Origin of the sequence: Pseudomonas laurylsulfatiphila, assembly GCF_002934665.1 — a bacterium.
GTDB classification, from domain to species: domain Bacteria; phylum Pseudomonadota; class Gammaproteobacteria; order Pseudomonadales; family Pseudomonadaceae; genus Aquipseudomonas; species Aquipseudomonas laurylsulfatiphila.
Genome location: NZ_NIRS01000003.1, coordinates 574051 through 631721, shown reverse-complemented (window position 1 = coordinate 631721; position 57671 = coordinate 574051). Strand labels below are relative to the sequence as shown.

At 61.2% G+C, this 57671-nt stretch carries 35 protein-coding genes (1 of these 35 running past the window's edge); 14 read left to right on the top strand and 21 right to left on the bottom strand.

The features are described from left to right. Positions 1-145: 145 nt before the first annotated feature. From CD175_RS13290 to CD175_RS13265, 6 genes are all read right to left on the bottom strand, one after another. The gene (locus CD175_RS13290; protein WP_104449250.1) at positions 146-379 is read right to left on the bottom strand and encodes a hypothetical protein; all 234 of its coding nucleotides are present in this window, start codon (positions 377-379) and stop codon (positions 146-148) included. Positions 380-602: 223 nt separating this feature from the next. Continuing rightward, positions 603-1922, bottom strand: coding sequence for an MFS transporter (locus tag CD175_RS13285; RefSeq protein ID WP_007978480.1), 1320 nt, complete (start codon positions 1920-1922; stop codon positions 603-605). A gap of 299 nt (positions 1923-2221) precedes the next feature. Continuing rightward, positions 2222-3556 (bottom strand): sigma-54-dependent transcriptional regulator, encoded by a 1335-nt coding sequence (locus tag CD175_RS13280; RefSeq protein ID WP_104449249.1) that lies wholly within the window; start codon positions 3554-3556, stop codon positions 2222-2224. Then, positions 3550-5316 carry a sensor histidine kinase gene (locus tag CD175_RS13275; protein WP_104449248.1) on the bottom strand — a complete coding sequence of 589 codons (1767 nt, stop codon included), beginning with the start codon at positions 5314-5316 and terminating at the stop codon, positions 3550-3552. Before CD175_RS13275 ends, CD175_RS13280 begins: the two co-directional genes overlap by 7 nt. Before the next feature lie 251 nt (positions 5317-5567). Continuing rightward, positions 5568-10205 carry a SpvB/TcaC N-terminal domain-containing protein gene (locus tag CD175_RS13270; RefSeq protein WP_104449247.1) on the bottom strand — a complete coding sequence of 1546 codons (4638 nt, stop codon included), beginning with the start codon at positions 10203-10205 and terminating at the stop codon, positions 5568-5570. 208 nt (positions 10206-10413) lie between these two features. Then, positions 10414-11937, bottom strand: a complete 1524-nt coding sequence (locus tag CD175_RS13265) for a fumarate hydratase (protein WP_104449246.1) — start codon at positions 11935-11937, stop codon at positions 10414-10416. Positions 11938-12346: 409 nt separating this feature from the next. On the opposite strand from CD175_RS13265, the gene CD175_RS13260 reads away from it, so the two are divergent. From CD175_RS13260 to CD175_RS13250, 3 genes are read left to right on the top strand one after another with little or no spacing between them, the layout of a single operon-like run. Then, complete coding sequence (locus CD175_RS13260) at positions 12347-13453, top strand: GGDEF domain-containing protein (RefSeq protein ID WP_104449245.1); 1107 nt, start codon at positions 12347-12349, stop codon at positions 13451-13453. Further along, positions 13446-14381, top strand: coding sequence for an iron-sulfur-binding ferredoxin reductase (locus tag CD175_RS13255; RefSeq protein ID WP_104449244.1), 936 nt, complete (start codon positions 13446-13448; stop codon positions 14379-14381). The genes CD175_RS13260 and CD175_RS13255 overlap by 8 nt, the downstream gene beginning before the upstream one ends. Positions 14382-14410: 29 nt before the next feature. After that, the gene (locus CD175_RS13250) at positions 14411-15160 is read left to right on the top strand and encodes an enoyl-CoA hydratase-related protein (protein WP_104449243.1); all 750 of its coding nucleotides are present in this window, start codon (positions 14411-14413) and stop codon (positions 15158-15160) included. A 207-nt stretch (positions 15161-15367) separates the two neighbouring features. Here CD175_RS13250 and pyk read toward each other — a convergent pair whose 3' ends face one another. Next, on the bottom strand, positions 15368-16819 hold the full coding sequence (gene pyk / locus CD175_RS13245; RefSeq protein WP_007978464.1) for a pyruvate kinase: 1452 nt from the start codon (positions 16817-16819) through the stop codon (positions 15368-15370). A 168-nt stretch (positions 16820-16987) separates the two neighbouring features. Between pyk and CD175_RS13240 the strand changes: the two genes are divergently transcribed. From CD175_RS13240 to CD175_RS13215, 6 genes are all read left to right on the top strand, one after another. Next, a complete protein-coding gene (locus tag CD175_RS13240) occupies positions 16988-17371 on the top strand; it encodes a tetratricopeptide repeat protein (protein ID WP_102698401.1) in 384 nt (127 codons plus the stop codon). Between the two features lie 234 nt (positions 17372-17605). Next, positions 17606-17965, top strand: a complete 360-nt coding sequence (locus tag CD175_RS13235) for a PilZ domain-containing protein (protein ID WP_104449242.1) — start codon at positions 17606-17608, stop codon at positions 17963-17965. 232 nt (positions 17966-18197) lie between these two features. Beyond that, positions 18198-18527 carry a hypothetical protein gene (locus tag CD175_RS13230; protein WP_104449241.1) on the top strand — a complete coding sequence of 110 codons (330 nt, stop codon included), beginning with the start codon at positions 18198-18200 and terminating at the stop codon, positions 18525-18527. 146 nt (positions 18528-18673) lie between these two features. Next, positions 18674-23866, top strand: a complete 5193-nt coding sequence (locus CD175_RS13225) for a Tc toxin subunit A (protein WP_104449240.1) — start codon at positions 18674-18676, stop codon at positions 23864-23866. A gap of 93 nt (positions 23867-23959) precedes the next feature. Then, complete coding sequence (locus CD175_RS13220; protein WP_104449239.1) at positions 23960-28558, top strand: Tc toxin subunit A-related protein; 4599 nt, start codon at positions 23960-23962, stop codon at positions 28556-28558. A 77-nt stretch (positions 28559-28635) separates the two neighbouring features. Further along, a complete protein-coding gene (locus tag CD175_RS13215; RefSeq protein WP_104449441.1) occupies positions 28636-29205 on the top strand; it encodes a hypothetical protein in 570 nt (189 codons plus the stop codon). A 17-nt stretch (positions 29206-29222) separates the two neighbouring features. Here CD175_RS13215 and CD175_RS13210 read toward each other — a convergent pair whose 3' ends face one another. The 3 genes from CD175_RS13210 to CD175_RS13200 form a co-directional block, all read right to left on the bottom strand. Then, positions 29223-30554 carry a DUF58 domain-containing protein gene (locus CD175_RS13210; RefSeq protein ID WP_104449238.1) on the bottom strand — a complete coding sequence of 444 codons (1332 nt, stop codon included), beginning with the start codon at positions 30552-30554 and terminating at the stop codon, positions 29223-29225. Then, positions 30551-31552: an AAA family ATPase gene (locus CD175_RS13205; protein ID WP_104449237.1), complete on the bottom strand. Its 1002-nt coding sequence runs from the start codon at positions 31550-31552 to the stop codon at positions 30551-30553. Before CD175_RS13205 ends, CD175_RS13210 begins: the two co-directional genes overlap by 4 nt. Positions 31553-31818: 266 nt before the next feature. Further along, positions 31819-32421: a class I SAM-dependent methyltransferase gene (locus tag CD175_RS13200; RefSeq protein WP_007978448.1), complete on the bottom strand. Its 603-nt coding sequence runs from the start codon at positions 32419-32421 to the stop codon at positions 31819-31821. 398 nt (positions 32422-32819) lie between these two features. Between CD175_RS13200 and CD175_RS31465 the strand changes: the two genes are divergently transcribed. Both CD175_RS31465 and CD175_RS13190 read left to right on the top strand, forming a co-directional pair. Beyond that, positions 32820-40241 carry an SPM autocatalytic domain-containing protein gene (locus tag CD175_RS31465; protein ID WP_205886333.1) on the top strand — a complete coding sequence of 2474 codons (7422 nt, stop codon included), beginning with the start codon at positions 32820-32822 and terminating at the stop codon, positions 40239-40241. Positions 40242-40323: 82 nt separating this feature from the next. After that, positions 40324-42159 (top strand): O-linked N-acetylglucosamine transferase, SPINDLY family protein, encoded by a 1836-nt coding sequence (locus CD175_RS13190; RefSeq protein ID WP_104449439.1) that lies wholly within the window; start codon positions 40324-40326, stop codon positions 42157-42159. A 119-nt stretch (positions 42160-42278) separates the two neighbouring features. Here CD175_RS13190 and CD175_RS13185 read toward each other — a convergent pair whose 3' ends face one another. From CD175_RS13185 to CD175_RS13155, 7 genes are all read right to left on the bottom strand, one after another. Beyond that, the gene (locus tag CD175_RS13185; RefSeq protein WP_104449236.1) at positions 42279-43607 is read right to left on the bottom strand and encodes a TolC family outer membrane protein; all 1329 of its coding nucleotides are present in this window, start codon (positions 43605-43607) and stop codon (positions 42279-42281) included. After that, on the bottom strand, positions 43604-44938 hold the full coding sequence (locus tag CD175_RS13180) for an HlyD family type I secretion periplasmic adaptor subunit (protein WP_104449235.1): 1335 nt from the start codon (positions 44936-44938) through the stop codon (positions 43604-43606). The genes CD175_RS13185 and CD175_RS13180 overlap by 4 nt, the downstream gene beginning before the upstream one ends. Positions 44939-44945: 7 nt before the next feature. Beyond that, entirely contained in the window at positions 44946-46667 is a 1722-nt protein-coding gene (locus tag CD175_RS13175; RefSeq protein WP_104449234.1) for a type I secretion system permease/ATPase, read from the bottom strand. Positions 46668-46990: 323 nt separating this feature from the next. Continuing rightward, positions 46991-48154, bottom strand: coding sequence for a DUF4350 domain-containing protein (locus tag CD175_RS13170; RefSeq protein ID WP_104449233.1), 1164 nt, complete (start codon positions 48152-48154; stop codon positions 46991-46993). Further along, positions 48151-49695, bottom strand: a complete 1545-nt coding sequence (locus CD175_RS13165; protein ID WP_104449232.1) for a DUF4129 domain-containing protein — start codon at positions 49693-49695, stop codon at positions 48151-48153. The genes CD175_RS13170 and CD175_RS13165 overlap by 4 nt, the downstream gene beginning before the upstream one ends. After that, positions 49682-50659, bottom strand: a complete 978-nt coding sequence (locus CD175_RS13160; RefSeq protein ID WP_104449231.1) for a stage II sporulation protein M — start codon at positions 50657-50659, stop codon at positions 49682-49684. Before CD175_RS13160 ends, CD175_RS13165 begins: the two co-directional genes overlap by 14 nt. After that, a complete protein-coding gene (locus CD175_RS13155) occupies positions 50656-51381 on the bottom strand; it encodes an RDD family protein (RefSeq protein WP_104449230.1) in 726 nt (241 codons plus the stop codon). Before CD175_RS13155 ends, CD175_RS13160 begins: the two co-directional genes overlap by 4 nt. A gap of 199 nt (positions 51382-51580) precedes the next feature. On the opposite strand from CD175_RS13155, the gene sbcB reads away from it, so the two are divergent. Continuing rightward, positions 51581-53011: an exodeoxyribonuclease I gene (sbcB, locus tag CD175_RS13150; RefSeq protein WP_104449229.1), complete on the top strand. Its 1431-nt coding sequence runs from the start codon at positions 51581-51583 to the stop codon at positions 53009-53011. Between the two features lie 99 nt (positions 53012-53110). On the opposite strand, the gene mvaT is transcribed toward sbcB, so the two are convergent. After that, positions 53111-53488, bottom strand: a complete 378-nt coding sequence (gene mvaT / locus CD175_RS13145; protein ID WP_007933316.1) for a histone-like nucleoid-structuring protein MvaT — start codon at positions 53486-53488, stop codon at positions 53111-53113. Positions 53489-53824: 336 nt separating this feature from the next. On the opposite strand from mvaT, the gene purU reads away from it, so the two are divergent. Next, positions 53825-54673, top strand: a complete 849-nt coding sequence (gene purU / locus CD175_RS13140) for a formyltetrahydrofolate deformylase (RefSeq protein WP_007977367.1) — start codon at positions 53825-53827, stop codon at positions 54671-54673. An 86-nt stretch (positions 54674-54759) separates the two neighbouring features. Beyond that, on the top strand, positions 54760-54936 hold the full coding sequence (locus CD175_RS31330; protein ID WP_167399522.1) for a hypothetical protein: 177 nt from the start codon (positions 54760-54762) through the stop codon (positions 54934-54936). A 52-nt stretch (positions 54937-54988) separates the two neighbouring features. Here the strand turns inward: CD175_RS31330 and CD175_RS13135 are convergent, their stop codons facing one another. The 3 genes in view from CD175_RS13135 to CD175_RS13125 are tightly spaced (each overlapping or abutting the next) and all read right to left on the bottom strand, a layout consistent with a single transcriptional unit that may run on beyond the window. Further along, positions 54989-55984, bottom strand: a complete 996-nt coding sequence (locus CD175_RS13135; RefSeq protein WP_104449228.1) for a glucosaminyl phosphatidylglycerol flippase — start codon at positions 55982-55984, stop codon at positions 54989-54991. Further along, positions 55981-56757: an N-acetylglucosaminyl phosphatidylglycerol deacetylase gene (locus tag CD175_RS13130; RefSeq protein WP_104449227.1), complete on the bottom strand. Its 777-nt coding sequence runs from the start codon at positions 56755-56757 to the stop codon at positions 55981-55983. Before CD175_RS13130 ends, CD175_RS13135 begins: the two co-directional genes overlap by 4 nt. After that, positions 56750-57671: the 3' portion of an N-acetylglucosaminyl phosphatidylglycerol synthase gene (locus CD175_RS13125; RefSeq protein ID WP_104449226.1), read on the bottom strand. Its footprint extends 191 nt past the window's final position; only the last 922 of its 1113 coding nucleotides appear in the window; the start codon falls outside the window, past its right edge; its stop codon occupies positions 56750-56752. Before CD175_RS13125 ends, CD175_RS13130 begins: the two co-directional genes overlap by 8 nt.

The following is a 57671-nucleotide window of genomic DNA, read 5'->3' as shown; positions in this document are numbered from 1 at the left end:
TCCAGCCGGATGAAGATCACTGTAGGAGCGAGCCTGCTCGCGATAGCGGATTCACATTCAACCGCTGTGTGGTCTGCAAGAATGCTTTCGCGAGCAGGCTCGCTCCTACAGGTTTTGAAGCTGGCCAGTGAATTTCCCTCCACATTCAGCCGATAGCTTCTGCGCTGCCGGTTTTGTCGAAGCCGTCGGCAGCGATAGCGTCCGCGGTGCCGGTTTTATCGAAACCATCGGCGGCATAGGTGCCCGAATGGGCATGTTCGATGGCCGCGCTGGTGCCGGAGCCGTAGGAGGCCGAACCGGTCTTGTCGTAGCCGTCGGCTGCAAAGGCATTGGCAGCCAGCACGGAAAGGGTCAGGGCAAGGATCAATCGGGTTTTCATGGCAGGTACTCCAGGTACGTTCGCTATGGGTACGTTCAGGCACTCCTTCGAGGCCTGTAACGGATATACGTGCGTCCTGTCGATCTGGATGCACTCAGCTGCAGGCTGCTGCCGGTGCATTAACCGATGATTATCCTGGTGGTGGGGGAGACGAATGGTGCCCTCCGCGAACCCGTTCGCGAAGGGCCTGGCGCTCACCGTTGCAGTGAGCGCCGGTCGGTGATCAGTCGGTGACGATCCGCGAATGTTTGCGGGTGTCTTTCATGGTGATGTACACCAGCAACGACACGGCGATACACGCGGTCACGTACCAGTAGTAACCCGTCTCCATGCCGATGCTCTTGAACCACAGCGCGATGTATTCAGCGGTGCCGCCGAAGATCGAAACGGTCAGTGCGTACGGCAGGCCCACGCCCAGGGCGCGGATTTCGGTCGGGAACAGTTCGGCTTTCACCACGGCGTTGATCGAGGTGTAGCCACTGACGATGATCAGCGCCGCCATGATCAGGAAGAACGCGCCCCACCAGGTGGTGATGGTGTGCAGGGTGGTGAGGATCGGCACGGTGAACAGCGTACCCAAAATGCCGAAGGCAATCAGGATCGGCCGGCGACCGATTTTATCCGAGAGCCCGCCGACGATCGGTTGCAGGCACATGAACAGGAACAGCGTGGCGGCGGAAATGGTGGTGGAGTCGGAAATGCTCATGCCAACGGTGTTCACCAGGTATTTCTGCATGTACGTGGTGTAGGTGTAGAACGCCAGGGTGCCGCCCATGGTCAGGCCGACCACGGTCATCAGTTCCTTGGGGTGACGCATCAAGGTGCGCATCGCGCTTTCCTTGGCCTTTTCCTTCTTGGTGAAGGACTCGGTCTCTTCCATGCCGCGACGCAGGTACAACGCCACCACGGCACACAGCGCGCCGATGGCGAACGGGATGCGCCAGCCCCAGGCGTAGAGCTCTTCGGTGGTCAGCAGTTGTTGCAGCACGATCAACACCGCCAGGGCGATGAGCTGGCCGGAGATCAGGGTCACGTACTGGAAGCTGGAGTAGAAGCCGCGACGTTCCTTGGTCGCCATTTCGCTGAGGTAAGTGGCGGAGGTGCCGTATTCGCCACCCACCGACAGGCCTTGCAGCAAGCGTGCGAACACCAGCAGGATCGGCGCACCGATGCCGATGACTTCATAACTCGGGCTCAGGGCGATCAGCAGCGAGCCGAAGCACATCAGGTACACCGAGGCCATCAGGGCCTTTTTGCGCCCGACCTTGTCGGCATACAGCCCCATCAGCCAGCCACCGATCGGACGCATCAGGAAGCCGACGGCGAAGATCGCGGCGGTGTTGAGCAGTTGGGCGGTAGTGTCGCCCTTGGGGAAGAACGTCTTGGCGAAGTACAGGGAGAAGGCGGCGTAGACGTACCAGTCGTACCACTCGACCATGTTGCCGACGGAACCGCTGAAGATCGATTTGATGCGGCTGGACGTGGTTCTTTCTTTGGCCGGCACGGCAGCCGACCCAAGCGGCAGGGAGTTGGAGTTATCCATTGAAGGATCCTTCATTTAATTGTTTTTGTGGAGCGCGGTTAAACGCAGCCTGCAGGGGCTATAGCAGGAGCTGTGCCAAGGGGAAGAGGGCCGGTTTAGAGGGGGGCAGGATGTTTTGGTGAGCGGAAATCCGCTTATCTGCGGGTGGTGGTGAGCGGAAAGTTGCTCATCTGGCGGTGTGTTTGTACTGCCTTTGCCGGCCTCATCGCGAGCAAGCTCGCTCCCACAATGTTCGGCGTACACAGATCCACTGTGGGAGCGAGCTTGCTCGCGATGGGGCCAGGACAGACACTGCAAACTCAGGTCTCTTGCAGGAACATCTCCCGGCTCAACCCATGCCGCTGCATCTTTTCATTGAAGGTCCGCCGCGGCAGTTGCAGTTCTTCAAGCACCGCTTTCACATCGCCCTTGTGCCGGGTCAATGCCGCACGCAGGCATTGCGCCTCGAAAGCCTCCTGCTGCGCCGCCAGTGACTGACCGGGCTCGATCCCTGTCGGTACAGGCTCACCAAGCCCCAGTACCTGACGCTCGGCGACGTTCGCCAGTTCGCGCACATTTCCCGGCCAGTCGTGGCTCAGCAGATGACTCAACTGCGCACCGCTCAACGGTGGAAATTTACGTCCCAGCCGTTCGGCGGCGTTTTGGGCGAAGGATTCGAACAGCAACGGGATGTCTTCACGGCGTTCGCGCAAGGGCGGCAGGCGTAGTTCAGCGACGTTCAAGCGATAGGCCAGGTCTTCGCGAAAACGCCCGGCCCGCGCTTCGTCGAGCAAGTCCGGTTTGGTCGCGGCAATGATGCGCAAATCCACGCGAATGCTCTGGTTCGAGCCCAGTCGCTCAAGCTTCTGCTCTTGCAGCACCCGCAGCAATTTCACCTGCTGGGCCAGCGGCATGCTTTCGATTTCATCGAGAAACAGCGTGCCACCGTCGGCGTATTCGAGTTTGCCGATGCGCTTGCCGGACGCTCCGGTGAACGCACCGCTCTCGTGACCGAACAGTTCGGCCTCGAACAGTTGCTCGGGGATGGCCGCGCAGTTGAGTGCGACAAAGGGCTTGTCGGCTCGCGGCCCGAAGTCATGCAGGCAGCGTGCGACCAGTTCCTTGCCGCTACCGGTTTCCCCGCGAATCAGCACGTTCACCGGCAGGGCTGCCAGGTCCAGCACCTGGCGGCGCAGGGTTTGCAGGCCACGGGACACGCCGAGCAGCGTGGCATCGAGTTTGGCGCGGTTGTCCGCCTGCTCGTGCAGCGCCCGGTTTTCCAGCACCAGCCGGCGCTTGTCGAGGGCGCGGCGCAGGCTGCCGAGCAGGGTTTCCGGGCTGAAGGGTTTCTCGAGGAAATCGTAGGCGCCGTCGCGCATGGCCTCGACGGCCATCGGTACGTCGCCGTGGCCGGTCAACAGGATCACCGGCAAATCGGCATCCCGTCGTTGCACTTCGGCCAGCAGTTCCAGGCCGGTCATGCCGGGCATGCGCACATCGCTGAGAATCACCCCGGCAAAGTGCCTGGGCAATTGCGCGAGGCACTCGTCGGCGCGGCTGAACAATTGCACCTCGAAACCCGACAGGCTCAACCATTGCTCGACGGCACTGCGGATGCTGCTTTCGTCGTCGACCACCATCACTGAGTTCAGCATGGTTCATGCACCTCCAGGTCGATGGGCAAGGTCAGGGTAAAAACGGCCCCCTTGTCATGATTGCCGGCACTCAGGCGCCCGCCGGATTCGTGGACGATGGCGAACGATACGGCCAAACCGATGCCCAGGCCATCGCCCACCGGTTTGGTGGTGAAGAACGGATCGAAGACCTTGGGCAGGTTCTCTTCGGCGATCCCGCCACCGTTGTCGATCACGCTCAGGCGCCACAATTGTTCGTCGGCTTCGAGGCGGATTTCCAGGCGTTTGCAGGGTTTGTCCTGCATCGCATCGAGGGCGTTGCGCAACAGGTTGATCAGCACCTGTTCCAGGCGAATCGCATCGCCGCGCACCCAGGCCGGCCGGGTCAGGTGCAACACGGTGCTGACCTGTTCGTCGCGCAGCCGGGTGTCGAGCAGTTGCAGCGACTGGTCCACCACCGCCGCCAGGTCCAGGCGTTCGCGCAAACCGCTGGGGCTTTTGCGGGCGAAGGTTTTCAGGTGGCCGGTGAGGGCGGCCATGCGCGTGAGCATTTCATCCACCGGTTTGAGCGCCTTGTAGGCGTCGTCGACCCGGCCGTGGTCGAGCAGCAGGCGCAAGGTCGCCAGCTGCATGCGCTGGGCGGTGAGCGGCTGGTTGATCTCATGGGCCAGGGCGGCGGACATCTGCCCCAGCGCCGCGAGTTTGGCCGACTGCACCAGGCCTTCCTGGGCGGTGCGCAGGTCGCGGGTACGCTCTTCCACCAGTTGTTCGAGTTCTTCACGACTGCGCTGGCGCAGCTTGGCCAGGCGCCAGCGCTGATTGAGAAACAGCAGCAGGAACACCAGGGTCAGCCACAACCCGGCCGCAGCGAGGGCGGCATTGCGGCTGTCTTCGAAGGCCACTTGCGGGCGCCGCAGCAGATGCAAGGTCCAGCCTTCGGCACTCAGCGGCAGGGATTCCCACAGGTAATCCGCCTTGCCGTCCGGGCCATCGACCCGAGCCAGGTCACTGTTGTCGTCGAAACGCCGCAACGATTGAAACTCCAGCGACGTCAGGGGCTGCTTGTCGTATTGGCGGGTGGCCTTGAGTTCGGCGTGATCGCTGTCGCTTAGCGGCTTGAGCAGGCGATAGCGCCAGCCCGGCTGGTTGGCGATGAAGATGATCCCGCGCGCGTCGCTGACCAACAGCGTGTCGCTGCCCTGGCGCCACTCGCGTTCCAGTTCGGGAAATTCCAGTTTCACCACCATGGCGCCGAGGAACTGCCCGTCGTCATCGCTGACCGCGCTGGAGAGGAAGTAGCCGGGAATCCCGCTGGTCACGCCTACCGCGTAAAAACGCCCGGTGCCCTGGGTGCGGGTCTGGTTGAAATAGGGACGGAAACCGTAGTTGTGGCCGACATAACTGCTGGGCAAACGCCAGTTACTCGCCGCCACGGCGAGGCCGGTGCGATCGAGCAATTCCAGGGTCGAGGATTCGGCGGCGCCGTTGATCTTTTCCAGTTTGCGGTTCAACGCATCCTGCTGCCCGGGACTCACCGCCCCCTTGAGCGCCGAGCGCAACTCCGGGTCCAGCGCCAGCACGGCGGGCAGGGCGCGGTAACGTTCGATCAGGGTATGCAGCGACGTGGCATAGAGCGCCAGTTGTTGATTGGCTCGGGCGGCGTCTTCGACCATTGACTGGCGCACGGCGTGGCGCATGGCCAGGGTCGCGGCGATGGCGGCGCCGGCGATGATCAACAGGATGTACAGCGACAAACGCACGTTACGGGAAATCGGCAGCATGCTGGCACAAACAGGTAGAAAGTCGGGCGGGCACGATAGCATGGTGAACCCGCTTGAAGAGACAAGGCTGCAGAAGATCTACAGGCTTGCGTCGGCTACACACATACGGATGTTCTTTGCCTCACGTTTGTTGGGTTTGAAATGGGGCTTTCGACGGAATTGCCGTGGTGGATGTCTACATCCGGAACCGCATCTACAGCCCCGGTTGTCGATAACCGCTAACCGGGGCGTATGCCGATGAATGTGCAGGTTCAATGCAGTGTCCTGTTGACCTCTGGTATTTCCTCTACGGGTTTGGGCGGATCAAACTTATCGTTTTCATCGAAATCGATGGAGTACCAGGTGCGATAGCGCTTTTCCCGGCGCAATGGTTTGAATGCTGGTGGGGATCCTTGCTTCATTTGTTTCGCCAGCACGGTGTGGGTCGGCCGGCCGGCGGCGTCGTAGAACTGCTGGTCGTGATACCCGGCTTCACGTATCGCCTCGTCATTGATGTAGCGGTACGTGTTGGCGAAGTAAGGCCGATAGATGCGCACCGTTTCGCCCTTGTTGTTGTACTCGACCCGTTCGCTGACCCGCCAGCGACGGGCGGCCTCTGCTTCCTTGGGCCGGCCGTATTTGTCGAGTGTCAGCTTGTCATTCTCGTCCACCCACCACGCCATACCGGGTTCGACCTCTTGCTTGGTTTGCAGGGAGCGACCGAAGCCGTCCCAGCAGGCGATGGCCGCGCGGATTTGCAGCTCTAGGTCGCCGGGATAGCGGTCGGCCTGCAAGGTGACCACATGCACGGGTTCGCGATGAGCAGAATCGACGTACAGCTGGAGCCGTTGCTCGTCCGCAGTAGGGTTTTGCAAACCCTCGAGATGTACCCGAGCCCGGCTGCACAGATGACCGTCGGGCAATATGAAACCTTCGCTACGAGCCCAGGCCAGCCAGGGCGTGGGATCTATCGGGGGGATTTTGCCCATCCAGCTGAAAGGTGCGGAGAATGTGGCGGTGGCGTAATGACCGATCGCCTTGTTCTTGTCGGCTATGGCGCCTGCGGGGCTTCGGTCTTCGGGAGGCAAGTAGTTGCGCAGGGAGTGAAAACCGACCTTCTCGCCCAGTTCGGTGCCATAGAAGCTGGTCACCAGCACTTCGCCGAACGCGTTGTAGCGGGCCTCCTGGGTGTTTTGATTGGGGTCGAGAATGCCGGCTGGCAGGAACGATCGGTAGTCGACACCAAGGATGCGTGTGGTGCAGCCATCCGGCAGAGTGACGGCGGTGCTCAGGCACCAGTGCTCGTCATACTCGACTGAGGTGATGCCGTGGCTCTTGGTCTGCTGGAATTTTCCGACGTTATAGAACCCCGCCAGTTTGTGATACACAGGGAAGTTTTTACGCACTGACCACAGGTGATTTTTCGCGTCGGTCGGATCTGCGAGCTCACTGGCAGCAGGCTCCGGCAAGAACAGCTCCATGATGTGGTAACCGACTGATTCGAGTTTCTCCTTGAGGTTGAACGGCATGTTGCCCTTATCGTCCTTGAGCTTGTCGTAGGCGCTCAGGGCGGTGGCATCCAGTTCGGCGGTTTCCTGACAGCCGGGTAGGGCGCTGAAGATCAGTTTTTTCGGGTCCAGCAGTTCGCCTGTGGCCGGATCCAGATACCGCTGCAGCGACAAACCGGTCAACACCGCTTGGGCTGCCCAGGCGCCGTCCTCATCGGCCCACTCAAGGAAGTTAGAGTAGTGGATGTCGATAGGCCTGAGTTTGGCCTTATCCAGTACCAGCGCATTGCTGCGCTGACGATAAGGAATGCCCAGACGCCAGCCTTCACGTTTATCCAGGTGGCAATACTCGGCCTTGGTCTCGGTCAGATACCAGCATTGTTGCGCGTCGTCATGGGCGTCCAGCCACCACCTGTTTTCGTAGTCTTCATCGCTTTCGTCGCCAGGCACGTTGACGGCGAAGGGCGGGCTGTCCTTGTTGGTTTTGCGCCGGGCGTAGTGCACGACGAAACCGTGGGTGAGGCCGCCGAATTTGTCCCACTGCAGGTTGAGTGTGTGTTGGACCAACGGGTCGTCCGCCACCTGCGGCTCGTATTGATAAGCGATGCTTTCCAGCGCCAGTAACTGCAATACGGCATAGGGATGATGTTTGCCTTTGGGGCGCAAATGGCGAATGAGGAAGCGGTTCTCCTGCACGCTGTAGGGCACGGCCGTTTGCGGATCATCGTCGGCGGCAAAAACCTCCGCACGCAACACCGAGCCGCTGAGGGTTCGGGCCATCTCGCGGGCGAGGTCTTCATCGGGAACGATCACGCGTCCCGCCGTATCGCTGAGGTGATACTCGTGCAGTAGCGTCTCCTTCAACGGCTCTGCCTCTGCGTCACCGGCGTAGTAACCGTCGTCGCGCATGTCGATGGCGCGGCCGGTGTGAAACCAGGTTTTGCTCAGGATCGGTGCGGTGAAACCCGGGCTCGAGCGTTCAACCGCCGACGCTTCGGTATCGGTTTGCAGCAACAAGCCAAAACCGCGGAACTCACGCTCGAAACTGTCGTAGAAACCCTGGCGATAGGTGAAGCCCTGGGTCAGTCGGTTGCCGGTGATTTCATCCAGTTGGGTCTGCTGGCTGACCAGGTGCATGGCGAACGGCAGGTGCGAAACCGGGGCTTTGTCGGCGGCGATCAGCTCGGCTTTTTCGTCCAGCCATTCCTGCGCCGAACTACGGTAACTCACCCCCGTCACGGCGCCCATGTTGTTGTGACTGGCATTGACCAGATAGGGTTTGGCGCTGACGAAATCGTAGCGCCAGTGCTCGGGTTTCATGTGGGGTACGGTGAGGATCAGGCTGGAACAACCCAGTCCGTTGAGGTCGGCGATGCTCACCTGGCAGAAGCGGTCGTAACGCACATCTTTTGGCCATGGCACTTTTACATAATTCTCTTCGAAGCCTTCACCGGCGTGATTCATGTAGACCCGGAAACCGTCGGACTCCAGGTAGATCAGGTCAACCGCGCCCGAACCGTCCAGGTCCGCCAGCCGCACCCGCGACGAATCGAACTCGGCATATGGGAATTTCAGCCCACAAAGGACGAAGCCCTTGCCGAATTTTCCATGCCCCAGATTCGGCCAGCATTTGACTTCGTTGTGGCGGATGCGAATCAAGTGTTGTGTCGCGCTGCCCAGTGGATCGCTGAAAGCCACCAGTTCGGTCTGGGTACTGCTCAACAGGGGTAGCGAGTCATCGTCTTTGCCGCGAGGGAAGTTGGCCCCTTGACTGAACCCGAATGCACGACGGCTTGAATACAGACGCACGCTGCGTGGACCGATCAACGCCAGATCCGTCAGACCATCGCCCACCAGGTCAGCCAATTGCGCATCGGGATGAAAAAACTCCGAGGGAAACGCAGCATAGGCCACGAAGTTCGACCAACTTCGGTCCGGATTGAGGGTGAAAAACCCGGACATGCCGGGACGGGCGATCACCCAGTCGAGCTTGCCGTCGCCGGTCAGGTCGCTCAATGACTGGCGAATCGGTTTGCTGCTATCGGCCACGGGAATGCCGGGCAACAACGCCCAGTCGCCGTAGCTCACGTCATTGCCGCCACTGTCGGCACGCAGCGGTTCGCGGTAGTACCAGGCCTTGTCACTGCGCAGCAGCACGCCCGGAATGCCTTCGCCATACAAGTCCACCAGTTGATAACGCTGGCCGTCATTGAGCCCCGGCATCTGGGGGAACTGGCTGTAACCCTGGCGCTGCGGATCGAGTTCAAACGGGTTGTAGAAAAACTCCATGGGCGGGCGACTTTCCATCTGCCCCTGATTGTCATAGGCCTGGATGTGCGCGGCGGTCAGGTGGTTGTAGCCCAGCGCGCTCGGGCGATGTTCGAGCAACAGGCGCTGGACCAGCACCGGATCGTCACCCAGCTCTTCGGTGAACTGATGAAACATCAGGACCTGACGGCACAGGCGCCGGGAACCCAATTCGAAGCCGTAGGCGTAGTTCCAGAACGGGTCGCTGCGTACCTGCCATTCACCGGTGGGCTCGAAGGTCGGTATTTGTGTGAGGTCGGCGCTGCGTTCGCCATAGTCGAATACCAAATGGAAATGCCATTGCACGTCTTTCCAGCCATCGGCGCTCCAGGAGTACAGGTCGGCGGATGCCTGGGCATTGCCGTACAAAACCTTGTGCAGGTAGCGCTGGGCACGGTAATCGCGAAATTGCGGAGCGACGGGGGCGTCGGTTTCAGCCTTGTATTCGTACACAACGTGCTCGCCGCGCAGGTTGAGGCTTTCTTCGATCAACCAGACCCCGACATGGCATTTGTCAGTGGGATCGGCCCGGCGCGAGGCCTGGGTTTTGCCGTAGCAGTGCAGGCTGCCGTCGGCGCCATGGATCAGCCAGAAGCCGGCGGGGTTGTAATCAGGATGGTTCGCAGCGTCCTTCTCTTTGTCCGGATCGAAAACTCTGGTCCAGTGCTCAATCAGATCAAACCCGCCTTCGATCCGTGGCCAATGCCGCACTACGCGGTGCTTGTTCACTACTTTGGAAATGATCTGGCCATCGTCACTCCTCTCGGGCATCCACACGTCACCGCCGGGGCCGACCACCTGATCGTTGCCTTCATACTTCGGCACGCCCTTGGTGGTGCGCAGGGTGATGGCGTTGGTGGTCAGGCGCCAGCCGATGCCGAACGGGCTGTTGCCGACGTCGCTGCTATAACCCAGGCTTAGGGCCGGGACCAGGTCGCGGTTGGGGGCCTTGCTGATCGGCAGGGGTAACTCCAGTGATGCGGCACCGGTGGTGCCCACACCGCCCCAGCCCTTGCCGATGCTCTGGATGGCACCGCCGCCTTTGGGGAGGGCGGGGGCGTTGATTTCGAGGGAACCCTGTTGTTCGTTCGCCATGGAAGTGTCCGCCGTGACAGAGAATGCATCGAGTGCTTTCAAGCTATCAGCGACACTGGTGGCTGTAACCTGTCATATCTGACAGGTCGGCCCGAATTTTTTAGAACAAAGGGTGCGCAGGTTTCAGCCTTCGATTACTTTTCATCAGGCGTAAAAAAACCGGTCTGGCATTGCTGGCAGACCGGTTCTTATTGTGTCCTGCCAGTGCTTACTGCACTTCCACCGCCAGGCTTTCACTGATCTTTTTCTGCCAGATGGCAGGACCTGTGATGTGTACGGACTCGCCCTTGCTGTCGACCGCTACGGTCACCGGCATGTCCTTGACCTCGAACTCGTAGATCGCTTCCATGCCCAGTTCGGCAAACGCCAGCACCTTGGACTTCTTGATCGCCTGGGCGACCAGGTAAGCGGCACCGCCGACGGCCATCAGGTACACGGCCTTGCTGTCCTTGATCGCGTCGATCGCGGTCGGGCCGCGCTCGGATTTGCCGATCATGCCCAGCAAACCGGTCTGCTCGAGGATCTGGCGGGTGAACTTGTCCATCCGCGTCGCGGTGGTAGGACCTGCCGGGCCAACCACTTCGTCACCGACCGGATCGACCGGGCCGACGTAGTAGATGAAGCGACCTTTGAGGTCCACCGGCAGGGTTTCGCCCTTGTTCAGCATCTCGACCATGCGCTTGTGCGCAGCGTCGCGACCGGTGAGCATCTTGCCGTTGAGCAGGACGGTTTCGCCCGGCTTCCAGCTCTGCACGTCTTCCGGGGTCAGGGTGTCGAGGTTGACGCGACGGGCCGACGGGCCGGCTTCCCAGACGATTTCCGGGTAGGCGTCCAGCGGTGGCGCTTCCAGCGAAGCCGGGCCGGAACCGTCGAGCACGAAGTGCGCGTGACGGGTGGCGGCGCAGTTCGGGATCATGCACACCGGCAGGGACGCAGCGTGGGTCGGGTAGTCCATGATCTTCACGTCGAGCACGGTGGTCAGGCCACCGAGGCCCTGGGCGCCGATGCCCAACTGGTTGACCTTCTCGAACAGCTCCAGGCGCATTTCTTCGATGCGGTTCTGCGGGCCGCGAGCTTTCAGCTCGTGAATGTCAATGGATTCCATCAACACTTCCTTGGCCATGACGGCGGCTTTCTCGGCGGTGCCGCCGATGCCGATGCCGAGCATGCCCGGTGGGCACCAGCCGGCGCCCATGGTCGGAACGGTCTTGAGCACCCAGTCGACGATCGAGTCGGACGGGTTGAGCATGGCCATCTTCGACTTGTTCTCGGAACCGCCGCCCTTGGCCGCCACGTCCACTTCCACGGTGTTACCCGGAACGATGGAGTAGTGGATGACGGCCGGGGTGTTGTCCTTGGTGTTCTTGCGAGCACCCGCCGGGTCGGCGAGGATCGAAGCACGCAGGACGTTTTCCGGCAGGTTGTAGGCGCGACGCACGCCTTCGTTGATCATGTCGTCCAGGCCCATGGTGGCGCCATCCCAGCGCACGTCCATGCCGACACGGACAAACACGGTGACGATGCCGGTGTCCTGGCAGATCGGGCGGTGGCCAGTGGCGCACATGCGCGAGTTGATCAGGATCTGCGCCATCGAGTCACGGGCCGCTGGCGATTCTTCGCGCAGGTAGGCTTCGTGCATCGCCTGGATGAAATCCACGGGGTGGTAGTAGGAAATGAACTGCAGGGCGTCGGCAACGCTCTGAATCAGGTCGTCTTGCTTGATCACGGTCATGAGTCGCGCTCCTCTAAAAGACGGGAACATTCAATAAGGTGCTTGCAGCTTGGGTGCATCGGTCGGTTGCAAGCACCTTTCAAGGCACGCCGGGCATGCTGGCGCGACGCTAAAAAGGCGCGGCAGTATACCGCGCCTCGTTGAGCGGCACACGCGCCAGTGGTCAAACCTTGGTCTCATTGTCGTACCCCGCCCCTGTAGGAGCTGCCGCAGGCTGCGATCTTTTGATCCTGATCTTAAAAACAAAATCAAAAGATCGCAGCCTGCGGCAGCTCCTACAGGGGGGAAAGCGGTGTGGTTTCGGTGTGCCGAAAATTGAATGGTCATTTATCGGCCACGCCACTAAAGTGACATACGGTCTGTAGAGTAGGACGCTCTGTCAGTCTCCTTTCATTTGGTGAGTCAACGATTGACCCATAACGCCATCCAGCGCCTGTTACTCAAACGTTTCGCCCTCGCGGCCGGCACCTATGCCCTGGCATTGCTGTTGCTGTGGCTGGCGTTTTTTACTGGTCACTACGACGCGCCGCTGGCCAGTGTCGCCATCGGCAGCGCACTGGTCGTGACCAGCCAGGCCATCCTGTTCGCGGTGTTCTACAGCGGCTGCAACCTGCGTTTCGCCGACCCCAGCCTGACCGAGGCGCAAGTGTTGTTGGGGCTTGGCTGGCAAACCTGGTTGATCGCCCATCTGGACGAAGCCCGGGGTGCGTTCCTGGTGTTTTACGTCCTTATCCTGCTGTTCGGCCTGTTCCATCTGTCACGCCGGTCCTTTGTGCGATGCGCATTGCTGGTGTTCTTCAGCTTTAGCGCGATCACCCTGTGGGAGGGTTACCACTTCCAGTTGCCCGACCCGGCCATGGCTGTGTTGCAGGTCTGCGTGCTGTTCATCGTGCTGGTGTGGCTGGTGTTGTATGCTCGCTACGTCCAGGCTTCGCGACAACGCATGCGTCAGCGGCGTTTTGCCCTGCAGGCGCACCAGGACACCTTGCGCGGGATGATGCGCCAGCTCGAAGACCTGGTGGCCACCGACGAACTCACAGGCCTGTTCAATCGCCGGCATTTCCTGCGCCTGGCTTCCCGCGAGTTGAACGCCATGGAAGCCGGTGTCGTGCATGGCCTGGCGCTGATCGACCTCGACCATTTCAAGCGCATCAACGATCTGCACGGGCATGCCGCCGGCGATCAGGTGCTGCAAGCCTTTGCCGGCGTTGCCACGGCGTGCCTGCGTGACAGCGATGTTCTGGCTCGCTACGGCGGCGAAGAATTCGTGGTGCTGCTGCCCGATTGCGATGCCGACAGTCTGACTTCGTGCTGCGAACGGCTGCGCATCGCCTTCACCGATGTCGAATTGATCGGTCTGAATGTGCGCAATCTCAGCCTGTCCGCCGGCATGACCCTGCTGGAACTGGGCTGCGACCTCGATGACGCGCTGCAGCGGGCCGATCAGGCGCTCTATCGTGCCAAGCGTGACGGCCGCAACCGATGCGCGGCGGCGTGGGAGAACGTCGATGCCTGAACTGCGGGTTGGCGAGCGCCACTGGTCGGTAGCGGCGGGCAGCAATCTGCTCGACGCGTTGAATCAGAACGGCGTGCCGGTGCCTTACAGTTGCCGCGCCGGCAGTTGCCATGCGTGCCTGGTGCAGTGTGTGCGCGGCCTGCCGAGCGACAGCCGGCCGGATGCCCTGAGTGCGCAGCAGCGAGAACAGGGTTGGCGCCTGGCGTGCCAGTGCCAGGTGGTCGAGGACTTGCAGGTGCATGCTTTCGACCCGCAGGTCGATGGTCAACCGGCCGAGGTCGCCGCCGTCGATTGGCTGAGCACCACGGTGTTGCGCTTGCGGGTGATCGCGCAGCGACCGCTGCGCTACAGCGCCGGCCAGCACCTGGTGTTGTGGGCGGGCAATGTGGCACGGCCGTATTCCCTCGCCAGTCTGCCGCAGGAAGACCGTTTTCTCGAGTTTCATCTCGATTGCCGCCAGCCCGGGGAATTCAGCGATACCGCCCGGCAAATGCGCATCGGCGATCCGATTCGCCTCGGTGAATTGCGCGGAGGTGCCTTGCATTACGATCCGGACTGGCACGTCCGGCCATTGTGGTTGCTGGCGGCCGGCACCGGGTTGGGGCCGTTGTTTGGTGTGTTGCGCGAAGCGCTGCGCCAGGATCACCAGGGTGCCATCCGTGTCATCCACCTGGCCCATGATGCCGATGAGCACTACCTGGCCAAGCCTCTGCAGGCCATGGTCGCCAGCCGTCCGAACCTGAGTGTCGAACTCTGGACCCCGGCCGAGTTGCCAGCGGCTTTGGCGCAACTGCGGCTTGTTTCCCGGCAAACCCTGGCCTTACTCTGCGGAGCCCCCGACAGTGTCGATGCCTTTGCCCGGCGCCTGTACCTGGCGGGATTGCCGCGCAATCAACTGCTGGCCGATGTGTTCCTGCCCCGTGGTTGAGCGCTGACTTTTCAGACGCGAGACCTGCCATGACCGATGCCATCCAAGTTGAACGCGAACGCGGCCTGTTGACCCTGCGCCTGAATCGCCCGGACAAGAAAAACGCCCTGACCCGCGCCATGTACAGCCAACTGGCCGAGGCGTTGAAACGGGCCGACAGCGACCCCGAGATCAATGCCGTACTGATCAGCGGTTCTGCCGAATGCTTCACCGCCGGCAATGACATCGCCGACTTCATCCAGCAACCGCCGACCAGCCTCGACAGCCCGGTGTTCCAGTTCATGCTCAACCTGCTCGAATGCCGCAAACCGGTGATCGCCGCCGTGGCCGGGGCCGCGGTGGGCATTGGCACGACGATGCTGCTGCATTGTGATCTGGTCTACGTCAGCCGCGATGCGCGCCTGCGCATGCCGTTCGTCAATCTCGGCTTGTGCCCTGAGTTCGGTTCCAGCCTGACCCTGCCGCGCCTGCTCGGGCAGGCTAAAGCGGCGGAGCTGTTGCTGCTGGGTGAAGGTTTCAGCGGTGAGCAGGCGGCTGCCTGGGGCATTGCCAATGAAGCCTTGGGCAGTGGCGAAGAGGCCCTGGCCAAGGGGCGGGAGATGGCCTTGCGCTTTGAGTCGCTGCCGCCGGAAGCGGTGCGGATCAGCAAGCAACTGATGAAAGCGCCGGATCGGGAGCTGTTGCGTAAGGTGATTGAAGAAGAGGGGGCATTGTTCACCCAGCGGTTGCGTTCGCCGGAAGCCTTGGCGGCGTTGACCGGGTTCATTAAGCGGCATTGAGTTTTTCGCTGACTGGACTGGCCTCATCGCGGGCAAGCCCGCTCCCACAAGGATTGCAGGTGTCCACGAATCGAAGTTCAACACAAATCCTGTGGGAGCGGGCTTGCCCGCGATGAGGCCGGCCAAGACAACAATTTTTTCAGAGTCAAAAACCAAAAAGCCCCGCCATTCACATGGCGGGGCTTTTGTTTTTCAGCAACCAGTCACTCAGACCATCGGATCGCCAACGTGCAGGATCTTCATGCCGTTGGTGCCGCCGGTGGTGTGGTAGCTGTCGCCCTTGGTCAGGATGACCCAGTCGCCTTTCTGTACTACACCGCGCTTGACCAGCTCGTCGATTGCCTTCTGGCTGACTTCATTCGGCGCCAGCGAAGCCGGGTCGAACGGGATGGTGTACACGCCACGGAACATCGCCGCGCGAGCCTGGGCTTCGCGGTGCGGGGTGAACGCGTAGATCGGCACCGAGGAACGGATACGCGACATGATCAGCGGGGTGTAGCCACTTTCGGTCAGGGCGATGATCGCCTTCACGCCCGGGAAGTGGTTGGCGGTGTACATGGTCGCCAGCGCAATGCTCTCGTCGCAGCGCTGGAACTCCTTGCCGATGCGGTGGCTGGAGGTCTTGCTGGTCGGGTGCTTTTCGGCGCCGACACAGATACGCGCCATGGCCTGAACGGCTTCCAGCGGGTACAGGCCTGCGGCACTTTCGGCCGAGAGCATCACGGCGTCGGTGTAGTCGAGCACGGCGTTGGCCACGTCGGACACTTCGGCGCGGGTCGGCATCGGGTTCTGGATCATCGACTCCATCATCTGGGTCGCGACGATCACCGCCTTGTTGTGGCGGCGAGCGTGCAGAATGATCTTCTTCTGGATGCCCACCAGTTCGGCGTCGCCGATTTCCACACCCAGGTCACCACGGGCAACCATCACCGCGTCGGAGGCCTTGATCAGGCCGTCGAGGGTTTCGTCATCGGCCACGGCTTCGGCGCGTTCGATCTTCGCCACCAGCCAGGCAGTGCCGCCGGCTTCGTCGCGCAGTTGACGGGCGTATTCCATGTCGGCGGCGTCACGCGGGAAGGACACCGCGAGGTAGTCGACTTCCATTTCCGCAGCGAGCTTGATGTCAGCCTTGTCTTTTTCAGTCAGGGCCGGAGCGGTCAGGCCGCCACCGCGACGGTTGATGCCTTTGTGGTCGGACAACGGGCCGCCGATGGTCACGGTGCAGTTCAGTTCGGTGGCCGTGGCGGTATCGACGCGCATCACCACGCGACCGTCGTCGAGCAGCAGCTCGTCGCCCACGCCGCAGTCCTTGACCAGGTCCGGGTAGTCGATGCCGACCACTTGCTGGTTGCCTTCGGTCAGGGGATGGCTGGTGGAGAAGGTGAATTGATCACCGATCTTCAGCTCGATCTTCTTGTTGGCGAATTTGGCGATACGGATTTTCGGGCCTTGCAGGTCACCCAGCAGGGCGACGAAGCGGCCGTGCTTGGCAGCGAGGTCACGCACCAGCTTCGCGCGAGCCTTGTGCTCGTCGGGGGTGCCGTGGGAGAAGTTCAGGCGGGCGACGTCCAGGCCAGCCAGAATCAGCTGTTCGAGAACTTCCGGCGAGTTACTGGCCGGGCCAAGGGTGGCGACGATTTTGGTACGACGGACGGACATGCAAAGACTCCTGAGTTCAAGCGCTGAGTGAGGCTACTATGCTCCGAAGTTGTAGTCATTGTTCGTTTGCACTACTTAAAGCTTTCTTTATTGAACCTGACAACGTTTAACCCGAGCCTGAAGATTTTCGCCCACGGGTCGATACAGCGTTCAAGACAGGAGATCCCCATGCGATTCGTACTCATTGCTGCCCTTGCCGTCGGCGCCCTCAGTGCCACGGGCTGCACCCGTTGGGCAATGAACCATCACTTGAACAATGCCTACAGCGCCTATGACCGGGGCAATTGCGAGCAGGTGATGCTCGAACTGTCCAAGGTCGAACGCGACAGCCGCGCGAGGCCTTACGTGTGGCCGGAAGTGTCGATGATGCGCGGCCAGTGCCTGGAGCGGCAGAAGATGTTTATCGACGCGGCCCAGACCTACCAGTTCATTATTGCCTCCTATCCGCAAAGCGAATACGCCTACCGCGCCCGCGCCCGCCTGGAAACCTTGCAGAGCCTGGGCCACTACCCGCTGCGCAGTGCCGCGGCGGTAAAACCGACGCAGTTCTGATGGCAGGCGCGCATTCCCTCGCTGGCTCCCCGGCGGTGGTGAGCTATAGTCCAAGGAACCGGTTTTAGAGCCTTGTCTCTGAACCGGGGCAACACCTGTGACCGGCATAAGCAGGACTCAGCGCCGTAAGGATTGGCGCACCGGGAACGGGGAGAGCGGGCCACTATTCAATGCGCACCCGTTCCGAAGCATTAGTGCGGCTCTGCTTAAGAGCCTTGCATAGCGAAAACGCACATGTTCACCGACCGCCGAATCGAGCGGCATCAACTGCCGTATTTCTTGAAAGTGTTCAACGGTATCACCGGCAAACCCATCGGTTACCTGGGCAATGTCTCCGAAGACGGGCTGATGCTGATCAGCCAGCTGCCGATGATGATCGGCGCGGACTTCAACCTGCGCCTGAAAATTCCAGCCACCGAAGGCGGCCAGCGGATCATCGACCTGCAGGCCTGTTGCCTGTGGTGCCACGAAGACGCGACCCCCCAATATTACGACGCCGGTTTCAGCCTGCAACGGGCACCGCCGGAGTATGGGCAATTGGTGGAGGCGTTGAAGCAGTACTTCAGTTTTCAGTCGTTGCCGGCTTCGGCCTGAATTTCTTTGTATCTGCAGGAAAACAACTTGCTGGCGATGGCGATTTCATTGCTGTCATTGCCCGCAAGTCGTTGTTCTACAGGTCAATGTCGAGAGCAATTTCTCAATCCATCCTGTCTCTGATCAGCATGCCAATCATCTGAACTGTCATTTATTACAGGTGTTTGTCTCCGGAAAGTAATGTAGCAATAGCTCCGTGAACAACTGACCGTTCATTCCCGGAGATCTGAAAATGGTAAATCGTCCAGACGACTTGATTGATATCAGTAAGCCCATCGTCAGGAGCCCCAAGAGTGGCGGGCATTATTACTCGCCTCTCACCGTTGAGATCATCCGCGGCGAGGGTGGCCACTATGCCGCAAACTGGTTCAGAATCGACTTTTACTGGCACGGCCCGCAGGGGCTTAAAGGCGCACCTTTGAGTCCGTATTCACTTGCGATGAGCCCGGGACCGCATAAATTGGATACCCGAGCAGAATGGTCCGAAGATTCAAGAGAGGCTGAATCGGATTGGGTCTTCATCGATGAATTTTATGTGCTGACTCCGCCTCTGACTCGCTGAGGTGTTGCCGAGGTGTTCCGCGCTTTTAATGATGTGTGACTGTGTACCGTTCGTCGTAACTGTCATTTATCACAGGTGTTGATATCGCTGCTCTAGCGTAAATCTCTATCTCAAGCACATCGTCACCGACTGCCCGGAGAGTCAGCATGAATCAGGACGCCCACAATTCGCCGCTTTCACAGCTGTTCAAACTGACCCTTGGCACCCAGCGCTCAGACACATTGCCCGGTGGTCAACTATTCATGGAAGAAGGTGGGTCTATCCTGCGGCTGGTGAAGATGGGCCGACAGGGGTTGATGAATACCTTTGAGGTTTCCGAGGCTGAGGCAAGCATCCTGCTGGATAAAGCCAACAGCGTGTTGGTGCACCTTGCGCGGCAGTACCGCTGCCATCGATTGACCCGCCATACACCGCGCAATCCGTTGCATGAAACCGGCATTCGCTCGTCGGCCGATGGGCCCGACTACCACCGTTTGTTCAAGTTGGCATGGGGCAATACCACGCCGGTGGGCAGCCTGGATGCCAATGATTCGCCTGCTGCCTATTTCGTTGAGCTGTACCAAAAGGCCCTTCAGCTGGAAGAGCGTGAAGCAAGCGGCGGTCAAAAAATATTGTTGGAGGAGCGGCGCCCTGACCTGGCCACGCGCGTGATCAACCCGGAAATGGCCTATCGCATTTCTCCGACCGTGGTGCTGGTCAATGAGGTGCTCGACCGCATCATCGAAAATCATGCCGCTGCCACGGGACTGGAAAATGACGTGGTGGATGATCGACTGCTCAACACCCGTTACCCCATGACCACGCTGCCGTTCGAGTGGTACCAGGAACAGTGGGACTACGTGCTCAAACAAAACGATTTGTCCCTGGGCGACGTTGTACGTATTGCGGACCCGGATTCTCCTTATTTCAAGAATCCAGGTGCTCACGGAAACCGTTCGGATATCGCGATGCGCCAGGCCAGCGGACTTGGGCCGGCGATGCAGGCGATATTGCTGGAGGACCGCTTCACATTTAATGCTGTATCGCAGAGCGCTGAATCAAACCCGCGAATAGATCCTCGCACGGGCCGTATTGATGCCGACCCGGAAACCACCAATGAGCAGTTCTTCCAGAAAAACTTCGGTGCGACCTACGAAGAATTGCAGGATGTGGTGAAGTTCTGCACCCACACCTCGATCGACGCAGACAGTCTGGCCAGCCTGCTGTCGATAGAGCGCTACGCGCCCACGGTATCTCCTAACCTGACAAAGTCAAAACTTGCTGCGCCGACGCCGGCAATGTTTGGCTCGGTATTCATCAATGCCGATGGTAATCAACCTGCGATCGGGATCACCGAATCCGGGACAGACGAGATAGAGAGAACCCTCGCTAACGCGACCAAACGCCGATTCGACCTGATCAACCGGATGCTTCGTCTGGCACGGCGCATCGATTTGCCCTACGACGAATGCGATCGCCTGGTGATTGCGGCCATACGCGCCGAACAACGCGCCCCGGTTGGAGATGAGCCCGAAGAGTTATCTGTTACTCATTCCTACAAAATCAGCGGCAACACCCTGAGGGCCATTGGTCTATTTCAGGAGTTTCGCCGCCACTACAACTGTACGGCGGAAGATTTTTCAGCGCTGATCGACGAAATGAGCGCGTTTGGCCGGGGCGAGAAAAAGTCCCAGTTTGATCGTGTGTTCAACGCCCAGTCGTTGTTCGAAATACCACTTCAACTCGATGGTGGTGCTTTTGCCATTCACCCACAAACCGAGATCGACCGGCGCACGGTCGACCAGATTTGCAGTGGCTTGGGTATTAACCTGGAAACCTGGCGTTATCTTGCCCGGGTCGTCGCGGAATGCTATGGCCTGCGCAGCGAACTGACGCGCAGTTTGCCGATTCTTTCGAGCCTGTACCGGCTGGTGCGGCTGGCCTCGTTCTGCGGTATCACGTCTATCGAACTGGCGGCCCTGCTGGAGACCATGAGCCCTAGTGGCAGTGATTGGTTGCGTGAACTGCTGGGCGCGCCGCGTATTAGCAATTACCGGACTATTCCCAAGGCCGACGTGTTGAATGTGCTGCATGCGGTGCATTCCTGTATCCAATGGTGCCGCGATAACGACCTGGAGGTGATCTGGCTGGTGCAACACGTGGCACCGGTTGTGGTTCCGGTCGTGGCCTCGGAAGCAGAGCTGGCATTGTTGCAGGAACTGCGCAAGCGGCTGGAACCGACCCGGTTGAGAGAGGAGGCGCTGCTGGGGGCGGGGGTTCCGCCGCTCGCCGTCGGCAGCGACTGGCTGACGCTACTGGATCAATTGGTGGACGAGAAGGGATTGGTACTCAGCGGCCATGCCGACGATGAAGAGGCCTACGAAAACTTCGCCAAGGGTGAAATTGAAGGTGCCGTCGAGCTGGCGAAAATTGATGTCACCCAGGTCGAACGGGTCAAGGCCACGATTCTGGCCATACTCCTGCAAACTCGAGCGGCGCAGAGCGCGGTGGTGCAGGAAAGCCTGTCGGTTTATCTGAACATTGCGCAGGACCTTACCCTGGTGGTTTTGCGCTGGGTCGAGTCGGGCGGGGCCTACCTGTTGCTCAACGAAACCATGCGAGTGTTGGGCGCCGGGACGATGGCCCAACCGACCATTGAACTCGGTGACGACATTCTGAAAGTGTTGGCTCACTTGGTCCGGCGCACTGCAGTAGTGAAAAAGCTATCGTTGAGCTCGGCGATGTTGACTACCCTTACCACCCAGGAGCACTGGCGCTGGTTTGGGCTGCGGCAAATCGAAGAACTGACCCTCAACTCGTTCTACCTGCTGACTATTTACGGTCGGGCTGTCGTGCACACCGAGGAGCCGGCCGAGAAGCTGCTGGCGTACCTGAAACTGGTGAATGACCTTCCGGCTCAACTGACTCCGGAAGACCTGCGGATGATTCGCGACGCTGCCGCGAATTCATTGGCGCAGGCACTTAAATGGGGGATCAAGGAAGTCCTGGAGTGCGCAAACTACCTGGCTCCCGAGAAACCCTTGATTCGCGAATTGTCCCAGCTCGATTTCGTTATTCGCGCACGGGGCTTTGCGGTAAAGACCGGCCTGGATGCCAATGCCATTCTGACATTGGGAGCACTCAGTCCGGAAAGTGATGTCGTCAGTTGTCGTCAGGCAGCTGAGCATGCCCTGCAATGCCTTTCCGAGTCGGCAATCCAGAGCAAGGCGCTGGAGTTCGGCGAAGTCGGGCAAAGTGTGGCGGGCAGCATGACCGTCTCCGACCAACAACTGATCTGCAACGCGCCGGGCGAGTATTCCAGGGTCGAGGTCACGTTGCGGGATTTTCAGAACGAGCCATTGTCCAACATCACCGTGACCTGGGAATGCGCGCGCAGCGGCCTGCAGGATCTGGAGTCGATCACTGACCACGAAGGGCGCGCCAGTGTGCGTTTCAAGGCCGGTAGCTGGATGGGCCTGGCCACTGTGATCGCTCGTTATGGTTTGGGGCAGCGGGTATATGCGGAGCCGATCTTGATCGACTGTCACGAAGAGTCGATCAAGTACCTGAACAGTAGTACCAGCAGACCTCCGTTTGACGACAAACTGGCCGGTGACCTCGAATACCTGGAATTGCAAGTCAGGCTGGTTGACAGCTTCGACAATTTTGCCGCCGACCGTCCCATCCGCTGGGGGTGTACGGCCGGACACCTGGATCCGGTGGTGTCTTACACCAATAAGGACGGTATTGCCCGCACCCGGCTGCGTAGCCGCTCAGCGGAAAACAACATCGAAGTGACCGCGCAATATGCGGACAAGGACGTGCTCACGATTAAAGGAATGAAGTTCGTCGATCGGCCACGCATCAGTGTGTTGGAGGCGGTTTCACCCGCTGTGGCGGGGCTTCCCCTGCTGCTGCGTTGCAAGGTCGTCGGCCTGGATGGTCGTCCGCTCGCGAAGGTGCCGGTCAACTGGCTTCAGGGCGAGGCAGCGCTTCCTTCCAGCGAAACCAACGAGAATGGCGAAGCAAGGTGCGAAGTCGCCACGATTGCCGAAGGTCCGGTTGTATTCAAGGCCACTGTCGCTGGTGGCAGCATGACGCTGGATCTCGATGTGGCCGCCGGTGCGGTGATTCACGGGAGAGCGGCTGATTATCTGTTGCCGGTGGCAGGATCTGACCGGCCAAGCCTGCTGTGGGTCGAGGTCCGGGAGACCGCCAACAACGATGCCCGGCCGATTGCGCGGTATCCGATTTCCTGGCAGGTGTATGGCCCAGAGGGTGATCTGCCTGGCGTACCCGTGATTACTGATGCCAAAGGCCGTTCGACCTTTCCTTTCCTTGCCGACAAGTCCGGCGAATACACCGTAACGGCAACCGGTGTCAGCGGTTCAAAGACGTTCAATCTTGAAGTGGTCGAACCCCTGAAGTGGAGCATCAAGCTGATCGACATCACCGGCACCCCTGTCGAGGAAACGATTGAGCCGAACGGGGCGCTGACCTTCTTCCGCGGACACAAGTACCGGCTTGAGCTCACGCCAGTAACCAACCTCGATCTCACAGGCGCACGGGCCGCGTTGGGCTGGAGCGGCGCGTTCTCCGCCAAGGCGATGGGGATGACATTCGCCCCCTTGACCGGGGCCTACACCGAGGTGGTCGGCGACACCATGAGCTGGACCATCGATTGCGCGAACCTGCGCAGCGGCGAATTCGAATTGACCTGGTTGTGCAACAGGGTTGACCAGTCGTTGGTGTTGAAGGGGTATTTGGATTCCGAGGCACCTGCTCTGCAGCACCCTTTGCCCGACGCAACAGTCGAGCAACAGATGGTGGTCGGCGGGACGGGTGCACCTGCGGGGACCATTCAGGTTTTCATCGGTAAGCACTTGCCCTATCGGGCGCAAACCCGGGTCGATGCTCAAGGGCGATGGAGTGTTCAGCTACCGCAGGCGCAAGCGGCAGGTGCATGTGTCTTGTCAATCAAGCAATTAGCTGTGGATGGAGCGGTGTGCTGGGCGCCGGATGTATCTGTGACCGTGGATGTCTCGTTGTTTGCGCCCCCTCAAATCCAGTTACCGCCGATGGGTGCTCCGGTTGGTCCGAAACCGCTGATTAGTGGATTTGGTCGACCAGGGACCAGGATCGAGGTGCAGAAAGCTGGCCTCGGAACGGTTTACGGTACCAGTACGGTTCAGCCTGACGGTTGGTGGGTGGTTGAGGCCGAGGAGATAGTCACACCGGACACCTATCGTCTCACCGCCCGTTTGTTTGACGGGGATAAGCCATCAGGATACGGCAGCGACAACTATCCCATTGAGGTGGTCGCTGACCCAACTCTTCATCCCAAAACGCCCGAAAAGTAACCCATTGCTTTGGGTGGTCAACTACAAAAACAAGTTCGGGCTGGTACAGCAGTGCTGTCTTGCAAATCATGACGGCGTCAAAGGAGAGTTGCGATGAACAAACCCGTTATCGGAGCACTGGCAGAGCGGCGTCGTAGTGCGTTGGTGGATTACTACCGCAGTCACGTCGCCCCTTCCCAGGATCAGGGTCGTGAGCAGCCGTTCAATCTGACGACCATCGACGACGTGCAACAGTATCTGCTGATGGATACGCAGATGACCGCCAAGGTCGACACTTCGCCGCTGGCCGAAGCGATTGCCTGTTTGCAGCGCTATCTGGGGCGAATCTATTCGAAGATGGAGCCCGGCTACAGCGACAGATTCAGCGCGGACGAGTTGGAGTACTGGCACAAGCGCCTGTGCAACATCAGCGACTGGGCCGGTTATCAAATGCTTGAGGACTATCCGGAAAACTACATTTCTCCGGGGTTGCGCCTGAAAAAAACCAAGTCATTCATCGATCTCGAAAACAACCTGTCCCAGGCCCGCATCAGCGATGCATCGGTGCAGGCTGCGCTTTATGAACACTTGGGCAAGTTCGAAAAAATCTGCAACCTTAAGTTGATATCCGCTTATATCGACAGCACTGACAAACCCTTGACCAAGCCGCAAGAACCAACCTTCACGAATACCCACTACTACTTTATCGGCCGGCAAACGGAGCAGCCTTATTCCTACTATTGGCGCAAGGTTCAAGTACATATCAACGAGAAAAACAAAGACCAGGATTACCTCAACCCTGCCGGCTGGAGCGAATGGGAGGAGTTGTTGCTGCCCGCTGGGCTCGAGGTGCTGGCGGTACGCCCGGTGGTGTTCGGCGGGCGGTTGAGCCTGGTTTACATCGAAGGCGAGCAGGCCAAGGATGAAAAGGACAAGGACGGCATCGTCACCAAACCCGGTGCCTGGGCCGTGGAGGCCAAGTTGTCGTGGTTGGGGTTGAACGGCATCTGGTCGACACCGGTCAGCTTGCGCAAGGAAGAGTTTGCCGTTCTGAATAAAGAGGCCATGCGCCTGGTGGCAGTAACGGTCGAAGGCCCCAACAAGGACATCGACGACTGGCTGGCCGTGGCTTTCACCTCGCTCGACGCGGCACCAGGCGTGCAAACGTGGCGCGATGACACCGTGCCGGGCTGGTTGTTTGCCTGTGTGGATGCCTATTTGCAGCCACAACCGGTCAAGGTCGCAACGTTACAGAGCTGGACCGGCGGCCGCTTCAAGGACCAACGATCGTTGCAACACAAAGTCACTCGAGATGAATACGCAGCGCTCAACAGAACACTCCGCGCGCCGGCCAGTGGCGGAACCATTGAAGGCGACCTGAGTGGCACGCTGGGCGTCAATCTCAATTTCAGCAGTCAACTGGATGACAAGGGCGTCATTCAAAATCGCCTGCAAGTTCAAGGTGTGTGCCAGGCTTCAAGGCTTGATTTCGATTTGAAGGAAATTGTTCTGCTCTCCAGGCATCAGTTTGGTGATGTTTCGGCCTATTTCGAGATTTCGTATTACGGCCCCTCAACGATTCTGTTGAGCTGTTATGCGCAACTCCACTCCAAACAAATGCGCGTCGAATTGCTGTTCAAGGATCTGGCAATGCAAGAGTCGGTGCTGGGGGGGATCGAGCCATCGGAGTTTTCTGATAACGGCGGCGGTTGGTCCCGGGCAACAAAAGACATCGAGCTATCTCAATACCAACTTGAGCAGTTGGCCCTCAGGAGGCCTGACGAAGCGTTCAGTGGTGCCGGAATGTCGATAAACACCAACCTGGGTCTAGCCCGATTCAACCAATCGGTCAACAAGCTCTCAGTCAACGCACAACCGCAACACCTCAGCTTCGGCTTGAAATTGTTCGATGGCAGCACTCAACTCAAGGCTCAGGATTTCGCCTTCGACCTGGAGCATTGGTACGCCTCTGGCTGGCTCGACTACACATGGCAGGGTGACCCCAAAGGCAAGACATTGAGCGTGACCTGGGGCGATGACAGCGGGAATCGAGGGCGCGACAAGTACGACATCACCATCAATCAGGCGCCAACGGCCAGTGAATTGCCCCGGCTCGACACGCAGGTTACAGGTGCGCAGTTTCTGGATTTGAGATCGCTGAAGTTGACTAACTTGTCCTGGGTTCGTCTCAACTCACCCTTCGGGCCGGTGTTGAAGTCGAAAGTGGCAGTGTCGATTGACGAACTGCTGTCCTGGCAAACCCAGAATAGTCTTGAGCCAAAGCCAGTTGCTTCGGCGGGCAGTTATGCGTCGGAAAAGATGGACTTCAGGAGTGCCCACGGGGTTTTTTACTGGGAGTTGTTCTTCCATCTGCCGTTCCTGATCGCCCATCGGTTGTGTGAGGAACGTAACTATCTGGAGTCCCAACGCTGGTTTCACTACCTGTTCGATCCACAAAACAAACGTGACAAAGACCTGCTGGTCGAGGAGGGGCACTGGTACTGCCGGCCATTGCTTGAACCTGGGTACGCCGGTGCCGAAGCCGACAACCTGGTGGACCCCGATGCGATGGCTTACGCCTGCCCGGTCATTTATCGCAAGACCATCTTCACCGGTTACGTGCGCTGCATTCTCGCCCACGCCGACTCGCTTTACCGGCGCTTGACCCGGGACGATCTGGTGGCGGCCAAGTTGCTGTACGAGCGAGCACTGGCGCTGTTGGGCCCTAAACCCGATGTCGCGCCCATGAGCCATTGGGTGCCGAAGTCGGTAGCAGAAATTCTCAATTCAAGCGGAGCGCGCGGCCTTTCCAGCTTTGAGATGTTCGAACGCAGTTTTGAGGTCAATGTGGCGAGCCTGCCCGAACGGGTGGTGGGAACGCCGCAGCTGGCAGGCCTTGAACTCGACGAGTTCCGTCCAGCCACTAACGAGATGCTGCTCGACCTGTGGCGGCATATCGAACAATGCGTGTCGAACATGGCGAACAACCTGACCATCGATGGCAAGCCGATGTTGCTGCCTTTGTTCGCATCGCCAACCAATCCACTGGATTTGCTCCGTGCCCAGGCCGGGGGCTCATCGGGCGCTTCGCGCAGCGCCGGTGGCTGGTTGAACATTCCACACTACCGTTTCCGTACGATGCTGGCCTCGTCGCAAAACGCGGTGCAGACCTTGATGCGCTTCGGTCAGCAAGTGCTGCAGTTCATGGAGCAACGGGATCGCGGGCAGCTGGAAGAGTTGCAACAAAGTCATTTGATTGAATTGAGCGCGTTTGCCAGGGAAATACAGCAGGCGACGATCGAGCAGTTGAGGGTGCAAAAGGATGGATTGGGGAAAAGCAGGGCGGTGCTTGAGCAGCGTGAGGCTTTTTATAAGGAGCAGCAGGCCTCGGGTTTGAAAGCCATTGAAATTAGCGCTGATGCAATGGGAGGGGTAAGCCGGTTACAGACCACTGCGGCATTTATCCCAGAAGTGACAGCGGGTATTGCGAGGACGGCCGTAAGGATTGGAGGATTAGTTGGTGCTGTTGTCCCGTTACCAGTGACTATCTCAGGGAGTCTGTCGGGAGATTCAGGTGCTTCTCTGGCAAGCACAGCCTCGACCCTGACCGGATCAGGTGGGGTTTCCTCCGCGGTATCTGACACGATGCGGCTACTCGCTTACTACAATCGCCGTACGGAGGAGTGGAATTTCCAGCAACGCCAGGCTGCAGCCGAAATAGACGTCATCGACGAGCAAATCCTCGCCCAGGAGCACGCCATCGTTGCCGCCGAAGCCAGCCTTCGCCAAACCAAAAAGAGCGCCGAGCAAGCCCAGGCCATCTACTCGTTCCATAAAACCCGCGCCACCAACGTCGAGCTGTACCGCTGGCTGTTGAGCCAGATGGCCACCCACTACTATCAGGCGCACGACGCCGTGGTTGGGCTGTGCCTGAGCGCCCAGGCATCCTGGCAATACGAAATGGGCGACTACGACACCACCTTCGTGCGGCCCAATGTGTGGATGGACAACTATCACGGCTTGATGGCCGGTGAGTCCATGGCCCTGGACCTGTTGCGCATGGAGTCGGCTTTCCTCCATCGACACGAACGGCGCCTGGAACTGGTCAAGACCGTTTCGTTGCGCCAGCTGTTCGATGCCAATAACGAGGAAGACCCGTCCAAGGAAGACTGGACGCGGATGCTGAAAAAATTCAAGGACGAAGGAAGCCTGGATTTCGAACTCTCCCAACAGCTGTTCGATCGCGACTATCCGGGCCATTACTGCCGGCAGATCACCACCGTGGATGTAACGCTGCCGGTGGTGTTGGGTCCTTATCAGGATGTGCGGCTGATCCTCACCCAGGTATCGAGCACGACGGCCGTCAAACCCGTTGTGTCATCGCTGGACTACCTCTATGCGCCGGACGCATCGCGCACCCCTGCGGACATCAAACTCAACTTGCGCAACAGTCAGCAGATCGCAGTCTCCACCGGTATCGACGATAGCGGCCAGCACATGATGAACTTTGGTGATGAGCGCTACCAGCCTTTCGAAGGAACCGGTGCCGTATCGAAGTGGAAACTCGAGTTTCCGCTGGGTAAAGACGACGAGCAAGCGGCGAACGACAGTCTGACAGACATCATTGTGCGTATTCGCTACCTGGCCTTCATGGGGAACATTACGTACCGGGACGCAGTTCTGGCCAAACTTAATCCTGTTCCTGAGACCTGAATGACTGATCTCTGAGCAGTGCACGGCATCAGATATTGAGGCCGGGCAATACCAACTCCACCATCGGCGAGGCGATCATGAGCGTTAATGAATCGATTGAAGGAAATAACCTGATTGAAGGAAAAAACCTGATTAAATTTGGAGATTTCAGCGGGGAGTGGCGCGAATTCTGGGACGTTGAGGAACCAGTCCTTGAGCTTAAGGACAGTGATACGGGTAAACCCTACTTGAGTATGACCGAGGGGGCTACGGTCACTCAAACCTTCCCGTTAGAGGTGTGTCCCGGCGAGGATGCAGTTTATTGGTTTTCTTTTGCTTATGAAGTGGTAGGCAGCAAACCAAGTCATGTCACTCTTACGACTGGCGGCGGAAGAGTAGTATTCGAGGAGCCTTTCTACAGCAGAAAAAGCCAAGAGGACGCCGGAACTTTAGACAATGAAGTCCTGGTGGATCTAAGTCTTTACCCACCGACTGCCATTCAGGGGCTTTCGAGTTCTGACACCGAGATAGTCCTGGTGGTGACCAGCGCCAATAACGGATTTTCAGTTGGTATAAACGTGACGGACATCAAGATTGATCCTCGTATTGTGCCTTTGAATCCAAGTGAAATATGGTTCGATGGACGATCGATTTCGTTGGCGGTCTAGACGCAGGAATCTTTGGATTAGAGCTTTGCAGCTCGTTTCAAACTCAAATACCGCGTCACCAACGCCGCCCCCAACTTGCCGGGTAACGCATCCATCACCAGCACTCCATGAGCGTTCAAGCGATCATGGAGTTCGGCGCGTGCATTCAGGTAGTCCACGGTCCCGCAATAGGTCAGCGCCTCGGGCAAGGTCTGTACCGGTGATTGACGCAGGGTGTCGAGCACGTCCTCGCGCAGGCTCGCGACCAGCACCTGGTGCTGCTGGCTCAGGCGCTTGACCGCCGGGAGCAATTCATCGTCGTCCTCTTCGCGCAAGTTGGTCACAAGCACCACCAGTGCCCGGCGTTTTTGCCGTGCCAGCAGTTGCGTTGCAGCGGCCTGGTAGTCGGCGCTGCGTTGGCTGCTGTTCAAGTCATAGACGCTATTGAGCAGTGTGTTGAGATGGCTGGTGCCTTTTACCGGCGCAAGATAGCGCGGCTGTTCGCTGGCAAAGGTACTCAGGCCCACTGCATCGCCCTGGCGTAGTGCGACGTAGCTGAGCAGCAAACAGGCATTAAGCGCATGGTCGAAGTGCGACAGCTCGCCGTCCTGACTGCGCATGTGCCGACCGCAGTCGAGCATGAAGATGATCTGCTGATCGCGCTCGTCCTGATACTCCCGGGCAATCGGCGTGCGCTGTCGGGCGGTGGCTTTCCAGTCGATCTGACGCAGGCTGTCGCCTTCGCGAAATTCCCGTAGCTGATGAAACTCCAGACCCAGGCCGCGACGCTGGCGTTGACGTACACCGAGCTGGCTGAGCCAGTTATCCACAGCCAGTAACTGGCCGCCATAGAGGCGGGCGAAGTCGGGATAGACGCGGGTGTTGTCCGCAACATCGAGAATGCGTTTGTCGGACCACAAACCCAATGGGCTCGGCAGGTTGAATTCGCAGTGCTCAAAACTGAAGTGCCCGCGTTTGAGCGGACGTAGCCGGTAGTCGATTCGGCTGTGCTGGCCCGGTTGCAATTCGACAGTCAGCGGCAGGTGTTCGAAGTCCAGGCCCGAGGGGACATGGTCGAAGATCTGTACGTTCAGCGGTTGTGAAAAGTCGTGCTCAAGGATCAGGTGCACATCGGTCCAGCGACCGAGTGCCAGGCTGCCGGGTATCTCACGGCTCAGCCGGGGCGAGGGTAGTCGCTTCAGCCGAAAAGCATCGAGCAGGGCCAGGACCAGCAATGCCAGCAGCAGTCCCCAATTGATCTGCGTGACGCTGGCTGGCATCGCCAGCTCCAGTGCCTGCAGACTGCCGAGCACGATGCCGATGGCCAGTAGTGACGTCAACCAGATCAAGAGCAGGCGCGAGGGTTTCACTGCCGCGGCGCCGGTACTTGGTCGAGCATCTGCCGGAGCACCTGATCGACATCCAGCCCTTCGATGTCCAGCTCCGGCGCGATGCGCACACGATGACGCAGCACGGCCAGGGCGCAACCCTTGATGTCGTCCGGAATCACGAACTCCCCGCCGCGTAGCAGCGCACGGGCGCGGGCACACCGCACCAGCGCGATGGACGCGCGCGGGCCGGCGCCGAGGATCAGGCCGGGCCAACTGCGGGTGGAGCGGGCCAGGCGCACGGCGTAATCGAGCACTTGATCGTCCAGCGCCAGGTCGCTGGCGATGCGTTGCAGGGCCAGCACATCCCTGGCCTGCAACAAGGTGCGCATCGGTTGGACATCGAGCATGTCGGCCCGGGTCGAGCGGCTGACTTGACGGACCATATTCAGCTCTTGCTCGGCGTCCGGGTAATCCATGCGCACCTTGAGCATGAAGCGATCCAGTTCGGCTTCCGGCAGTGGGTAAGTGCCTTCCTGTTCGATCGGGTTTTGCGTGGCAAGCACCATGAAGGGTTGCGCGATCGGCAATGGCTGGCCTTCGAGGGTGACTTGCCGTTCCTGCATGGCTTCGAGCAGCGCCGCCTGGGTTTTCGCCGGGGCGCGGTTGATCTCGTCGGCCAGTAGCAGGTTGGTGAACAGCGGCCCCTTGCGCAGCTTGAATTGCTCGGTCTGCAAGTCATACACCGCGTGCCCGGTGACGTCGCTGGGCATCAGGTCCGGAGTGAACTGGATGCGCGCGAACTCACCGCCGAAGCAACGGGCGAGGGCGCGTACCAACAGGGTCTTGCCCAAACCCGGCACGCCTTCGAGCAATACGTGGCCGCCAGCGATCAGCGAGGTCAGCACGTCGTCGATCACGCTGTCCTGGCCAATCACGGCTTTTTGCAATTCTTTGCGTACGGCCTGGGCCAGATGGCCGGCACGCTGGCGTTGTTGAGCGACATGCCTTGCTGCGTCGGGCTCGATCGGTTCACTCATTTTTTCCGGAACCCTGTTAACAGTTACATGCGGTTTCTTTTTTGGGGGGATGCCACCAAGGGCGATGTTTATCCGCTTGTGATTGTAGATACAGATCCTTCACGCAGCTCGGGAATGAAGTCGAATACGTACAACCCTGGGTGGCAGGCAGCAACACCTGATTGCCGCCAAAGTCACCATGGCCGCTGATGGGGGGGAGGGGCGCAGGCTGCCAGAGCTCTGAGACGAGGCGGGCCCGGCATGCCAGGCCCGTGGTTCAGCAGGGTTCAGGCAGGGAAATGCTGGTTGGCGATCGCCACCACTTCCTGCTCGGAGATCGGCGCAAGTGCCGCCACCGCCCACAGGTCATAGGCCGGATGGGCACGCTGGATCGGCAGGACCATGTCGAAGCCGGCCGCTTGCAGGGAGCCGGTCAGGACCTTCTTGGTGAAACCGCAACGGTGCGCCATGAACACGTTGCCGTTGGCCATGGCCGGGCGATGGCCGTAGAGGATGTCGATGGGCGCGATCGGGCCGGCCGGCGAAAGGTAGGCCTCATCGGTCAGTTTGTCTTCGGCCACCAGGGCGCACACCGATTGCAGGTCCGGGCAGGTGATGATCACGAAGCCGCCAGGCTTGAGGACGCGCTTGAACTCCGCCAGGGCTACCGGTACTTCATGGGGATAGAGATGTTCGATGTTGTGGCTGGAGAACAGCGCATCCACCGAAGCGTCCTTGACCTGGGACATGTCGGTCATGGTGCCGACGATGTCCGGGTTGACACTCTCATCGATATCGAAGCGCAGCTCCTGCCACTGCTCCGAGGCGAAGCCCTTGGTCGTGCTGTTCTTGCTCTTTGGACCGCAACCTACATGGAGGAAGGTTTTCACAATCAGTTACTCGATCAAGGCCCTTGCCGGATGGCAAAAGGGGAAATGGGGGCGTGTTCCGCTGGCCAATGCCTGTCAACGGACGCCCGCGCACACTAGGGGAAGTGCTGGGCAAGGGTCAAGGTCATGGCAGCACAAGGGCGTGCCCTTTGGTCGCTCGCAAGGAGTGGCACAATCCACGAATAGTGGCTATATGATATCGATGCTTTACTATCTGAGCCTATAAAACAAAGTTTTTTTATAACTTAAAATTTATAAAAGGCAAAAAGCCATCAAAAAACAGTCTTAATGTTTTTACCGAATGTGTCGCTAATGACACGAGGGCTACCAAATTTTCGCCCAAGGCTACGGCGACAACGCTGGCAGCGCCGTAAATGACCCCTACACAGGATGCGTCCATGAGCTTCATTTCTTCGTTGACCCCAGCGCAAGTCGCTGCCTTGAGTACAACCACCATTGCTGGGCTTGCGACTCAGGACATTGCTGCCTTGAGCACCGCTCAGATCGCCCAGATGACCGTTGCGCAGATCGCGGTCATCACCGCGTCGAACATTGCCGCGTTTACGACCGTGCAGGTACCGGCACTGACGACCGCGCAGGTCGTAGCCCTGACCACCGCTCAGGTCACCGCACTGAAAACCACGCAGATCGCTGCGCTGACAACGACGCAAGTCGCTGCCTTCGAAACAGCGGATATCGCTGTGCTGCCTGTCGCCTCCCTCGTCAGCCTGACCACGGCCCAGACGGCCGCACTGACCACCGCACAGGTCGTGGCATTGACCTCCGCTCAGGTGGCCGGGCTGAAAACCACGCAAGTCGCCGCGCTGACCACCACACAAGTGGCGGCCATGGAAACCGCTGACATCGCAGCGCTGAGCACCGCCAGCGTCGTGGCCCTGACCACTGCCCAGGTCGCAGCGCTGACCACGGCGCAGGTCGCGGCACTGAAGTCGACCCAGGTCGCAGCCCTGGAAACCGCCGACGTGGCTGCCTTGACCACGGCTCAAGTGGTGGCCCTGAGCACCGCCCAGGTGGCTGCGCTGACCACCGCGCAAGTGGCTGCATTGACCACCACCCAAGTGGCGGCCATCGAAACCGCTGACATCGCGGCCTTGCCAGCGGCCAGCATCGCGGCCCTGACCACCGCGCAGGCCGCTGCCCTGACCACCGCCCAGGTGGTGGCGTTGACCACTGCCCAGGTGGCCGCGCTGAAACCGGCGCAAGTGGCTGCCCTGACCACCACGCAAGTGGCGGCCATGCAGGCCGCCGATGTCGCCGCGCTGACCACCGCCAGCGTCGTGGCCCTGACCACCGCCCAGGTCGCTGCGCTCACCACGGCACAAGTCGCCGCGCTGACCCCGGCCCAGGTCGCGGCCATGGAAACCGCTGATGTGGCGGCACTCACTACCGCTCAGGTAGTGGCACTGACCACGGCACAAGTCGCCGCGCTGACCACCGCCCAGGTGGCTGCGCTGACCACCACGCAAGTGGCGGCCATGGAAACCGCGGATGTCGCCGCGTTGACCACCGCCAGCGTCGTGGCCCTGACCACCGCCCAGGTGGCGGCACTGACCACAGCCCAGGTGGCGGCACTGAAGGCGACCCAGATCAGCGCTTTGCAGACTGTCGATGTCGCAGCGCTGACCACCGCCCAGGTGGTGGCACTGACCACGGCCCAAGTGGCTGCCCTGACCACCGCGCAAGTGGCTGCATTGACCACCACGCAAGTGGCGGCCATCGAAACCGCTGACATCGCGGCCTTGCCAGCGACCAGCATCGCGGCCCTGACCACCGCTCAGGCTGCTGCCTTGACCACCGCCCAAGTAGTGGCATTGACCACCGCCCAGGTGGCCGCGCTGAAACCGGCCCAAGTGGCTGCCCTGACCACCACGCAAGTGGCGGCCATTGAAACTGCGGATATCGGCGCATTGACCACCGCCAGCGTCGTGGCCCTGACTACCGCCCAGGTGGCGGCGTTGACCACTGCCCAGGTGGCGGCCCTGAAGGCGACCCAGATCAGCGCCCTGGAAACCGCTGACGTGGCGGCCCTCACCACCGCCCAGGTGGTGGCATTGACCACGGCACAAGTCGCAGCGCTGACCACCGCCCAAGTGGCTGCGCTGACCACCACACAAGTGGCGGCCATCGAAACCGCTGACATCGCTGCCTTGCCAGCGGCCAGCGTTGCGGCCCTGACCACCGCGCAGACCGCTGCCCTGACCACCGCCCAGGTGGTGGCATTGACCACTGCCCAGGTGGCCGCGCTGAAACCGGCCCAAGTGGCTGCACTGACCACCACGCAAGTGGCGGCCATGCAGGCCGCCGATGTCGCCGCGTTGACCACCGCCGGCGTCGTGGCCCTGACCACCGCCCAAGTGGCTGCGCTGACCACGGCACAAGTCGCCGCGCTGACCCCGGCCCAGGTCGCGGCCATGGAAACCGCTGATGTGGCGGCACTCACTACCGCTCAGGTAGTGGCACTGACCACGGCACAAGTTGCCGCGCTGACCACCGCCCAGGTGGCTGCCCTGACCACCACGCAAGTGGCGGCCATTGAAACCGCGGATATCGCCGCATTGACCACCGCCGGCGTCGTTGCCTTGACCACTGCCCAGGTGGCTGCACTGACCACGGCCCAAGTGGCGGCACTGAAGTCGACCCAGGTCGCGGCCATGGAAACCGCTGACGTGGCGGCACTCACTACCGCCCAGGTGGTGGCACTGACCACGGCACAGGTCGCTGCGCTGACCACCGCGCAAGTGGCGGCATTGACCACCACGCAAGTGGCGGCCATCGAAACCGCTGACATTGCTGCCTTGCCAGCGGCCAGCGTCGCGGCCCTGACCACCGCGCAGACTGCTGCCCTGACCACCGCCCAGGTGGTGGCGTTGACCACTGCCCAGGTGGCCGCACTGAAACCGGCGCAAGTGGCTGCCCTGACCACCACGCAAGTGGCGGCCATGCAGACCGCCGATGTCGCCGCGCTGACCACCGCCAGCGTCGTGGCCCTGACCACCGCCCAGGTCGCTGCGCTGACCACGGCCCAAGTCGCCGCGCTGACTACCGCCCAGGTCGCGGCCATGGAAACCGCTGACGTGGCGGCACTCACTACCGCTCAGGTAGTGGCACTGACCACGGCACAAGTCGCAGCGTTGAAACCGGCCCAAGTGGCTGCGCTGACCACCACACAAGTGGCGGCCATCGAAACCGCCGATATCGGTGCGCTGACCACCGCCAGCGTCGTGGCCCTGACCACCGCCCAGGTCGCGGCACTGACCACGGCCCAAGTGGCAGCCCTGAAGGCGACCCAGATCAGCGCCCTGGAAACCGCTGACGTGGCGGCCCTCACTACCGCCCAGGTGGTGGCTTTGACCACTGCCCAGGTGGCGGCCCTGACCACCGCCCAAGTGGCGGCATTGACCACCACGCAAGTGGCGGCCATTGAAACCGCCGACATCGCCGCATTGACCACCGCCAGCGTCGCGGCCCTGACCACCGCGCAGGCCGCTGCCCTGACCACCGCCCAGGTGGTGGCCTTGACCACGGCCCAGGTGGCCGCGCTGAAACCGGCGCAAGTGGCTGCCCTGACCACCACGCAAGTGGCGGCCATGGAAGTCGCGGATGTCGCCGCACTGACCACCGCCAGCGTCGTGGCCCTGACCACCGCCCAGGTGGCGGCGCTGACCACGGCCCAGGTCGCCGCGCTGACCACGGCGCAGATCGCGGCCATGGAAACCGCTGACGTGGCGGCACTCACTACCGCTCAGGTAGTGGCACTGACCACCGCCCAAGTCGCAGCGCTGAAACCGGCGCAAGTGGCTGCCCTGACCACCACGCAAGTGGCGGCCATGGAAACTGCCGATGTCGGTGCGCTGACCACCGCCAGCGTCGTGGCCCTGACCACCGCCCAGGTCGCTGCACTGACCACGGCCCAAGTGGCGGCCCTGAAGGCGACCCAGATCAGCGCCCTGGAAACCGCTGACGTGGCGGCCCTGACCACCGCCCAGGTGGTGGCTTTGACCACGGCACAAGTCGCTGCGCTGACCACGGCGCAAGTGGCTGCCTTGACCACCACGCAAGTGGCGGCCATCGAAACCGCTGACATCGCCGCCTTGACCACCGCCGGCATCGCGGCCCTGACCACCGCGCAGGCCGCTGCCCTGACCACCGCCCAGGTGGTGGCGTTGACCACTGCCCAGGTGGCCGCGCTGAAGCCAGCGCAAGTGGCTGCCCTGACCACCACGCAAGTGGCGGCCATGGAAACCGCGGATATCGGCGCATTGACCACCGCCAGCGTCGTGGCCCTGACCACTGCCCAGGTGGCAGCGCTGACCTCCGCCCAGGTGGCGGCCCTGAAGGCGACCCAGGTCGCGGCGATGGAAACCGCTGATGTGGCGGCACTCACCACTGCCCAGGTGGTGGCACTGACCACGGCACAAGTCGCAGCGCTGACCACCGCCCAGGTGGCTGCCCTGACCACCACGCAAGTGGCGGCCATCGAAACTGCTGATATCGGCGCGCTGACATCTGCCCAACTGGTAGCGTTGACCACTGCCCAGGTCGCTGCCCTGACCACGGCCGAGGTGGCGGCCCTGAAGGCGACCCAGATCAGCGCTCTGGAAACCGCTGACGTGGCGGCACTCACCACCGCCCAGGTGGTGGCATTGACCACTGCCCAGGTGGCGGCCTTGACCACGGCCCAAGTGGCTGCGCTGACCACCACGCAAGTGGCGGCCATCGAAACCGCTGACATCGCTGCCTTGCCAGCGACCAGCATCGCTGCCCTGACCACCGCGCAGACCGCTGCCCTGACCACCGCTCAAGTGGTAGCGTTGACCACTGCCCAGGTGGCCGCGCTGAAACCGGCGCAAGTGGCTGCCCTGACCACCACGCAAGTGGCGGCCATGGAAACCGCGGATATCGGTGCGCTGACCACCGCCAGCGTTGTGGCCCTGACCACCGCCCAGGTGGCGGCGCTGACCACGGCCCAAGTGGCAGCCCTGAAGGCGGCCCAGGTCGCGGCCATGGAAACCGCTGACGTGGCGGCACTCACCACCGCCCAAGTGATGGCACTGACCACGGCCCAAGTCGCAGCGCTGACCACCGCCCAGGTGGCCGCATTGACCACCACGCAAGTGGCGGCCATTGAAACCGCCGACATCGCCGCATTGACCACCGCCAGCGTCGCGGCCCTGACCACCGCGCAGGCCGCAGCCCTGACCACCGCCCAGGTGGTGGCCTTGACCACCGCCCAGGTGGCCGCGCTGAAACCGGCGCAAGTGGCTGCCCTGACCACCACGCAAGTGGCGGCCATGGAAGTCGCGGATGTCGCCGCGCTGACCACCGCCAGTGTTGTGGCCCTGACCACCGCCCAGGTGGCGGCGCTGACCACGGCCCAGGTCGCCGCGCTGACCACGGCCCAGATCGCGGCCATGGAAACCGCTGACGTGGCGGCACTCACTACCGCTCAGGTAGTGGCACTGACCACCGCCCAAGTCGCAGCGCTGAAACCGGCGCAAGTGGCTGCCCTGACCACCACGCAAGTGGCGGCCATGGAAACTGCCGATGTCGGTGCGCTGACCACCGCCAGCGTCGTGGCCCTGACCACCGCCCAGGTCGCTGCACTGACCACGGCCCAAGTGGCGGCCCTGAAGGCGACCCAGATCAGCGCCCTGGAAACCGCTGACGTGGCGGCCCTGACCACCGCCCAGGTGGTGGCTTTGACCACGGCACAAGTCGCAGCGCTGACCACGGCGCAAGTGGCTGCATTGACCACCACGCAAGTGGCGGCCATGGAAACCGCTGACATCGCCGCATTGACCACCGCCAGCATCGCTGCCCTGACTACTGCGCAGGCCGCTGCCCTGACCACCGCCCAGGTGGTGGCGTTGACCACCGCCCAGGTGGCCGCGCTGAAACCGGCGCAAGTGGCTGCCCTGACCACCACGCAAGTGGCGGCCATGGAAACCGCGGATATCGGTGCGCTGACCACCGCCAGCGTCGTGGCCCTGACTACCGCCCAGGTGGCGGCGCTGACCACGGCCCAGGTGGCGGCCCTGAAGGCGACCCAGGTCGCGGCGATGGAAACCGCTGACGTGGCGGCACTCACTACCGCCCAGGTAGTGGCCCTGAGCACCGCTCAGGTGGCTGCGCTGACCACGGCGCAAGTGGCTGCATTGACCACCACGCAAGTGGCGGCCATCGAAACTGCCGATATCGGCGCGCTGACGTCTGCCCAACTGGTAGCGTTGACCACTGCCCAGGTCGCTGCACTGACCACGGCCGAGGTGGCGGCCCTGAAGGCGACCCAGATCAGCGCTCTGCAGACTGTCGATGTCGCTGCCCTGACCACCGCCCAGGTGGTGGCGTTGACCACGACCCAAGTGGCGGCCTTGACCACCGCGCAAGCGGCGGCCTTGACCACCACGCAAGTGGCGGCACTTGAAACCGCGGACATTGCCGCGCTGACAGTGAGCGACACTGCAAGCCTGACCACCGCGCAGGCCGCTGCCCTGACCACCGCCCAAGTGGTGGCATTGACCACCGCCCAGGTGGCGGCCCTGACCACCGCCCAGGTCGCAGCCCTGACCACCACGCAAGTGGCGGCCATCGAAACTGCGGATATTGGCGCGCTGACTTCAGCCCAACTGGTAGCGTTGACCACTGCCCAGGTCGCGGCCCTGACCACGGCGCAGATCGCGGCCCTCAAGCCGACCCAGATCAGCGCCCTGGAAACCGCCGATGTAGCGGCCCTGACCACCGCGCAGATCGTGGCGATCGAAACCACCGACATGGCGGCGTTGACCACGGCGCAAGTCGCGGCCCTGACCACGGCGCAAGCCGTAGTCCTGACCACGGCGCAACTGTCGCACCTGTCGATGACCCAGGTTGACTCGTTCACCACGGCGCAACTGCAGGCGATGAGCGCCACCCAGATCGACGCGCTGGCCCTGTCCACGCCGCTGGTCCTGGACCTCAACGGCGATGGCGTGCAGACCACCCACCTGAGCAACGGCGTCAAGTTCGACCTCAATGCCGACGGCCACAAGGAAACCACCGGCTGGACCGCTGGCGGTGACGGCCTGCTGGCACTCGACCTCAATGGCGATGGCCAAGTCAACGATGGCTCCGAGCTGTTCGGTTCCTCGTTCCGTCTGCCGGACGGTTCGTTGGCCAAGGACGGCTTCGAGGCCCTCGTCAGCCTGGACAGCAACCATGACGGTGCGGTCAACGGGGCGGACCAGCTGTTCGCGGCGCTGCAAGTCTGGGTCGATGGGAACAACGATGGCGTCAGTGAGAAGGGCGAGATGCACACCCTCAAGGAGCTGGGCATCACCCAGTTCAACCTGGATGTGGCCAAGACCGCCGAGCTCAACCATGGCAACCTGATCGGTCTCGACAGCAGCTATGAAACCAGCGATGGCCAGAGCCATACGATCGCCGACGTCTGGTTCCGCACCGACGCCAATGGCAATCAGTCCCTGGACCTGACCAAGCTGGATTCGCCGGCAGTCGAAGCCCACTCCCTGGGTGCCATCGATCTGGCGGCCGATGGCGGCAAGGCCACCGTACTGACCGTCGATGCCGAGGCAGTCGCCAAGCTCGGCCAGGCTGGCCAGGTGGATGTGGCCAGCGGTGCCGCAGCACCGGTGCAGATGATCGTCAACGGTGACCACAACGACACGGTCAACATCACTGGCGACAGTGGCCAGTGGCAGGCGGCGGGGACCACCACGGTCGATGGCGCCAGCTACAACGTGTTCAACGACGGCGACGTCCAGTTGTTGGTCGCAACCGACGTGCAGACTTGGATTCACTGAGTTTCAGTGGTAAACCTTGACTGATCCGATACCGGGCTCGAAAGAGCTCGGTATTTTTTTATTGGAAGAGAACTTCGCGCAAATGCTTAGACAGAATCTTGAGAGCCCGAACCTCGATGTCGTGCTGGCCGCAGCCCTGCAGTTGGCCGAGGGTATCGCTCTGGAACCGATGAAGTTGCTCGAAACCGCAGACCGGCTCAATGGCGCGCAGCGCATTGCCGATGTCGCGACGCTCTACCAGCGCTGGCTGCAGCACTGCCATTCGTCGGTCAATTACATTATCCAGTTCAACCTGGGGACCACGCTGTCGCAACTGGGGCAGATCGAGGCCGCAGAGGCAGCCTATCGCGCCGCCATTGCCCAGAACCCGGAATTCGCCCAGGCGTGGTTCAACCTGGGGACGCTGCTGGAGCGTCAGAACAAACCGCAGGAGGCCCTGGCCATCTGGCAGTCGATGCTCGATGACCGCATGGTCGACGCCACGCAAAGCCGCGAGCTGTACCTGATGACTTGCAACAACCTGGGCCGCCTGTTCGAGGAAACCCGGCAGTTGCAGAAATCCGAAGCCATCCTGCGTACCAGCCTGCAAGCCGACCCGAATCAACCCAAGGTGATTCAGCACTGGGTGCACTTGCGCCAGAAACAATGCGTGTGGCCGGTCTATGAGCCGCCGGCAGGCTTGACCCGTGGCGACCTGCTCAAGGCGTCCTCGCCCCTGGCGCTGCTCGCCGGCAGCGATGACCCCGGCCTGCAACTGGCCGCCGCGGTGCACTTCGTCAAGGAGCGGGTCAATGTACGGGTACCCGCCCTGGCTTCGGTCCAGGGCTATGGCCACCAGAAGTTGCGCATCGGCTTCCTGTCTTCGGACTTCTGCCTGCATGCGGTGTCGTTGCTGACGGTGGAGCTGTTCGAGCTGATCGATCGGCAGCGCTTCGAGGTGTACGGTTTTTGCTGGAGTCGCGAAGACGGTTCGGCCCTGCGCGAGCGGGTCAGGCAGGCCATGGATCACTTCGTGCGCATCGACGCCATGGATGACGCCGCTGCCGCGCAATGCATCCGCAACCATGAGATCGATATCCTCATCGACCTGCACGGGCTGACGTCCGGGGCCCGTCCGGACATTCCGGCATACCGCCCGGCTGCGGTGCAGATGACGTACCTGGGCTTTCCCGGGTCGACCGGCCTGCCGGGCATCGACTATGTCATCGCCGATCGCTACCTGATCCCCGACAGCGAGAAGGCGTACTACAGTGAAACACCGCTGTACCTGGCGCAGATCTACCAGTGCAGCGACCGCCAGCGACCTGTTGCGGCGTTGCCGACCCGCGCCGAGTGCGGCTTGCCACAAGAGCGTTTCGTGTTTTGCTCGTTCAACAACAACTACAAGTTCAACGAAGAAGTGTTCGACTGCTGGATGCGTATCCTGCAGCGCGCCCCCGACAGTGTGTTATGGCTGCTGGCCGACAACCAGTGGGCCCAGGAAAACCTCTGCGCCAGGGCCGAGGCGCATGGCGTGGATCCGGCACGCCTGCTGTTCGCCCCGCGGGTCGCACCGGCGCAATACCTGGCCCGCTACAGTGCCGCGGATCTGTTCCTCGACGCGTATCCGTTCAACGCCGGGACCACGGCCAACGATGCCCTGTGGATGGGCCTGCCGGTATTGACCCGCTCGGGACGTACTTTTGCCTCGCGCATGGCCGGCAGCCTGCTGACTGCGCTGGACCTGCCGGAGCTGATCACCACCTCGCTGGCCGAGTACGAAGAGCGTGCCGTCGAACTGGCGACCCGAGCGGACCTGTTGCCCGGCTTGCGTGAGCGTCTGCACCGGGGCCGCGAGCACTCCGCGCTGTTCGACACGCCACGCTTCGTCAGGGATTTCGAGGACGCGATCAGCAGTGTGGCGCCGGGCCGGGTCTGAGCTGTTCCTATCCTATTATGTAGGAGCGAGCTTGCTCGCGATGGATGTGAAAGCGCTGCGTTTAGTCAGTAAACACGCGTTATCGTTTACGACCATCGCGAGCAAGCTCGCTCCTACAGTCAGAACAACCCCTGGACCTTTTCCAGCTCGTTGCGGGTCATCTGGCCGGTGCGGGTGTGCAGGTTGACATAGCTTTGCAGCATCGCCAGTTTGGTATCGAGCAGGTCACGCTTGGAGGAGAACAGGCGCTGTTGGGCGTCGAGGATGTCGACTGTCGAGCGCACGCCGGCCTCATAGCCTTTTTCCGCGGATTTCAGGGCGGTCTGGCTGGAGCGCACGGCCGTCACCAGGGCCTTGATCTTCTCGAAGCCCGCCACCACCCCCAGGTAGTTGAGCTCGAGGTCCTCGTTCATTTGCTGGAGCTGGACCTCATAGCCGGACCGGGCACTCTCCAGGGCAGCGCGGGCTTTTTCGGAAGAGGCGCTGACCCCGCCGCCCTGATACAGCGGGATATCGATGACGACGCCCACGTAGTATGTCGACTGGCGCTGGGTCGTTTCGTTGAGGTCGCTCTGGCCGACCCGCGCCAGCCGGCCGCTCAGCGCCACGGTCGGGTAGTGCCCGGCCTTCTGCTGCTTGAGGTTGGCTTCGGCCACTTTGATCGAAGCACGGCTGACGCCCAGTGCAGACGCGGCCTGGTCGGCCTTGATCAGCCAATAGTCGAGGTCCTGCTCGGGGGCAAGCAAGGCGGCGGCCGGTGCCTGCTCCTGCATCTGCGGGATCTCGCTGACGGTAATCCCGGCGCGACCCGCCAGCTTACGCAGGGCCGCACGATGCTGGGCCTGCAACTGGATTTCCTGGGCGCGGATCGAATCGAGCCGGGCTTGCGCTTCTTCAAGGTCGGTGATGCTGCCTTCACCGGCTTCGAACAGGCGCCGGGATTGCTTGGCCAATTCTTCGACCGAGGCTTTCTGCTGGATCGTCAGCTTGAGTTCGTTTTCCACCTGGGCGAGATCGAAATAGGCCTGCACCACGCGATCGAACAGCTGCTGGTCGGCGCCTTCGTGCTGGACTTCGCCCAACTGCCCACGCGCCTTGGCCTGCTCGTAGGAGGCCCAGCGGCCTTTGTCGAACAGCGGCTGGATGACCGACAGGGCAATGCTGTCGGAAGCGTATTGATCCTCCTGGCTATTGGCCCGTGACTGTTTTTCGAACTGGCCGCCCTGGCCGTAGCGTGAGTTGATGGCGACCTGCGGCAGCAAGCCGCTGCGGCCGATAGCCTCTTCCTGGCGCGATGCCTCGAAGTCATGGTTGGCCACCTGGTAGGTCGCATCGTTGAGTCGCGAGGCGTCGTAGAGGGCGACCAGTGACAACGGCGCTTCAGCCGCCAGCAGCCGGCACGAGCAGAACACGGAGAGTAGCAAGGCGATGCGTACGGACACGGTCATTCTTCCTTGAAAGCGCCGGCCATACGTTCGGTCACCGGCTGCATCAAGTAGTTGGCAAGGGTGCGTTCGCCGGTCTTGACCAGTACTTCGGCCTGCATGCCAGGCTTGACATCCAGGCCCAGCTCGCGCAGATGGATGATCGCCTCGGGGCTGACCGAAACCTCCACCGAAAAGTAGGGCGAACCGGTGTGTTCGTCGATCAACTGGTCGGCCGACACCGTGAGCACCTTGCCGACGATCACCGGGGTGTGGACCCGTTGCAACGAACCGAAACGCAGATCGACCGGCAGCTCCGGCTTGAGCCGGTCAGCCATCATCGGCGGGAATTGCGCCTTGACCAACCAGCTGGAGCCTTGCGGGACAATGTCCATCAGGCGCTGGCCCGCGGGTGCGACGCCGCCGACGGTGTGCACGGTCATGCCCATCACCTGGCCGGCGACGGGCGCGACGATGGCGGCGCTGTTGACTTCGAATTCCAACGACTTGATCTGGTCGATCAGGCTCGAGGTCTGCGCCACGACCTGGGTCAATTGCGACTCGGCGTCGCTGCGAAAGACCTGCCCCTGTTGCAGCGCCTTGAGCTCGCTTTCATTGATCGCCTGGCGCGTGCGGCCGATATCGGAAACGCTCGAAGCCAATTGGGCGCCCAGTTGCGCCGCACTGCTTTCCGCTTCGAACAGCCGGTTGCGTGGCAGATAACCTTCACGGGCCAGTTCCCGCAGCCCCTTGAGCGCCTGCTCCTGGAATTGCAGCTGTACAGCGTGGTTGCGCTTGATCTCTTCGAAGCCCTGGAGCTGTTCTTTGAGCGAGGCTATTTCGTGCCGGCTGATTTGCATGCGGCTGGCCAGTTCGGCACGGCGGGTGGCGAACAGATAGCCTTGCAGCTCCATTGCCGCGACGGCGCGCGGGTCACTGGCGCGGGCCAGCAATGCCGCGGACCACTGCACGGTGTCGCGGTTCAGGCGTTCGGCCGTCAGCCGATCCTCGACGGCACGGGCGCCGAGCCACTGACCCAGGGCGACATCCAGTTGCGACTTGGCCTGGACGGTATTGAGCTGCATCACCACTTGCCCCTGCTGCACCTGGTCGCCTTCACGGACCAGGATGTTGTCGATCGTGCCGCCATTGCGCGACTGCACGGTCTTGCGCTCGCCGGAAACCACCACTGTGCCGCTACCGACCACGCCGCGGTCAAGCGGCGCCAGGCAGGCCCAGAGCAGGAACCCGCCGAGGCTCAGGAGCAAAAACCACACGCCGATCCTGGCAATGCCCGCGGCATCCGCATCGGGCTTGTTCTCGGGGGTCGAAATGTCGCTCGAACTGGGTTGCATTGACGCCTCAGGCTTCTTGATTGCGGGGTTCGACGGCTTTTGCCGGTGTCGCAGGCACCAGGGTCTTGAGCACCTGGTCACGCGGGCCGAACAGGGTTTGTACGCCGTCCTTGAGGAACAACAGCTTGTCGACCGCGCCGAGAATGCTCGGCCTGTGGGTGACCAGCACCACGGTGCAGCCTTCGGCCTTGAGCTTGCGCACGGCCTGCACCAGCGCCGCTTCACCGGCATCGTCGAGGTTGGAGTTGGGCTCGTCGAGCACCACCAGCGCCGGTTGGCCATATAACGCGCGGGCCAGGCCGATGCGCTGCTTCTGACCGCCGGACAACCCCAGTCCGCCAGTCCCGAGCAAGGTGTCATAGCCTTTGGGGAAGTGCAGGATCATCTCGTTGATACCGGCCAGTTGCGCCGCTGCGATGACCTTGCCTGCGTCCACCTCGCCGAAGCGCGCGATGTTTTCGGCGATGCTGCCATCGAACAGCTCGATGTCCTGGGGCAGGTAACCCAGGTGCGGGCCGAGGGCCGCACGCGACCACTGGCCGATCTCGGCGCTGTCCAGGCGTACCGAGCCCTGCCTGGCGGTCCAGATGCCGACCATCGCGCGTGCCAGGGAAGACTTGCCTGACGCGCTCGGACCGATGATCGCCAGTACTTCGCCCTTGGCCAGGCTGATGGTCACGCCATTGACCGCGGGCTTGTGCATGCCCGGCGGGATGATCACCAGGCGGTCGATGCTCAGGGCTCCGGTCGGCGCTGGCAGGGGCATGCCTGGCGCGGCCTTGGGGAATTCGTTGAGCAGGCGGTTCAAGCGTTCGTAGCTGCTCTTGGCGTTCCCCATCTGCTTCCACGAACCGATCAGCGCCTCGGCCGGCGCCATGGCTCGTCCCAGCAATACCGACACGGCGATCATCACCCCGGCGGAAATCTGGTTCTCGATCACCAGGATGGCCCCCAGGCCAAGGGCCAGCGATTGCCAGGTCATGCGCACAAAACGTGTCAGCGCAGCGATCCGCGAGCTGCGGTCACTGGCCTCACCCTGCTCGGTAATGACTCGCTGCTGTACGTTGAACCAGCGCTGGCGCAAGGGCGCGAGCATGCCCATCGCCTGAATCACCTCGGCGTTCTGCAAGGTGCTGTTCACGTAGCTGGAAGACGCCACGGACAAACGGTTGGCTTCGCTCATGCTTTTGCGGGTGGTCAGCTCGTTCCAGACGCCCAGCCCGGCAAGGATCAGCGAGCCGATGACCGTGAACACCCCAAGCCAGGGATGGAACAGGAACGTCGCGATGACATAGATCGGCAGCCACGGCGCATCGAAGATGGCAATCAGCGCCGGACCGGTGACGAACTGTCGGATGCTGTTCAAATCGCTCAGCACCTGGGCCGGGTTGGCGCTGTGCTCCTTCAGGCTACGCTCGAACGCCGCATCGAACACCCGCTCGCCCAACTGAGTGTCCAGGCCGGCGCTCATCTTGATCATCACCTGGCCGCGCACCCACTCCAGCACACAGCCAAGGGCAAAGAACCCGAGCAGGATCAGGCTCAGCATCAACAGCGTGGTTTCATTGCGGCTGGTCAGGACGCGGTCGAAAACCTGCATCATGTAGATGGACGGGACCAGCATCAGCAGGTTGATCACCCCGCTGAACAGAGCCAACACGCCGAACAGTCGACGATAACGTAGCAGCGCGGCATCAATATCTCGCTGGGGATCTAGGAAAAATCGCATAAAGTCCGAAAGATGAAAAAAGCATTGGGAAAGACGACGGTTATGTTGATGCCCGGGGTGCATTGCGCGGCGGCCGATGCTAGCACTTTGCCCCTAGTTAATGAACTGCTTGAAGCCAGTCGGCACCTCTATTCCATCGGCTTGAAGGAGGCGATCTTGAGTGGGTTTTCGTTGGGCCGACGAGCAGTCACCCAACCGGCTCGATGCGGGCATGGGCAAGCCCGCTTCCTGCGCTGAGGCAGTCGCCTTTGGAGCGCGTCGAATCGCGCCGGATTCTCAAGGCATCTTGCAAACTCAATGCGTAACGCTTTCCCGGTGCCGGATCACAGGGCGTTCCTCAGGGATTGCAGGTGGGCGACCTGACGGCTGAATTCAACACTGGAAAGCCGGCGGTTCGGACGCGGGCTCATGGCCTGGCTGATAGCGCGTGTGGGTTGGCCGGTCAGGCGCGCGAGCACCAACCATTGTTCGGCGACGGCGAGTTGTTCAAAGCCGGGATGGCGACGTCGCACGCGCCGCAGGATGTCCTGCTGCAAGGCTTGCAGCAGGCCGGCTTGACCGTTGCGGCGCAACAGGAAGTCGGCACTGGCGCGCAGGTGCTCCTGCAGTTGCCGGCGTTCTTTCGGTGCCGGTTCCAGCAATGGCCCCTGACGCACGCCAAAGTGCCAGAAACCCAGGCCGATCAAGGCGAACAACGCGACCAGTGCCTGGGGGAAGTAACGTAGCAGCAAGGTCGGCAGGCTGTCGTGATCGGTGTTGAAGATCAGCGTCACGCGGGTGTCGGCGGTCAGGTACCAGAGCAGCCAGGCGTTGTCGTATTGCTCGACGGCCGGGGTTTTCCACAGGTCGGCGTCGGTGACCACGATGATCGAGCCTAGTCCGTAATCGAGTTGCATCATGTGCGTCGCCCTGGCGCTGTTGGCCCAGGTCTGGGCGAGGTTTTTCGGGTCTTCGAGATGGAAGGCGGTATCGAAACCGGCATAGGCCGGGGCGTCTTCGTCTTCCAGATAGAGCTTGGTCAGTTGTGGGTAAGGATCGTCACCGACATCCGGTGGCGGTTCCTTCAGGTCTTTGCTCAAGGACTGGCGCAGTTGTACCCGGTCAAGTAGCAGGTCATTGCTGTGGCCGAGTTTTTCATCCCACAACGACTCGGCGACGAACAGCAGCCGCCCGCCGGCCCGGGTCCAGTTCATCACCTGGTCGATCTGCCGTGGCGTCATGTTGTAGCGGTCCCCGAGCAACAACAGGCTGTGTCGATGCGGATCGAGGCTGGGCAGGATGTCCAGGCCATTGGCGTGATCGACGCTCAGGCCTTGCTGACGCAGGAACAGCTGCGCCGCCAGGTAAGGGTTGGCCCTGGCCTCGGGAGAAGGGCCGTGGTCGATTTCGACCTGATAAGGGGTCCCCTTGAGGTACAGATAAACACCCAGCGCCGTCACCAGCACGGCGAGCAGTGCAATGGCGATCGTCCCCCGGCGCCGACTCAATGGAGCGCCTCCGGATCGAACAACATGCGCCAGCCGTCACACAGTTCCTGTCGCACCTGTTCGGGGGGCAGGCGGTGACCGTAGGCCATGCCTTGCCAGTGCCCGGTCAGGTTTTTGCTGTAGGCCAGCAAGGCCGGTTGCTGTAATTGCTCGATGCGCTGCAGCACCTGTCCTTCAGTGTCGGCGGCCTCGAGCGCGATGTTGAAATCGTGCGACAGGCGGCTGAGCAGGGCGCGATAGAGCAAGCCGAGGGCTTCGCGCGGATGGCTTTGCCAGAGGCTTTCGGCGCGGGCGGCAATGTCGGCGGGCAGGGACTCGGGCTTGAGGTCCAGGCCAAACGCCTGCTGCGGCAAGGGGCGCACGGCTTTGGCGCCGAGGGTTGGTCGCCGGCTGACGAACGCCTGCACCCAATCGCGATAGCGCCAGATCAACAGACCGACAGCACCGATGACGATGCCCCACAGCGCGATTTCAATCAGGTCCGCCAAGGCTCTGAAGTGCTGTCCCTCAAATAGCTTCAACAGGGACTTCAACCATTGCGGTGTCTGCCCGTCGCCCGACGCTTCAGCGCCCGGCGGGTCTTCGCTGAAGCGATAGCGTGTCACCGCTTCCCGGTTCTTGAAGGGCGGCTGTTCGAGGATCGTCTTGATGTTGTCCCTGGCGACTTGGGTGTTCAGGGGCTGGTCCAGCAGGCGCGGGCTGTCGGGTGAAATGGCCGGTTCGGCGGCCCACACGCTGTGTGTGGGTGACATCAGCAACATCACGGCGATCAACAGCGCGCTGCTTGCACTGATCAGACGCTGGCGCATCCGGCGGAACACCAGTTCGATATCCCAGGCCTCCAGCACGGTGCGCCGGTTCAAATAAAGGCTGAAACCGCAGGCGACATAGATCGGCTCCCAGACCACCAGAACCAGTGCATAAAACAGGTTGGTCAGGTGTTCCAGCCAGCGCCAGTCCTGGGTGGCCGCAGAGATCAGCGTCTGCCAGCTCCAGTCCAGCGCGACCTGTTGCGGCAACAGCAGATAGAACAGCACCATCAAGCCGATCCACAGCGCGCCTTCCAGGTGCGCGCCGATGATCGTCAGCCAGCGTGCGGCGCTGGAGTCCCGCTGCAACAGCACCTCTAAACGCTGCTGGCGCTGTTGTCCGTCGAGGCCTTCGAGTTGCGCCACCGGCATCACGAAACTGCGCTGCAGACTCAGGCGTCGCCAGGTCAGGCTGGCCAGCAATTGCCCTTTGAGCAGTCGCGGCCATTGCCGCAGGGCCTGCTTGAGCGTGGGTGTCTCGCCGAACATGGCTTTGGACAGGATGTACAAGGGCAGGCGGTCGAATGCCGGTTTCAACCACCAGAAAATCAACACGGCGAGAGAAGGCCAGTCCCAGAGCCCCCAACTTAGCAACGCGAACACCGGCAACGTAAGCAAAGCCCAACTGGTCATTAACAGGTGTCGGTGGCGCTGGCTCAGGAGCACGCCGAGGTCCATGGCTTCCCAGGTCGAGCGCGGGCGAATGACCACGCTGGCGTCATTCAGGCGCATGGCGGCGACGTCCGGCGAATACGAGATAAACCACGACCAGCAACCAGAGTGCCGCGCCGACCAGGTACTTGGTCTGGGGTGACGGGCGAGTCATCGATGACCAGTAGGCCTCGATAAACGCCGCGATCAACAGAAACAGCATGACCCCGCAGATCAGCAACACGCTCTTGCGCGCCGCCAATCGCAAGGACTCGGCACGGGACAGGCGCCCCGGGGCGACCAACGCCCAGCCCAGCTTCAGACCGGCGGCGCCTGCCAGGGCGATGGCGCTGAGTTCGAAAGCGCCATGGCCGATCACGAATGACCAGAAGGTCTGCCCGTAGCCGACGTAGGTCAGGTGCCCGGCCACCGCACCAATCATCAGGCCGTTGAAAATCAGGAAGAACACGCTGCCCAGGCCGAACAGCAAACCGCTGGCGAAGGTCTGAAAGGCAATGCCGATGTTGTGCATGATGTAATAGCCGAACATCACCCAGTCTTCACTGGCGGCCCGTTCCGCCGTGCGCCCGAGGTGGCCGGCAACGGGGTCGTACATGCTTTGCATTTCGCTGACCTGTTCGGCGGGGATCAGGTTGTAGATCAGGTCCGGGAACAGGTACACCAGCAGCGCGAAACCGGCTAGGCTGACAAAGAACATCAGGCTGGCGGCGAGCACGAAACGCCACTGTTCGCGCACCAGGCGCGGGAAATCCGCGAGGATGAAAGCCAGCGCATTGGCCCCCAGGCGACTGCGGTGACGGTAAAGCTGTTGATGCCCGCGCAGCACGTGTTGCTGCAACGAGTCGACCAGAAAACTGCTGTAGCCACGCTCCCGTGCCAGTGCCAGGTGTTGGCAGAGGCGCCGGTAGTCCTTCGGGAAACTGCCCGCGTCGGTGGCCTTGCCGTCCCGTTCCAACTGATCGAGCAGCCCGCAGAAACGTTCCCACTCGGCCTTGTGCCGACGTTCGAAAAGGCTTTGCTTCATGTCGGCCCCAACAAGCCGCGGGCGATGCCGTTGAGCTCGGTCACCGCCTGCGCGGCCGGGACTTGCAAGGGTTGGGCGAGAATGGCAGCCAGTTCATCGGTCCGCTGCCGGGAGAGTTCGCCCTGGCGCTCGGCAAACCCGAGGATGGCCCGTTGCTCGCTGAGCGTCAGGGCAAATGCCGTGCGGCGGGGCTGGGCTTCGGGGAGTTCGGGTCGGGTGTGCGAGTGTTCGCGGTAGATCACCAGGGTCCCGGCGGTGATATCGCCAAGGCGCTTGAAGTGGGGGTGTTGCAGGCAGCTGATGGCCCCGAGGAAGTAACCGAAGGGCAACAAGTCGACAACGCGCAACAGGTTGCGCAGCAGCGAAGCGGACCAGCCGACCGGGGTGCCATCGTCGTGCACCACCCGCAGTCCCATCCATTGCTTGCCCGGCGAACGACCCTGGTTGAGCACCTCGAACAGCACCATGTACCACCAGCTCACCCCGAACAGCAGGATCGACCCGAGCCCGGCGCCCAATTTGCCGAGCATCGCCAGCGCAATGAACAGCGCACCGAGGACTAGGCTGCGCAAACCAAGATCGATGGCGAACGCCAGCGCACGAACCATCAACCCGGCCGGGCGCAGTGGCAGGTCGACGCCCTCCGGCGTTTCGACCTGGTACCGCGTGTCCAGTGGCGGTGACAGCGGCGCATTCCGTGGCTGTGCTGTGGTCTCGAGCATGGGCAACCTGATGATGTGGCCTGGATCGGGATTGTGTATCCATTCGATGCTAGCAGCCTATTCGAGGGGCGGGGGCGGGGGGAAACGACATAACTATGTATTGCATGGTGAGCCGCGCAAGGTGCTTGAATGACAGACTACTGGCCGTGGCGGGAGGTGAACGCCTAGACTTTGCCGATCTTCAGTTCAGGAATCGCCCGTGACCTCCATCTTCTGGTACGACTACGAAACCACTGGCATCAATCCCCGTTGCGACCGTCCGTTGCAAATGGCCGGCCTGCGCACCGACTTCGATCTCAATGAAATCGACGAGCCGGTCAATCTTTACTGCCAGCCCAGTGACGACATCCTGCCGCACCCGGCCGCTTGTGCGATCACGGGAATCACGCCCGGGCAACTGCAGGCACAGGGTTTGAGCGAAGCCGATTTCATGACCCGGGTGCATGCCCAGCTCGCGGCACCGGGCACCTGTGGCGCGGGGTACAACACGCTACGTTTCGATGACGAGATGACCCGCTACAGCCTGTACCGAAACTTTTTCGACCCTTATGCGCGGGAATGGCAGGGCGGCAACAGCCGCTGGGATCTGATCGATGTGGTGCGTGCCGCTTATGCCTTGCGCCCCGATGGCCTGCAATGGCCGACGGATGACGAAGGGCAGGTCACGCTCAAGCTCGAACGCCTGACTGCGGCCAACGGCATCGATCACGGCAATGCCCACGAGGCACTGTCGGACGTTCGCGCGACGATTGCCCTGGCGCGCCTCATTCGGGAAAAACAGCCAAAGCTCTACGCCTGGCTGTTTCAACTGCGCAGCAAGCAAAAAGTCATGGACCAGATACGCCTGCTGCAACCGCTGGTGCATGTTTCCGGGCGCTTTTCGGCGGCGCGCAGCTATGTGGGGGTGGTGTTGCCGCTGGCCTGGCACCCGCGCAACAAGAACGCTCTGATTGTCTGTGACCTGCACCTCGACCCCCAGGGCCTGCTCGATCTGGATGCCGAAAGTTTGCGTCAGCGCTTGTATACCCGCCACGACGAACTGGCCGAGGGGGAGTTGCCGGTGCCGTTGAAGCTGATTCACATCAACAAGTGCCCGGTGGTGGCTCCGTTGTCGGTACTTCGTCAAGAAGATCAACAGCGTCTGGGGCTGGACATGGCGCTGTATCAGCAGCGGGTGTTGCGGCTAAATGACGCGCGGAAAGTTTGGCTGGATAAAGTCCTGGCGATTTATGCCCGCGAAGATTTTTCCCAGAGCCAGGATCCGGAGCAACAGTTATACGATGGATTCATCGGTGATCGGGACCGGCGTTTGTGCGAACAAGTCAGAACCGTTGACCCGATGCAGTTGGCACAAGAGCAGTGGCCTTTCGATGACGAACGCTTGCCTGAATTATTGTTTCGATATCGCGCACGCAACTTTCCCGATACGTTGAATGCCGAGGAGCAAGAGCGCTGGCGAATATTCTGTCAGAAACGTTTGTCGGAACCCGAGTGGGGGGCGCCAAATACCCTTGAAAGTTTTGTAGAAGCCGCGGCCCAGTTGAGTGTTAGTGCTACGCCGTTTCAGCAGGGGGTGCTCAGTGAGTGGCAGGATTATGTCCAGGGACTGCGCCAGCGTTTGTGTCTTTGAAATCGAACATGCCAGGGCTTAAATACCCCGCAAAAAATAACGCCAGCATTTGCTGGCGTTATTTTTTGTCACGGATCCATCTGCGACAAGCTCTGAGGCTTAGCCCAGCAGGGTAGCCCAGCCTTCTACCACGTCACCGCCCCACTTGGCTTTCCACTCTTTCAGAGTCTTGTGGTTGCCACCTTTGGTTTCAATGACTTCGCCGTTGTGCGGGTTTTTGTATTGTTTAACTTTGCGAGCACGCTTGGTGCCGGTAGTTTTCACTGCACCGCCGCGTGGTGCCTTGGTTTTCGACTCTGGATCCAACAGCGCGATGATGTCACGCAGGGACTTGGAGTATTCACCCATCAAGGTGCGCAGTTTGCCTTCGAATTCCAGCTCGGTTTGCAGTTTGTCGTCTTGGGACAGGTTCTTCAAACGGGCTTGCAGCTCTTTGATAGCTTCTTCGGTGGCGCGATATTCGTTGATCAAGGACATGGGAACTACCTTATGTTGTACGCTGGATGGCAGGTGACAGTGCGGCAATAATAGTCACGGTGTTTCATCAAGTAAACATTTAAGCCAACTTTATTTAATTTAGTTGCCGTGTCTTGGGCGCACATTGGTAATGCCGTTATTAATGTGATTCAGGTCCGTCAGATATACATAATTTAACAATTGCCCGGCACCGCTAGAGCATCCGGACGAACCGGCACGGGTGTTGTCCGTCCAGCCGTACCGACCTTCCGGCAGGGTGAATCGTCAACAATACTGCAGTTTTGCTGCGCAATCGCTAGAATGGCGGCCTTTGCGAAGTTCTGGAGTTTCCCCCTCATGCGCACTTTTCGTCTGGTGATTTCTTGCCCGGACCGTGTTGGCATCGTAGCCAAAGTCAGTAACTTTCTGGCATCACACAACGGTTGGATCACTGAAGCGAGCCATCACTCGGACAATCTCAGTGGCTGGTTCTTCATGCGTCACGAAATCCGTGCCGACTCCCTGCCATTTGGTATCGAAGCGTTGCGCGAAGCCTTTGCCCCGATCGCCGAAGAGTTCTCGATGGACTGGCGCATCACCGATACCGAACAAAAGAAGCGTGTCGTGCTGATGGCCAGCCGCGAGTCGCACTGTCTGGCCGACTTGCTGCATCGCTGGCACAGCGATGAACTGGACTGCGAAATCTCCTGCGTGATTTCCAACCATGATGACTTGCGCAGCATGGTGGAGTGGCACGGCATTCCGTATTACCACGTCCCGGTCAATCCGCAGGACAAGCAGCCGGCTTTCGCCGAGGTATCGCGCCTGGTCAAACAGCACGATGCCGAAGTGGTGGTGCTGGCCCGCTACATGCAGATCCTGCCGCCCGAGTTGTGCAGCGAATATGCGCACAAGGTGATCAACATTCACCACAGCTTCCTGCCGTCGTTCGTCGGTGCCAAGCCTTACCACCAAGCCTCCCTGCGCGGTGTGAAACTGATCGGCGCGACTTGCCACTATGTGACCGAAGAGCTGGATGCCGGCCCGATCATCGAGCAGGACGTGGTGCGTGTCAGCCACAGCGACAGCATCGAAGACATGGTGCGTTTCGGCCGCGATGTCGAGAAGATGGTGCTGGCCCGTGGCCTGCGTTATCACCTGGAAGACCGGGTACTGGTGCACGGCAATAAAACCGTCGTCTTCTGACAGACGCACGACACGGTTGAAATCCGAAGGGCCTGGGCGTTCAATCGCTCCAGGCCCTTCGCCGTTTCTGCACCGAGGACATGACCATGGCCGATCCACTGGACAAAGCCACATCCAAGGCTCCCGCCACGCTCGGCGAGGGTTGCCTGAGCCGCTACGACCCGGATGACATGGGGCCTGAAGACGGTACGGCATTTCCGGGGGCGGCTGAGTTGTGGGAGCAATTGCAGCAGGAGTCTGACGATGAAACCGGGAAGGATTAAAAAAGATCGCAGCCTGCGTACCCTGTAGGAGCTGCCGCAGGCTGCGATCTTTTCAGGCCTGCCTGATTTTCATCAATTTCATCAACAGCGGCCGCCCCAGCATCAGCAAAAACACCGGCCCCCCGACCAGCAAGTAGAAGTAGTACGTCACCGCCCGCCAAATCAGAATCGCCGCGGCGGCCGTGGATTTCCCGACCATGGGTGCCAATAGCGCCGCCGACGTCAGCTCCGCCGCCCCGGCGCCGCCCGGCAGAAGGCTGAATTGCCCGGCGCTGAGCGCCAGCATCTGGATCAGAAAACTCCAGGCCCACTGCAAATCCGCGCCGAGCCCGCGCAACGCCAGATAGAGCACGCTGTAGCGCAGGAGCCAATGCACACAGGTCAGGACGAATACCTTGATCAAGGTCTGCACGGGCAATTCCAGCGTGTCGGTAAACGCCGCCAGAAACTGCAGGAGCTTGCGCGCCCAGCGCATTCGCGTGGCCGCTTTGACATTGGCCCGGGCGAGCCATCGACCGCTCAGGCGAATCAACGAGCGGTGATAGCGGGCGACCATGGCGCAAGTGATCAAGCCACCGAACAGCGAGACAGCGCTGACCATCAGCATCCATTCCATGCGCTGGCTGAGGTGCTGGAACAGGGCGTAAACAAGAATCCCGCTCAGGGCGCAGAGGAAAAACAGCAAGTCGCTCAGTTGGTCCATGGCAAATACGGCACTGCCCCTGGCCGGACGCACGCCGTGACGCGCCAGCAGCGCCATGATCGTCAGCGGCCCGCCGCTGCCGCCGGGCGTGGCACAGTAGGCAAATTCGGCGGCCATCACCACGCCAAGGCTCCTGAGCCGGCCGACCTTGTGGCATTGATCCCCCAGCAACAGGCGCAAACGCAGGGTGTTCACGCCCCAGCACAGCAGGATCATGCCGAACATGATCAACAGCCACGGCAGCGGAAAAGCGCTCAGCCGGGAGCCGATTTCGCTGCCGCCCAACAGCAGTGGAATCAGCACCGCCGCGAGCAGGCCGACGAGCAATAGCAGGGCGCGACTCATGCGGCACAGCCCATTCGGTTGTTTTGCAGTGCCAGCCACTGGGACTTGGTCATCGGAACGCGTCCTTTATCGAGCAGGCGCTCAAGGGTTCGCAGCCAGTATTGATGCGAGAACTCGTGGCGCATGTCCACCGGGTGCAAGCCCAGGCGAATCACCGGGGCGTGCTCCCAGCGTTGTTCACGGCGGTCGTTGACGAGCTTCGATACACCCCGGCGCCAGGCACTGCGCGCACTCCAGACCAGCCCCGGCGCCTCGATCGCGGTGAAATCCGGTAGACGGTATAAATGTTGCGAGTCGCTGGTGTAACTCAACGGCAGTTGGCGCAATGCCTGGCGAGTGCCCTGGCTCATCAACCAGGCCGGGGCGACGAACCCTTCCAGCGGCCAGTCATGCCGGTGGAACATCTCGATGCCCGAACGCAGGCGGGCGAGGGCGTCTTCTTGTGACAAACGATAAAACTCGCCTTCGTGGGTGTAGACCCGACGCAGGAACCAGTCGCGGGGATTGAGAGTCATCGGTCCTTCGTCGCTATGGAAATAGCCATGCAGTGCCAGTTCGTCGCCCCGGGCGACCCTGGCACTGAGCTGGCGGCAAAACGACGGATGGGCGTCCAGGTTGTTGTGTTTGTGGTAATCCGGAACCACCAGCCAGGTGATCGGCACGTCCCCTAAGGCGTCGACGGCTTTGACGAACGGTTGGTAATCGGCCCAGGTGGGTGGTGCCACGTCGTGCAGTACCAGCAGTAAAGCGGGCCTGTTCATGGACTCAACCATTGGCTGTCAGCGGCCATTGGCTGCCGAGCACGGCGTGGTAGTGGCACAGCAAACTGGTGACCACCGTGTCCCAGGCGTAATGTCGTTCGACATGTAGCCGCGCTTGGCGGCCCAGCGCTACGCTGTCCGAGCTGAACAGTTCTCGAACAGCGGTGGCCATCGCGGCTGGATCGTTCGGCGCGCAGAGCCGGCCGCAGTCCTCGGTGACGATTTCCTCGAAAGCCCCGGCCGCCACGGCCACCACCGGAATACCGCTGGCCATGGCTTCGAGTATCACCAGGCCGAAGGTTTCCTGATCGCCGGCGTGCAGCAATGCGTCGGCGCTGGCCATCAGGCGGGCCACTTGCGGCGCCGGGCAGAACTCGTCGATCACCGTCACATTGGACGGCACGGCCGTCGGCATCGATGAGCCAACCAGCAGCAGGTGATAGCGTCGGCCCAGGCGTTTCATGCAGTCGAGCAGCACTGGCAGGTTTTTTTCCTTGGAACCGCGCCCGGCGAAGATCAGCAGCCGGGTGTTGTCGTCCAGGCCCAACTCGGCCCGCAGCTCGGGGTCCCTGGCATCGGGATTGAAAGTTTGCAGGTCGACGCCCAGCGGTTGCACAAACACATTCCTGACCCCAAGCCCGGTGAGTTTGTCGGCCATGACCCGGCTGGGCGCCAGGACCCGGTCGAAGTTGCCGTAGAGCTTGCTGACATAGGCCTCGACGTTGTTGGTCACCCAGTTGCCCATGCGGTTGCTGACCAGCAGCGGCAGGTCCGAGTGGTAGAAGCCTATGACCGGTACATCGAGTTGCCGCCGTGCATCCAGCGCTGCCCATGCAGTGAGGTAGGGGTCGCCGACCTCGATCAGATCAGGTTGCAAAACCTGCAGGACATTGCGCCAGGGCGCGAGACGCAACGGGAAGCGATAG

What these genes read in the sequence shown, in the direction of transcription:
- CD175_RS13290 (WP_104449250.1), bottom strand. Translation starts at nt 379, where the DNA reads ATGAAAACCCGATTGATCCTTGCCCTGACCCTTTCCGTGCTGGCTGCC.
- CD175_RS13285 (WP_007978480.1), bottom strand. Translation starts at nt 1,922, where the DNA reads ATGGATAACTCCAACTCCCTGCCGCTTGGGTCGGCTGCCGTGCCGGCC.
- CD175_RS13280 (WP_104449249.1), bottom strand. Translation starts at nt 3,556, where the DNA reads ATGCTGAACTCAGTGATGGTGGTCGACGACGAAAGCAGCATCCGCAGT.
- CD175_RS13275 (WP_104449248.1), bottom strand. Translation starts at nt 5,316, where the DNA reads ATGCTGCCGATTTCCCGTAACGTGCGTTTGTCGCTGTACATCCTGTTG.
- CD175_RS13270 (WP_104449247.1), bottom strand. Translation starts at nt 10,205, where the DNA reads ATGGCGAACGAACAACAGGGTTCCCTCGAAATCAACGCCCCCGCCCTC.
- CD175_RS13265 (WP_104449246.1), bottom strand. Translation starts at nt 11,937, where the DNA reads ATGACCGTGATCAAGCAAGACGACCTGATTCAGAGCGTTGCCGACGCC.
- CD175_RS13255 (WP_104449244.1), top strand. Translation starts at nt 13,446, where the DNA reads ATGCCTGAACTGCGGGTTGGCGAGCGCCACTGGTCGGTAGCGGCGGGC.
- CD175_RS13250 (WP_104449243.1), top strand. Translation starts at nt 14,411, where the DNA reads ATGACCGATGCCATCCAAGTTGAACGCGAACGCGGCCTGTTGACCCTG.
- pyk (WP_007978464.1), bottom strand. Translation starts at nt 16,819, where the DNA reads ATGTCCGTCCGTCGTACCAAAATCGTCGCCACCCTTGGCCCGGCCAGT.
- CD175_RS13240 (WP_102698401.1), top strand. Translation starts at nt 16,988, where the DNA reads ATGCGATTCGTACTCATTGCTGCCCTTGCCGTCGGCGCCCTCAGTGCC.
- CD175_RS13235 (WP_104449242.1), top strand. Translation starts at nt 17,606, where the DNA reads ATGTTCACCGACCGCCGAATCGAGCGGCATCAACTGCCGTATTTCTTG.
- CD175_RS13230 (WP_104449241.1), top strand. Translation starts at nt 18,198, where the DNA reads ATGGTAAATCGTCCAGACGACTTGATTGATATCAGTAAGCCCATCGTC.
- CD175_RS13225 (WP_104449240.1), top strand. Translation starts at nt 18,674, where the DNA reads ATGAATCAGGACGCCCACAATTCGCCGCTTTCACAGCTGTTCAAACTG.
- CD175_RS13220 (WP_104449239.1), top strand. Translation starts at nt 23,960, where the DNA reads ATGAACAAACCCGTTATCGGAGCACTGGCAGAGCGGCGTCGTAGTGCG.
- CD175_RS13215 (WP_104449441.1), top strand. Translation starts at nt 28,636, where the DNA reads ATGAGCGTTAATGAATCGATTGAAGGAAATAACCTGATTGAAGGAAAA.
- CD175_RS13205 (WP_104449237.1), bottom strand. Translation starts at nt 31,552, where the DNA reads ATGAGTGAACCGATCGAGCCCGACGCAGCAAGGCATGTCGCTCAACAA.
- CD175_RS31465 (WP_205886333.1), top strand. Translation starts at nt 32,820, where the DNA reads ATGAGCTTCATTTCTTCGTTGACCCCAGCGCAAGTCGCTGCCTTGAGT.
- CD175_RS13190 (WP_104449439.1), top strand. Translation starts at nt 40,324, where the DNA reads ATGCTTAGACAGAATCTTGAGAGCCCGAACCTCGATGTCGTGCTGGCC.
- CD175_RS13185 (WP_104449236.1), bottom strand. Translation starts at nt 43,607, where the DNA reads ATGACCGTGTCCGTACGCATCGCCTTGCTACTCTCCGTGTTCTGCTCG.
- CD175_RS13180 (WP_104449235.1), bottom strand. Translation starts at nt 44,938, where the DNA reads ATGCAACCCAGTTCGAGCGACATTTCGACCCCCGAGAACAAGCCCGAT.
- CD175_RS13175 (WP_104449234.1), bottom strand. Translation starts at nt 46,667, where the DNA reads ATGCGATTTTTCCTAGATCCCCAGCGAGATATTGATGCCGCGCTGCTA.
- CD175_RS13165 (WP_104449232.1), bottom strand. Translation starts at nt 49,695, where the DNA reads ATGCGCCTGAATGACGCCAGCGTGGTCATTCGCCCGCGCTCGACCTGG.
- CD175_RS13160 (WP_104449231.1), bottom strand. Translation starts at nt 50,659, where the DNA reads ATGAAGCAAAGCCTTTTCGAACGTCGGCACAAGGCCGAGTGGGAACGT.
- CD175_RS13155 (WP_104449230.1), bottom strand. Translation starts at nt 51,381, where the DNA reads ATGCTCGAGACCACAGCACAGCCACGGAATGCGCCGCTGTCACCGCCA.
- mvaT (WP_007933316.1), bottom strand. Translation starts at nt 53,488, where the DNA reads ATGTCCTTGATCAACGAATATCGCGCCACCGAAGAAGCTATCAAAGAG.
- purU (WP_007977367.1), top strand. Translation starts at nt 53,825, where the DNA reads ATGCGCACTTTTCGTCTGGTGATTTCTTGCCCGGACCGTGTTGGCATC.
- CD175_RS31330 (WP_167399522.1), top strand. Translation starts at nt 54,760, where the DNA reads ATGGCCGATCCACTGGACAAAGCCACATCCAAGGCTCCCGCCACGCTC.
- CD175_RS13135 (WP_104449228.1), bottom strand. Translation starts at nt 55,984, where the DNA reads ATGAGTCGCGCCCTGCTATTGCTCGTCGGCCTGCTCGCGGCGGTGCTG.
- CD175_RS13130 (WP_104449227.1), bottom strand. Translation starts at nt 56,757, where the DNA reads ATGGTTGAGTCCATGAACAGGCCCGCTTTACTGCTGGTACTGCACGAC.